Below are 54,260 nucleotides of genomic sequence, written 5' to 3' on the forward strand. Positions count from 1 at the left end.
CGTGATAGGTGCTGATGCCGGTCACCGCCATGGTGTCCGAGTAGGAGTCGAGGTGGGCGCGCACGGTGGCGCCCCACTCGGGGGAGACCAGGGTGTCGGCGTCGATGCGGCCGAGGTAGTCGCCGCGGGCCTTGTCGAAGCCGGTGTTGCGAGCGAACGCGACGCCGGGCTGCGGCTCGCAGATCAGCTCGATCTTGGGATGTCGGGTGGCGAGTTCGGCGACGATCTCGCGGGTGTTGTCGGTGCTGCCGTTGTCGACGACGACGATCTCATCGATCGTGTCCTGGTCGACGAGGCGCTCGAGGCATGCGGTGATGCCCGCTGCTTCGTCGAGCGCCGGGATGACGACGGACAGGACAGCGGACGATCCGGTGGAGCTCATACGCAATTTCCGTTCCAGGGTCGATGCTGACCCGAGGCTAACGCCAGAATCGGGTCAATTGGCCACCATAGGCGGCCCACACCTCAGGTACCCCGGACAGTTCGAACAATGCGTAAACACCGTTGAAAAACACCTGACTCAGCGGGGTGAAAAAGATGACAGCGAACAGGATCAACATGCCGTAGGGCTTGAACTGATCGAGCGAGCGCCGGGTCTGGTAACTCAGCGACGGCTCGATGATGCCGTAGCCGTCCAGCCCCGGCACCGGCAGAATGTTCAGCAGAAACGCCGTGATCTGCAGAAACGCCAGAAAGCTGAGCCCGCACCAGAACGCGGGATGCTCGGCGACCGAGCCGAAAGCCCGGATCACGATCAGCAGCACCACCGCGCACAGCGCGTTCGACGCGGGTCCGACCGCGCTCACCAGGCGCTGCACACTCGTCTTGAACCGTGTCGTGTCCACATACACCGCACCGCCGGGCAACCCGATGCCACCGAGCGCGATGAACACCAGCGGCAGACCGATCGACAGCACCGGGTGGCTGTACTTCAGCGGATTCAGCGTGAGATACCCACGCACCTCCACCTCGTGATCGCCTGCCCGCCACGCCACATACGCGTGGGAGAACTCGTGCAGGCACAAACTGATGATCCAGCCGAACACCACGAGCACGAAGACGCCGACCTTGGCGCGCACCGAATCGATGTCGGCGTCCCAGGCGAGCGCACCGCCGCCCACGGTGATCAGGACGATCAGCAGGAAAACCGGGCTCGGCCGGACCGCGCTGTGCCCGGACCGCCGATCCGAGGGGAAGGAATAGGTCATCGCACCAATAGCCAGGGTTGTTCGAATCGATAGAAGGTCGAGCGGGGGACGGTGCGTTCGGCGGTGATCCCGTCGCGGGTGACGACCGCCCCCGGCGTCCCGAGCTGGGCGGCGCGGCCGGACACCCAGGTGCGCTTGCGCAGGCCCTTGCGCACTCGCGCGCGGACGCCGGGCATGGTCATCGTGGGCGAGATCAGCATCGTGGTGACCTTGCCGGTGAACAGCAGCGTGTCGTCGACATAGGCTTCGCCCTCGAGCTTCGCGCCGTCCACACCGGTGATGCTCGCGCGGCCGACCAGCACGGTGCCGGTGTCGTCGCGGATCAGCGGGGTCTCGATCGCCCGGCCCTCTACCGCGCGCTTCGCGGCGCCGTTGCCGGTTCCGGTCTGATAGACCCGCGAGGCGTAGGTGGTGTCGACCGGGACGAAACCGACTTCGACGTGCAATCGCTCGGTGCGCATCAGATGGGTGAGCACGGCCGCGAGCGAGGCATCGGCGCCGAGCACGATCAGGCGCGGCAGGCTGTCGGCGGCCAGCACCGGAAGCAACTCGTCGATCACCGCGACATCGGGGACACGCCCGGTCTGGGTGTTGGGTAACGAGGAGAGCGCGATCGGGACCGGCATTTCACCGCATCGGAGAACGTGGGTACTCAAACTGCGGTACACCCTCCTCGGTCACGCAAAATCACTGCCGACTGGTAACCGTAACCGATCAGGGCAGGTGCGGTAGGGCGGGGTCGAACCGCTCCGGCGGGGCAGGTCGACGGGACCTGATCAGGCGTCGGCTAGACTGTGTCTCCGGCCACCGCCTCAGTACGGCAGGTAGCTGCAGTGCCGCGTGTGCTGCCGTCGATCTGTAGGAGACTCCGAAATGCCGGCAATCGTCCTCATCGGTGCCCAATGGGGCGACGAGGGTAAGGGCAAAGCTACAGACCTGCTCGGTGAGCGGTTGCAGTGGGTGGTCCGATACCAGGGCGGCAACAATGCCGGCCACACGGTGGTTCTTCCCAATGGCGACAAGTTCGCGCTGCACCTGATTCCGTCCGGCATCCTCACCCCCGGTGTGAAGAACGTCATCGGTAACGGTGTCGTCGTCGACCCGGGCGTGCTGCTCGACGAACTGGCCGGTCTGGAAGAGCGCGGAGTCGACACCTCCGGCCTGCTGCTCTCCGCTGACGCGCACCTGATCATGCCGTATCACGTGGCCATCGATAAGGTCACCGAACGCTTCCTCGGCAACCGCAAGATCGGCACCACCGGTCGCGGTATCGGTCCCTGTTACCAGGACAAGGTCGCCCGCGTCGGCGTCAGGGTGGCAGACGTGCTCGACGAGAAGATCCTCACCCAGAAGGTCGAAGCCGCCCTGGAGTTCAAGAACCAGGTGCTGGTCAAGATCTACAACCGCCGCGCGCTCGACCCGCAGCAGGTGGTGGACGAGGTGCTCGAGCAGGCCGAATCGTTCAAGCACCGCATCTCCGACACCCGGCTCGAGCTGAACCTGGCGCTCGAGCGCGGCGACACCGTGCTGCTCGAAGGCTCGCAGGGCACGCTGCTCGACGTCGACCACGGCACCTACCCGTTCGTCACCTCGTCGAACCCGACCGCGGGTGGCGCGGCGGTGGGTTCGGGTATCGGACCGAACAAGATCGACACGGTGCTCGGCATTCTCAAGTGCTACACCACCCGCGTCGGCTCCGGCCCGTTCCCGACCGAGCTGTTCGACAACTTCGGTGAGTTCCTGGCCAAGAACGGCGGCGAGGTCGGTGTCACCACCGGTCGTGCGCGGCGTTGTGGCTGGTTCGACGCGGTGATCAGCCGGTACGCCACGCGCGTCAACGGGGTCACCGATTACTTCCTCACCAAGCTGGACGTGCTGTCCGGGCTGGATACCGTGCCGATCTGCGTGGCGTACGAGATCGACGGCAAGCGGGTCGAGCAGATGCCGACTACGCAGACCGAGTTCCACCACGCCAAGCCGATCTACGAGGAGCTGCCGGGTTGGTGGGAGGACATCTCCCACGCCCGCACCTTCGAGGAGCTGCCCGCCAACGCCCAGGCTTACGTGCTGCGGCTGGAAGAGCTGTCGGGTGCGCGGATCTCGTGCATCGGTGTGGGTCCGGGTCGCGACCAGACGATCGTTCGGCACGACGTGCTCGGGTGATGTGAGCCTGGGAAACCAGTCGGAGGTCCGGTGCCGGTTACGGCACCGGACCTTTGTTTTGGGTGGGGTTCCGAATATCGGTACTGGTCAGGGCGGTGTGCGCGAATTATGTGGACTCGCTATCGATTTGTGGCATCCAGCTGGCTAACGCTATCGTCGCGGGGCGGCACGCGGGGACGTGCCGTTCTCCTCGAGTGTTAGCGGGTGTCGGCGTGATCCGTCGGTCTGTGAATGTGAACTCTTCGACGGTGCGGCGGGTCGCTCGGCCGGTGATCGGGGTGGTGCCCATGGCGTTGGCCCTCGCCTGTGCGGGCGTCGCTATCGCGGTGCCGCAGCCCGGTGTGAATGTGGCTCCAGTGCAGCCGGGTGTCACCACCGAGTCGCCTGCCGACGAAGGCGGTCGCTCGGATCTGGCGAAGTTCGACGGTCCGGATTCGCTCGGGCATCTCACGCCTGAGCGTCCGGAGTCGCGCCCGGTGCCGGAGTACACCACCCCGGCCCCGCCGATCGTCATCGAGGAACTCCACCTTCCGGAGCCGGTCGAGCCGGTGGCCCCGATCGCCCCGCCCGAGCGGACACTGCGCATCGGCGACTTCACCAGCCCGGTCCCGGACGAGGTTCCGAACGACGTCCTCGATGGTGTGAACGGCACCGCCGCCGACGCCGAAGCCGCGATCGCCACCCAGGGCCGCTCGGTCGGCATCAACCCGAGCCGCTCGGACAAGATCGCCGCGGCGACCGTCGGTGGCGCGCTGGCCGGAGCCGCGATCGCGGGTGTTCCGGCTGCCGCGGTCGGCGCGGTCGGCGGCGGCCTCATCGGCGCCGGCATCGGTGCCGGGGTCGGCTTCGCGGTGGGCGCCGCGGGCACCGCGGGTGCGGCCGCGATTCTCGGTGCCGCGGCCGCGGTCCCGACCGCGGGCGCGAGCGCCCTGGCGGCGATTCCCGCGGGCTTTGCCCTGGCGTGGCCGATCGCAGCCGCCAGCACCGGTGCGGGCGCTGCCATCGGCGCCGCGGCGGGTGCGGCTACCGGCGCCGCAGTGCTCGGCGTCCCCGCAGCCGCGGCGGGTGCCGTCGCGGGCGGCGTGCTCGGCAGCGGTTACGGCGCGACTCTCTGATCGGTTGTCGGCCGGGCTCACCCATCGCCCGGTCCGGTCGGAACCCCGGCCGGACCGGGCGCTCGGCGTAATAGGTCCCAACCGCATGACCGTAGTTCTGCGATCCCGGTGGGAATCGGCCCCGGCGACCACTTCGGCGTCCTGATACTCGCCGGGGTAGCGTCGAGAAGGGTTTCGGACGGAGGTGGATGATGGCTCTGCGACGTGGGTCAGCCGCGGCGGCTCTGCTCGCGCTGGCGGTCCTGCCCGGTTGCGCCGCCCCGGACGCGCCGGCTCCCTCGCCCAGCGTCTCCCCGGTGAGTTCGGCGCCGCCGCCCGCGCAGACTCTCGCCCCCTCGCAGCAGCGCAACGAACGCATTCGCGGGATGCTCTATACCGTCGGTTGCACGAGTAACAGCTGCGTCCAGGTCTATTTCGCGTGTCTGGACGGCTACCTCACCGGTGAGCCGTGCCAGTTCTTCCGCGATCACCCACCCCCGCCCTGATTACTGTGTGCGGGTGAGGAATTCGCCGACGGCGGGGGCGAGGATCGAGATCTTGGGGTTGTGGCTCACGCCGGGGAGTTCGGCGAATCGCGCGTTCGGGAGCACCTGGGCGGCGGCCTTCGAGCCCTTGATGAGCAGCGGTGCGGTGCGGTCGCCCGCCAGTACGAGCACCGGCACCTCGACTCCTCGCCAGTCGGCGGGGTCCAGCTTCTTGCCCTGCATGTACGGCTTCATCACGGCCCAGTCGTGCGCGGTCGAGTTCGACGTTGCCGTCAGCGTCTTCCAGAAGGGTGTCACCCGCATCGCCGCCACCATGAGCAACGGCATCCCCATCGCCTTGGTCATGTAGTACCGCACGGTCTTCCCGCGATCGCCCGCCGCGATCATCGGGTGCAGCTTGGCTGCCAGATCCTTCGGTGGCACATGGCCTTTCGCGTCGACCACGAACGGTGGCTCGAACGCCACCACCTCGGTGACGCCGGGCACGGACCGCGCTGCCAGCAGCGCCAGCGCGGCGCCGGAGGACCAGCCGAACAGCGCCGCTTTCCCGCCCGCGGCCTCGACCAGCGCCGCGATATCGGCGATCTCGTTGGCCGCGTCGTACACGCCGGGGGAGTCGGTGCTGTCACCGCGCCCGCGCCGGTCGTAGTTGAGCACCCTGAGCCCGTAGTCGTCGGCCAGCGCCTGCGCGAGTTCGACCATCGTGGGGAACGCGCGGTAGCTGAAGGCGCCACCGATCAGGATGACGGTCCCGGCGGTCCCCTCACCGATCCGGTCGTAGGCGATCGTGGTGCCGTCGGCCGACGTCACAGTCTGCATGGGGGAATTCCTCTCGATAACGGGCCGCCTCGCTCGACGGTACGCGATCACCTCGACCGCAGGTCCGCGTGGGTTTCGCGGACCCGGCAGCTGGTACGAGCCGGGCGAGTCCGATCTTGTTCGTTGAGACGGGGCGCGTCGCGAGAATTCATCGGTGCGCTGCCGAACGGGTTGCCGATCAGAACAGCATCGGTTCACCGAAGCCCGGCGTCCGTTCGATCTCCAGCAGCCGCGCCTTGGTGCCGATCCCGCCCGGCGCCGAGAATCCGTGCAGCGCGTGATCGGCCGCGAGCACCCGATGGCAGGGAATGATGAGCGGCACCGGGTTGCGCCCCAGCGCTTGTCCGACGGCCTGCGCGGAGCCGGGAGCCCCGATCCGGCCGGCGATATCGCCGTAGCTGAGCGTGTGACCCGGGTCGATCTCGCGCGTCACCGCGTATACCGCGCGATGGAATTCCGGTGCACCCCGCAGGTCCACCTCGATCCAGCGCAGTGCGTCGACCGCTCCATCGAGGTGGGCGCGAATTCCCGCTATCGCCTCGACGATCACGGGCCCCGGCGCGCTCTCCGGCACCGGTGACCCGGCGAACGGCCGGGTGATCCGGGCGAGGGTTTCCTCCTCGCTGGCCTCGGGCAGCTGGAACCGGACAACGGCGTCACCGTGCCAGGCGATCGCGCACAGCCCGATAGCGGTGTCGAACAGTGCCGAGACCACCGTCTCGGTCTGCGTCGAGTCACTCATGATCACAGTGTGCGCCGACCCACCGACAAAGACACACTCACGCCGCGAGCGACCCTCGCTGCGTGTCTGTCGACTGGACTTCAAGGCCAGTTTCGTGCGACTGGACTGCATCGTCGACTACCTCGTAGGAACGCATCGCATCGAGATCCCGGTAGAGGCGTTGCTCGTCGTAGGTGCCGAATGCCCGGTCATGGGGCAGATATTGGAAGGGCCAGAAGGGTAGTTCGCCCTTCTTGGGCGAAAAGTGGTAGACCGCCAACCCGAAGGCAACGGCAACGGTGAGGGCTAGGAAAGTGGTCATGCCAGTAAGAATCCACCCACTGGCCTTGCTTAGAAATATCCACTTAGGGAATACTGGACTTTATGGCGACAAGAGTGATCGGTGCGGCAGGGTTGGCTCGCGACCTCGGCCGGTGGCGTGATCCCGAAACCGGCGGCGAGGCCGAACGCCGCCCGCACCGGCCCGCCTACCTGGCCCTGGCCGAAGCCATCCGCCTGCTGATCCACGACGGCCGCGCCCCACTCGGCGTGGCCCTGCCCAGCGAGCGCGATCTGGCGGGGACTCTCGGCGTCAGCCGCACCACCATCACCTCCACCTATTCGCTGCTGCGCGAACACGGCTACCTGATCAGCCGCCAGGGTTCTCGCAGCACTGTCGCGCTGCCGCCCGCGATCCAGCACGACGGCGCCAAGCCCAGCCGCGGCATCATGGCCCTGATGGCGCAGCCGGAACTGCCGACCATCGACATGACCTATGCCGCGATGCCCGCGTCCCCCGAACTCCACGACGCGTATTCGACAGCGCTGCAAGGAATCCCGTCCTACCTCGGCACCCACGGGATGGACCCGGTCGGCATCCTCGCGCTGCGCGAAGCACTGGCCCGCCGCTACACCGCGCGCGGTCTGCCGACGGAACCGGACCAGATCCTGGTGACCCTCGGTGCGCAGCACGGACTTCGGCTGCTCCTCAACGTGCTCGCCTCGCCCGGCGCCCGGGTTCTGATCGAGCACCCGTCCTACCCGAACGCCATCGAAGCCATCCGCGACGTCGGCGCCCGCCCCATTCCGATTCCGCTACGGCCCGAATTCCCTGATGCCGGTTGGGATCTCGAAGGTCTGCGCAGTACGGCGCGGCAGACCGCGGCCACCCTGGCCTACCTGGTTCCCGACTTCAACAACCCCACCGGACTGCTGCTCGGCGCCGAGGGCCGCGCCGAACTGGCCGCCATCGCCCGCGACACCAGGATGACCGTCGTCGTCGACGAGTCGATGGGCGAGCTGAACCTGTCGGACGGGACCATGCCCCCGCCGGTGGCCGCGTTCGCGAAGGGCTCGGAGATCGTCACCATCGGTTCGGCGTCGAAGTCGTTCTGGGGTGGCCTGCGGGTCGGCTGGATCCGTACCAGTCAGCCGCTGATCACCAAACTGCTCGGCATCCGCTCCACGGTCGACCTCGGCACCCCGGTGATGGATCAGCTGGCCACCGTCCACCTGCTCGAGAACGCCGAACCCATTCTCGAGCGTCGTCGCGAACAGCTGCGCGCCCAGCGCACCGCCCTGCTCGACGCCGTCGCCGAAGACCTCCCCGGCTGGCACATCACGGTCGGCGCGGGCGGTATGTCGGTGTGGGCCCAGCTGCCGAGCCCGGTTTCCACCGCGCTCGCCGCCACCGCGCCCAATCACGGCGTATTGCTGGCCGCCGGACCACGTTTCGGCGTCCAGGGCGCGTTCGAGCGTTTCGTCCGGCTGCCGTACACCCACCCCGAAGCCGAGCTACGCATCGCCGTCAAATCCATCGCCGCGGCCTACGACGCCCTCACGCCCCGCGCCGCCGATCCGCTCCAGCCACTCACCTGCTACTGAACGCGCACGGGTTGTGCCCGGTGGAAGCCGGTTCGGGGCGCACGGTTTCGTACCCCGCCCCGAACATGAACAGCACCGAGGCCACCAACCCCAGCGCGGTCAGCGGCACCGCGACGGCGCCGCGTTCGGACGGATAGCGGAACAGCAGCACCAGCAGACACAGCAGCGAAACGGCGGCGGCCAGCAGCATCCCGGTCGCCAGCCCGTTCAGCACGCTCACCATCACCGGCACCGGTGCCGCACTGTGGCAATGGTTTTCGGCGATCTGCGCGGTACGGGTGTCGAACAATCCCTCGGCCAGGATGAAGCACAGCACTGCCGCGCCGAAGGTGGTGACCGCGATGAGGGCGGCGAGCACCTTCGGTGGGGTTCTGACGGTTCGGAACCTCGGCCTGTCGTCGATAGTGGAAAACTTTACCGACGACAGGCCGCCAAATCAGTCAGCCCAGACCGTTTCGATCGGTGTCGCGACGTTCGGCGGGGGAGTGGGTGTGCCGCCCGGTGTGCGCGAGAAGCGCGGCGCGGGCGCGTGCTGGACCACACCGTCGATGTCGATCAGGCCGGTACGGGCCACGATGTGCGGGTTCTCGGTGGCCTCGGTGAAGGTCAGCACCGGTGTGGTGCAGGCATCGGTGCCGTCGAAGATCGCGGCCCACTCGTCGCGGGTCTTCGTCAGGAACTTGTCGGTGAACAGCTTGCGCAGCTGTTCCTGACCGTTCGGGTCGATCTGCATCGGCAGACCTTCCGGGTCGATCTCCAGCCCGGCCAGCAGTTCGGCGTAGAACTGCGGCTCGATCGCGCCGACGGCCATGTACTTGCCGTCGGAGGTCTCATAGGTGTCGTAGAAGGCCATGCCGGTATCGAGCAGGTTGGTGCCGCGCTCGTCGGACCACAGGCCGACCCCGCGCATACCCCAGATCATGTGCGAAAGGGCAAGCGCGCCATCGATCATCGCGGCGTCGATCACCTGGCCCTTGCCGGAATTCTGCCGCTCCACCAGCGCGGCGAGCACGCCGAACACCAGGAACATCGAGCCGCCACCGAAGTCGCCGACCATGTTCAGCGGCGGCACCGGCCGCTCGCCCTTGCGCCCGATGGCATTGAGCACACCGGTGAGCGAGATGTAGTTGATGTCGTGTCCCGCGCGATCGGCGAGCGGGCCGTGCTGGCCCCAGCCTGTCATCCGGCCGTACACCAGGCGCGGGTTGCGGGCCAGCGCCTCGTCGGGTCCGAGGCCCATGCGCTCGGTGACGCCGGGGCGGAAGCCCTCGAGCAGCACGTCGGCCTTCTCGACCAGGTCGAGGATCTTGGCGACGTCGGCGGGGTCCTTCAGATTCGCCTCGACGATCGTTCGCCCGCGCCACTGGGGGCGTTCCATGAAGCCGGGCAGCTGGTTCGGGCGCTGCACGCGCACCACGTCGGCCCCGAGGTCGGCCAGCAGCAGCGCGGCGTGCGGACCTGGCCCGATGCCTGCCAACTCGATGACCTTGATGCCCGCAAGGGGCCCCTGCTTGGCGGTGGACTCCGTGCTCACGCGGTGACCTCAGTTCGTCGTCGAACGGTATTGACACTCCGACAATAGCGCTGGGGTGGCGGCTCGGGTAGAGCATGGGCGAGAATTCGCACGAGCGCGACTCGGCGTGGCAACGGGAGGACCCGATAGTGGGCGTGTGGGGTGAGGTCGTTGTCGGCCTTGTCATTCTGGTCGGCATCGTCGGCGTGATCGTACCGATTCTGCCGGGCGTGATCCTCATCTTCGCGGCAATCGCGGTGTGGGCGTTCATGACCGGCGGTACGACGGCCTGGACGGTGCTGGCGATCGCCACCGTCGCGCTGGCGCTCTCCGGCATCGTGAAGTACACCTGGCCGGGCAAGCGGATGCGCGAAGCCGGAGTGTCGAACCGTGCGCTGCTGGCCGGTGCGGTGCTCGGCATCGCCGGCTTCTTCGTGATCCCGATCGTCGGCCTGTTCATCGGCTTCGTGCTCGGTGTGTACCTGGCCGAGCTGTACCGCTTGAAGACCAACGACCTGGCCTGGCCCGCGACCGTGCACGCGCTCAAGGGCGTCGGCTTGTCGATGCTGGTCGAGTTGTTCGGCGCGCTGATCGCGTCCGGTGTGTGGCTCACCGGCGCGATCATCAGCTGACTACTCGATGATCGGCAGCGGACGGGTGTGGTCGTCCGCGCCGGGGAGCTGATTGCGCGGGATCGGGATAGTCGGATTCTCGGTGCGGGGTAGCGGCTCGGATTTCGGGCGACGCACCGCGGGCAGCCGGTAGAACTCGCGGGCATTGTCCTCGAGCACCGCGTGGATATCGGAGCCGACCACCTGCGAGATCAGGTCCACATCGCGCTCCTCGAACGGCCTGCCTGCGCGCGTGCCGGGCAGATCGCTGCCGAACATCAGCGCACCCGGGTTGACGGTGTGGATGCGTCGCAGCGTCTCGGCCACATCCATCTCGACCCGGCCGAACCCGGTCGCCTTCACCCTGGCGCCGCGGTCCACCAGGTCGAGCAGGTACGGCAGACCCTCGTCGGACATGCCGAGATGGTCGATCGAGAGCGCGGGCAGCTTCGAGATCACCGGTTGCAGCGAGGCCAGCATCTGACCGTCGATGTAGAGCTCCACGTGCCAGCCCGCCAGTTCGTGGGCGCGCAACGCCTGCAATGTCATCTCGGTGATGTCGGCGGCGGCGCGCTTGAGGTTGAACCGCAGGGCGCGTACGCCTGCCCGGTTCAGCGCGAGGATCTCGTCGTCGGTGGCGTCGAGATCGAGCCGGGTCACGCCGACCCAGTCGGGACCGAGCGCGGCCAGTGCTGCCTTCAGGTACGTCTGATCAGCGCCTTGGAAAGACGCGCTGACAACAGCACCGCCGCGAACATCGAAGTGCGCCATACGCTTTCGATAGTCATCGATCACGTAGGGCTCGGGGAGATAGCCTTCGTTCTCGATCAGCGGAAACCGCGGATCGATGATGTGGACGTGGGCATCGAACACCAGTACAGAATGCCTTATCTCTGCGGCGCGAGCGCGCTCAACGTCGCGCCCCCACTAGGACGGGACCACTGAAACCCCGAGTTCTGCCATGACAGCACACCCAACTCCCGCACATCCCGACCCCGAGGAGGGATCGGCGGGCCATTCAGGGCCGCGAACACGCGCGCGCCAGCGCGCCGAAAACTCAGGCCTTGTTCGGCTCGGAGGCGCGCAGCATGTCCTCGCGCTCCACGACCTTCACGCGCTCACGGCCTTCGGGCTCGCCGAGGGCGCGCTCGTGGGCGTCGAGGCGGTACCAGCCCGCCCAGGTGGTGAACGGGATGCCCTTGCCCTCGAGGAACTCGGTGACGGCGTCGAGCTCGGGCTTCGGCGCGGGGGCGAAGGCCTTGGCGTCGTCGAGCAGGCAGGCGATGGTCTCGTTGGCGTCGCCCTTGGTGTGGCCGATGAGGCCGACCGGGCCGCGCTTGATCCAGCCGGTCACGTAGGTGGCGGGCATGAATCGGGCGTCACCTTCGGCGGTGTCGTCGGCGATCACGCGGCCGGCCTCGTTGGGCACCGTGCCCGCCTGATCGTCGAACGGCAGCTGGGTGACGTTCTGCGAGAGGTAGCCCACGGCGCGGTACACGGCCTGGATGTCCCAGTCGGTGAAGTTGCCGGTGCCCTTGACGTTGCCGGTGCCGTCGAGCTGGGTGCGTTCGGTCTTCAGGCCGACGACCTTGCCGTCTGCGCCGAGGACCTCCGAGGGCGATTCGAAGAAGTGCAGGAACAGCTTGTGCGGGCGGTCGCCGTGGTCGCGGATGGCCCACTGCTCCAAGGTGTTGGCGACCATGTCGACCTGCTTGGAGTTACGGCGCGCGGCTTCGGAGCCCTCGTCGTAGTCGATGTCCTCGGGGTTGACGATGACCTCGATCGTCGGCGAGTGATCCAGTTCGCGCAGCTCGAGGGGCGTGAACTTGGCCTGCGCGGGACCACGACGACCGAACACGTGGACCTCGAGGGCTTTGTTGCCCTTGAGACCTTCGTAGACGTTCGGCGGGATCTCGGTCGGCAGCAGTTCGTCACCGGTCTTGGCGAGCACGCGCGCGACGTCGAGGGCGACGTTGCCGACACCGAGGACCGCGACCTTCTCGGCGTCGAGTGGCCAGGAACGCGGGACGTCGGGGTGGCCGTCGTACCAGGACACGAAGTCCGCGGCGCCGTAGGAGCCGTCGAGGTCGATGCCGGGGATGGCCAGGGCGCGGTCGGCGTTGGCGCCGGTGGAGAAGATGACCGCGTCGTAGAACTGGCGCAGGTCGTCGAGGGTGATGTCGGTGCCGTAGTCGATGTTGCCGAGCAGGCGGACCTGGTCCTTGTCGAGGACCTTGTGCAGGGCGGTGATGATGCCCTTGATGCGCGGGTGGTCAGGGGCGACGCCGTAGCGGATCAGGCCGAAGGGCGCGGGCATACGCTCGTAGAGGTCGATGCTCACGTCGGCATCGGACTTCATCAACGCGTCGGCGGCGTAGATACCGGCCGGTCCCGCACCCACGATCGCAATGCGAAGTGGGCGAGTCGCTGCACTCTGTTCGGTCATTTCTACGCGCACCCTTTGGTCGAGAACTGATTTGACGGCGTCAACTTAGCTTAGGCTAAGTCGGACATCCGCTTACTGGCAGCTGCCATCGACGTCGGCAGCCGACCGCAATCAAGGCGATTCTAGCTGCGGCGTTGCAGCCACCCGGCGCGCGGTGTAGCTGCCCGCGCGGGTCTGTCAGGATTACAGCATGAACGAGGAGCAAACAGGCTCGGATGACCAGCCCGTAGTGGTGGATCAGACCGACAAGCGTTCCATCGTCCCGTTCGTCGCGGCCGCGGTGATCGCGATCATCGTGCTCATCGGCATCGTGGCGGGTGGACTGCTCTCACCCGCTGAGAAAAATGTCACAGAGGCCGACCGTCTCGCGGCCGCCGTCACCAACTATATCGACGCGCGCTCGCGCAGCGACCTCCGTCCGCCGACCGGTGTGGCCTGCCCCGGGTTCGACGAGGAGAAATCCGGCCTCGGCGAACAGCTCGGTGGCCCGAAATCCACTGTCACGATCGACGGCAAGGGTTTCGAGAACGCCACCGTCAACGGCGACCGCGCCAAGATCGACGCGGCGCTCGTGGTCAACGGCAACCCGGCGGCGAGCAACTGGAAACTGACCCGCGTCGACAGCGCGTGGCTGGTGTGTTCCTTCTGAATCGTTTGACACGATGACCGGTGCCGAGGCAATCTCAGATCGCAAGGTCATGAGTGCCAGCGTCAAGCCCCGGCTCGCTGGTCGGCAACCCTCCTCCGCGGTGGGGTGCTCCGGGTGACGACCTGGCCGTGTGTTCGGGGATTTCCGGCACGGCAAGAGCGGATTCACGCAGGAGGATCGACATGACTTACGCCGGCGACATCACCCCTGAGAAGGCGTGGGAGCTGCTCACCGAGCACCCCGGCGCTGTGCTGGTCGACGTGCGCACCGAAGGCGAGTGGGCACACATCGGCATTCCCGACACCAGTTCCATCGAACGCCCTGCCCACTTCATCGAGTGGGTCGACGGCACCGGCACCCGCAATCCCGAGTTCGGCGTGCAGCTCGAGAAGGCACTCGCCGGTCGCCCCGACGACGCACCCGTGGTGTTCCTGTGTCGCTCCGGTCAGCGTTCCGCGCACGCGGCGAACCTGGCGACCGCGGCGGGCGTGGCACCGTCCTACAACGTGCTCGACGGTTTCGAAGGTGGTCCCGACGCGTTCGGTCAGCGCGGCAGCACCGGTTGGCGCGCTGTCGGCCTGCCGTGGCGTCAGGCATAAGGAGAAAAGCATGATCACCGGTGGTTCGTTCGACAAGCCACTGCCCGAAGGCGTCGGTCCCGGCACGCTCGGCGTGCGCGGCGGTCTGCGCCGTTCCGGCTTCGACGAGACCTCCGAGGCGCTGTACCTGACCTCCGGTTTCGTCTACGAGAACGCCGAAGCCGCCGAGGCCGCGTTCACCGGCGACGTCGAGCACTTCGTCTACTCGCGTTTCGGCAACCCGACCGTGGCCATGTTCGAGGAGCGCATCCGCCTGCTCGACGGCGCCGAGGCGGCCTTCGCGACCGCGTCCGGCATGTCGGCGGTGTTCACCGCGCTCGGCGCCCTGCTGAAGGCGGGCGACCGTCTCGTCGCCGCCCGCAGCCTGTTCGGGTCCTGTTTCGTGGTCTGTAACGAGATCCTGCCGCGCTGGGGTATCGAAACCGTGTTCGTCGACGGTGACGACCTCGACCAGTGGGAGCAGGCCCTCTCCGTCCCCACCCAGGCCGTGTTCTTCGAGACCCCGGCCAACCCGATGCAGACCCTCGTCGATGTCCGCAAGGTCACCGAGCTCGCCCACGCCGCGGGCGCGAAGGTGGTGCTGGACAACGTCTTCGCCACCCCCCTGCTCCAGCGCGGTTTCGAACTCGGCGCCGACGTGGTGGTCTACTCCGGCACCAAACACATCGACGGCCAGGGCCGCGTCCTCGGCGGCGCCATCCTCGGTGCCCAGGACTACATCGACGGCCCCGTCAAAACCCTGATGCGCCACACCGGCCCCGCCCTGAGCCCCTTCAACGCCTGGACCTTGCTCAAGGGCCTGGAAACCATGCCGTTGCGCGTGCGCCACTCCACCGAGTCGGCCCTGCGGGTAGCCGAGTTCCTGGAGACCAAGGATTCGGTCGACTGGGTGAAATACCCCTTCCTGGAATCACATCCGCAACACGCGCTGGCCAAAGAGCAGATGACCGGCGGCGGCACCGTAGTCACCTTCGCCCTCAACGGCGAAGACGGCAAGAAGCGAGCCTTCGAGGTCCTCAACCGCCTCCGCATCATCGACATCTCGAACAACCTCGGCGACGCCAAAACCATGATCACCCACCCCGCCACCACCACCCACCGAGCCATGGGCCCGGAGGGGCGCGCGTCAATCGGCTTGTCCGACGGGGTAGTTCGCATCTCGGTCGGTCTGGAAGACCTCGAAGATCTCCTCGGCGACCTCGACAACGCCCTGAGCTAGTTCGTCCGAACGTCCCGAGTCGGCCTGTCGCAACGGGCAGGTCGACGTCGGACTCGTGGATCGCCTACCGGACCGGGTCGTAGACCGCGAACCCCAGGTGGCCCGCGACGGTGGCCATGTTCTTGTCGTGGGTCACCACCGTGAGATCGTCCAAGCCGCTGCGCAATGCCGAGGCGAGATGAATGGCGTCGAGTGTCCGGATGTGCGAGATGATCGCTTCGGCTTCGTTCAGCACAGCGTGATCGATCGGAATGATGTCGATGTGGTCGATGATCTGACCTCGGTCGAGCACGGGCAGGCCTTCCCGGCGAAGGACGCGAGTGATCTCGGTGCGCAACAGTCGCGAAGAGACGATCCGGCACTCTTTGTCCGCGGTCGTCTCATCGAACCACCGTGCGGCTTCGATGGAATGTCCCAGCATGATCCGCATTGCCACCGAGGTGTCGAGGTAATAGGCCCTCACCACTCGCCCTTCTCGGACTCGAGGAGCTCGTCGATCGACGCAGCGCTGCGGAGTTCATGCCGGGCGATGGCACTCGTGTGTGCCCCGCCGTCGACCGCGCGCCGGATGATCTGGGTCGACGAGACCGCGGGGACGATGTAGCCGACCCGATGGTTGTGGCGCGTCAACTCGTAGACCTCGCCGGACTCGACGTCGGCGACCATCGCGGACGGATTCTGGCGGAGTTCGCCGACACTGATCGACTTCATGAAATCATTCTAGCCGAAAATTGTCTACTATTGTCTACAGGCTTCAGGGCAGCTTCTCGGTGGCCTCGACCATGCCCTGAGCGGATTCACTGTCTTGCGGCGTCCAGAATCGCGATCGCCTCGTCGATCGGATCGATGACGAAAAGTTCGGTTCCGGCGTCGGTGTCGACGCGCAGACGAGTGCGCAGGCCGCCGCTGAACAGGCCGCCATCCGGGCTTTGCTGCCCGACGGCGCGCAGCTGGGTCAGGCGCGCTTCCCAGCGCTTGCCGCCGGTGACCGCGTCGAGGTGATTGGGTACGAAGAGCAGTCGGGTTTCGGTCAGGTGGAGGCGTCCGCCGACGGCCCTGCTCCCTTGCGTTCGATTGGCGAGTTTCTGCCAGACGACCTTCTCGGTGGCGTTCAGCGCGGGGCTACCGATCCACAATCCCATGGTTCATTTCCTTGTGTCGTTCCGGTGTTCGTGACCATGGATCGATATCTGACCGGGCGCCGTTAATGGGCGCCCGGTCAGGGATCTGAGCAGACCGCCTTGTACGGAGTGAGAACTCCATTGACGCCCTGGTAACCCTTGTCGTCCAGCATTTTCCAGCACTTAGTGACCATCGTGGTCACGATCTGTCGATCCAGGCAGCCTTGCTGCCGTGAACACTGCCTGGGTAAAAATTGTCAAGAGCCCGACGATCTCACCCTCAGGCGAGGCGCGGACTGCACATTCATCCCGTGGAGACGATGTTTGCCCGAGTAGGACGGTCGATCGGGATGACCGCCCCGTAGAGGATCAGATGGCCGTGACAACCAGCGTGCGCGGCATGCAACGCCGACTTCAGCCTCGGTGCCTGCACCGACAATAAACGTGGCCGTTTCGTCAACAACGTAGCGCCGCTCGGTACTGGTGGAGACGTCGAACCCGGCCGCCAGATTGGTGAGTGGTTCGCACTTGCGTGGACAGACCAGCACAAGCATCCTTTCGTGGCCTGGATCGAGCGGCCGAGATCGGGATCTGATCTTGTGGTATCGCCGCCGGATTGCTGCGGCAACGAAGTGCTTCGAAGATGACATCGTCAGAGCGGCGCGGTAGAACAACAACAAGAGAAGCCTCTGATGGACAACCAGATTTGAAAATCAGCCCTCTCACCAGGGGATTCGCCAGTTAGGCACTGACCCTGACATCAATCACCATGCAGGGGACCAGAGTTCAGTAGCACGATGAAAACGGCTCAGTGATGATGGCTCTGATTGACGAATCTGCTTGGGCGGCTTATTCTTCCCGTGTTGCGCACGGGAGGGGACGCATGAATTGCCTGTTCAGGCTCGGATATCGTGATAGGTGCCGCCCCGACTGTGGTGGCGGTCGCTTCGCTCGGACGCGGCGAGGCTGTGGACGAAAGCTCGACGTCGACAACCATCATTTCGGTCAACGGACTTGAAATCGCCGAAGACCTCGAATTTGTCAGACTTGCAAAGACTAGATCATTTAATCCGGTGCGTAAGAACTGTGTACTGAAGCATCTATTTTACTAATGTTGATCTATTAGTCGATAGGCAGACTTCGAGCTATCAGCTCATTGGGAATCGGAGGAGTTATGGCGACTCAAGGGTACTACAACCATTACGATGAGCCGGAAGATGAGTATTGGGAGGATGGTCCGAGGGGCATCGAAATCGGTCACGGCAGTCAGATTCATGCGGCAGTTCAGTTCGAAGCTGGCGAGATGGTTTCAGCGGAACGTAAGTCAGCGCAATCGCACTCCCGTGTGAGTGTCACGATCGGAGCCGACCGTCTTCCCTCGGCTATATCAATTCATAAGCAATGGCTAGACTACACGGACCCCACTGAGTATGGAAGGTCCGTGGTCGACGCCTATGAAAATACGCTGTATTCAGCGGATATCTTGGCTTTAGAGAATGGTCAAAGGCCGAGTGTAATGCCGAAATTGCGTGATATTACCCCAAGGTTGCTGCAAGCTCGCACTTACGATGAGTATATTCAGATCTACAACGGATTCCTAGGAGGGCACAAGTATACTGCGGCAGGGCCCGGTCAAACGGAATTTGGCGAACCGTCGATCATTGTTACGGCGTCTGCATCTCGATTGCTGGATGTGCGGATCGATCCAGGGTGGGCATCGCGACTTGGTGTATACGCTGTGGCTGAAGATATTGTCGTATGCTGCAACAAAATCAGAGACCAAAGTCCTAAATTTGTTTATGACGAGTATTTGAGCCAAGAAACCGAGGACGAAGTAATTTCAAGAATGATCAGACACTCCCAATATTTGCTTAGGAATGAACTATGAGTAGAGTTTCGGCAAAAGTTGACGTACTTAACAAGGCCTCGATGTCGTGGCGCTACGATGTTACAGGTGAGCTGAGATTTGCCGCCGAACACATAGAATCTCTGAAGTACTCGATGCTTCAGTTCGGGCTTTTTGCAGGCGCTTGGAAGTCCTATTCTACGGCCGCCGCGTATATCCAGACACGGTTGTTGGAAGGTAAGGGTGAGGCGACTGCGATGGGTGAGGCTTTGCGCCAGGTAGCCGAAGAATTCGGCGCACAAGACGAAGATACTGCAAAGAAGCTGGATACGATTTCACAAGGATTGGACCTTCCGCCGCAATGAGTCCCCCTATAACTAACAAAGATGAGTTGGCTGGTATTACGAACGAGTTCAAAAAGCAGGTGGCAAAGTGGGTGAAAGCTCCCGCTGAGGTCAACGATGCGGTAGATGGGCTTTTCTGGTCCAACCCTGTGATATACGCGAAAATCACTGGAATTCGTGACGATATTCAGGACCACCTTGTGACTCTTTTGGAAAAGTTGAACGAGGCTGGTGAGGGAATTGAAGCACCATTCTTGTTCATACAGTACGCGGATTCCTGGGTTACGGCTGGGAATATTGTGGGTAAGGCTGTCAACTACACAACTGACCCGATAATTTCGCTCGAAGGCCAGTGGGAGGGCGGTGCGTATGATGCCTTCAAGGCGTCGCGTGACAGTCAGCAGAAGGCCATGGCAAGTACGCAAACAATGGCCCAGAGGGTTCACACTGAACTTCTAACGCTAGCCGCCGAAGGGCGTATTTTCTATAAGTCTATTGTCGATGGAACGACCCCCCTGCTTACCGAATATGCAGAGGGCCTAGGCGAGACAGCTACCGGGATTGGCGCCATATGGGGTATTGATAAGATAAATGATGCTGTCGTAAATACTGTTGGACTAGTAACTCGGACGATCACTGGGTTGATTGAACTTCAATCCAAAGTTGTTATAGCGTCAAATGAACTCGATGGATTGATAAGGCACCCGGCTGGGTTCGTAACAGTGCAAGGTCAGGATCGCTGGCCGAGCGCCGTAAGTGGAAATTATGATCAAAAGATTGACGGCTGGGAGGTAAAACTATGAGTCTCCGTTTGTGCCTTAAGTCTATGATGTTTGTGGCCAGTCTATCTGCTATACAGCTGCTGGTTGCGGGGTGCTCGGATAACGGCGACTCGGATGGTCGCTCATGTAAAATATCGAGTGCAAAATATGAAACAAAAGAAGAGGAAGTAGTCAGGGCGGCGATTGACGAAGCGAATTCACTGCCGGATGGTCACTGTCTATATGGAGTAAGCGTCAAGCGTATGAGCGCGGAAAATTCTGTCGGCGTGAACATCTACCTTTCGGTTGCTGATTCAAAAGGCAGACTTGACGATCTACGCCCTGCGGCTACCGAAATTGCCTACATCGTAAAGCGCGCTAAATTCGATAGCCTGATTGAAGATTTGTATGTTTCCAATTTGACTCCCGAGAACAGCGTTGACAATTATGTAGGACTTCTCTCGAAAAACTTTCATAATACTGCATGGGATGGTAGCCCTTCTCGTGAGGCCGAGTTGGCATCGTGGGTCGTTTGGATGCCGCTGGAGAAGTAGTCAGTAGCGTGCAGGTAAGAAACCCGTGCAGGTAGCAACACTTGTCGCGGTTCGGTATCTCGGCATCAGTCGAGCGCAAGGCGATGCCCCGGGCGGCTTGCCGAAGCAGAGGCGGACCCGGGGCATAAATGGTCAGGCTGTTTGCGGGGTCAGCCCAGTGCGCGCAAACGCGGGGCCAGGTCTCGCTTGAAGAGGTCGAGGAAGCGGAGCTGGTCTTGGCCGGGGGCGTGGAAGACCAGGTGGTTGAGGCCCGCGTCGAGGTAGGGCTTGATCTTGGCGACGGCTTCGTCGGGGTCGCTGGCGACGATCCAGCGCTTGGCGACCTGTTCGATCGGGAGGGCGTCGGCGGCCTTCTCCATTTCGATGGGGTCGGTGATGTCGTGCTTCTGTTCGGGGGTGAGGGAGAGGGGGGCCCAGAATCGCGTGTTCTGGAGTGCCAGTTCGGGATCGGTGTCGTAGGAGATCTTGATCTCGATCATCTTGTCGATCTCGGCGACATCGCGGTCGACCTTCTCGGCGCCCTCGGCGACGGCGGGCAGCAGCTTTTCGGTGTAGAGGTCCATGCCCTTGCCCGAGGTGCAGATGAAGCCGTCGCCCGCGCGACCCGCGTACCTGGCGACCACCGGGCCGCCCGCGGCGATGTAGACGGGGATGCCGCCCTTGGGAACGTCGTAGATGGAGGCGCCGACGGTGTGGTAGTACTCGCCGTCGAAATCGACGCGATCGCCGGTCCACAGCTCGCGCATCATCTTCACCGCTTCGCGCAAGCGGGCGAAGCGCTCCTTGAAGTCGGGCCATTCGCCCTTGTAACCGGTGGCGATCTCGTTGAGGGCCTCACCGGTGCCCACGCCGAGCATCACCCGGTTCGGGTACAGGCAACCCAGGGTGGCGAAGGCCTGCGCGATCACCGCCGGGTTGTAGCGGAAGGTCGGGGTGAGCACCGAGGTGCCGAGCTGGATACGTTCGGTGCGCTCGCCGACGGCCGCCAGCCAGGCCAGTGAGAACGGCGCGTGGCCGCCGTCGTGGCGCCACGGCTGGAAGTGGTCGCTCACGGTCGCGCTGTCGAGACCGTGCTGCTCGGCGGCGACGCCGAGTTCGACCAGCTCTCGTGGCCCGAACTGCTCTGCCGATGCCTTGTACCCGAGCTTGAGCTCAACCATTCCAGCCACTCCTGTCGTCCGTTGACCCCTGCCAACACGACACTAGCGCGCAGCCCGTCATCCGCGCCCATGCCGTTTCGTCACCCACCACGCCGAGTTTTAGCGGACAATTAACTGGTGGCCACCAAGGATGAGCAGATCTTGTCGTACCTCACCGACATGGACGGCGTGCTGGTGCACGAGGATCAACTGATCCCCGGCGCCGACGAGTTCCTCGCCGAACTGCGGGCCAACGAGATCCCGTTCCTCGTGCTGACCAATAACTCGATCCGCACGCCACGCGACCTCCAGGCCCGCCTGCGTCACACCGGCCTCGACATCCCCGAGGAGTCGATCTGGACCTCGGCGCTGGCCACGGCGACCTTCCTCGACGACCAGCGCCCCAATGGCACCGCCTACGTGGTCGGCGAATCCGGTCTCACCACCGCGCTGCACGAGATCGGCTACGTGCTCACCGACAGCGACCCCGATTACGTGGTCCTCGGCGAAACCCGGACGTACTCCTTCGAGGCGATCACCACCGCGATCCGGCTGGTGGACAGGGGCGCGAAGTTCATCGCCACCAATCCTGATGCCACCGGACCCTCGCGCGACGGCGTGTTGCCCGCCACCGGTTCGGTCGCCGCGCTGATCACCCGTGCCACCGGTAAGGAGCCGTACTACGTCGGCAAGCCCAATCCGCTGATGATGCGCTCGGCGCTGCGTCAGATCGGCGCGCATTCCCAATCGACGGTGATGATCGGCGACCGGATGGACACCGACGTGATCGCCGGCTTGGAGGCGGGTCTGCGCACGGTGCTGGTGACCTCCGGCATCTCGACGAAGTCCTCGGTGGAGGCCTATCCGTTCCGGCCGACCATGGTGGTGGGCTCGGTGGCCGACTTGATCGGCCGAACGCGCCGGCCGTTCGCCGAGTAGCCATGTGATCTGCGTCTCATCGGAATAGGTGCCCGCCTGCCGTGGTTATAGTTGCCATGGCAACCAAAGGAGGGCCCGTGCAGTTCGGAATCTTCAGCGTCGGCGATGTGACCACCGATCCCACCACCGGCCGCACCCCCACCGAGGCCGAGCGGATCAAGGCGATGGTCGCGATCGCGCAGAAGGCCGAGGAAGTGGGTCTCGACGTGTTCGCGATGGGCGAGCACCACAATCGGCCCTTCGTGCCGTCGTCACCGACGACGATGCTCGGCTACATCGCCGGCCGCACCGACAACATCACGCTGTCCACCTCGACCACGCTCATCACCACGAACGACCCGGTCAAGATCGCCGAGGACTTCGCGATGCTGCAGCACCTGGCCGACGGCCGCGTCGACCTGATGCTCGGCCGCGGCAACACCGGCCCGGTCTATCCGTGGTTCGGCAAGGACATCCGCGACGGCATCCCCCTGGCCATCGAGAACTACGCTCTGCTGCACCGGCTGTGGCGTGAAGACGTCGTGAACTGGGAAGGCAAGTTCCGTACGCCGCTACAGTCGTTCACCTCGACCCCGCGTCCGCTCGACGACGTGCCGCCGTTCGTCTGGCACGGGTCGATCCGGAGCCCGGAGATCGCCGAACAGGCCGCGTACTACGGTGACGGCTTCTTCGCCAACCACATCTTCTGGCCCACCGACCATTTCAAGCGGCTGATCGACCTGTACCGCAGGCGCTACGAGCACTACGGCCACGGCAGCGCCGACCAGGCGATCGTGGGGCTCGGCGGACAAGTGTTCCTGCGCAAGAACTCTCAGGACGCGGTCCGTGAATTCCGGCCTTACTTCGACAACGCGCCCGTCTACGGACACGGCCCGTCGCTGGAGGATTTCACCGAGCAGACCCCGCTCACCGTGGGCAGCCCGGAGCAGGTCATCGAGAAGACACTCACCTTCCGTGAGCACTTCGGCGACTATCAGCGCCAGCTGTTCCTGGTCGACCACGCCGGACTCCCGTTGAAGACGGTGCTCGAGCAGCTGGACCTGCTCGGCGAGGAGGTGATCCCGGTGTTGCGCAAGGAGTTCGCGGCTCGACGCCCGGCCCACGTCCCGGACGCGCCGACACACGACTCGCTGCTCGCCGCCAAGACCACGGCGGAGGTCGGCGCGTGACATCCGCGCCGCGCCGCGCACTCGGCGGCCCGCACATCACGGAGGTGATCGCATGACAACCCGTATCGCCGTGGTGTCGGCAGGGCTTTCACAGCCTTCGTCGACACGTTTGCTGGCCGATCGACTGGCCGCCGCGGCAGCACGCGAGCTGCGCGCGACAGGCGCCGAGGTCGAAGTGGACTTCGTCGACCTGCGCGATCACGCGCGCGATCTGGCCGACAACCTGCTCACCGGCTTCCCGGCCCCCGCACTGCGCGCGGCGATCGACAAGGTCGTCACCGCCGATGGCCTGATCGCTGTGACGCCGATCTTCAGCGCCTCCTACAGCGGCCTGTTCAAGACATTCTTCGATGTGCTGGAACCGGATTCGCTCGCCGGGATGCCGGTGCTGACCGGCGCGACCGGCGGCACCGAGCGTCATTCCCTGGCGCTGGAGCACGCGGTGCGCCCGCTGTTCGCGTACCTGCGCTCGATCGTCGTCCCCACCGCGGTATACGCGGCGTCGACCGACTGGGGCGCGAACGGCGGCGACAAGGCGCTCAACAATCGAATCGAGCGCGCCGCAGCCGAATTCGGCGCGCTGCTGCTCGGCAAGTCCGCCACTCGGCCCACCGATCCCTACACCGATACGACCCCGTTCGAAGACCTTCTCGCAGCAAATCACTGATGCACACCAACCCCCAAGGAGCACACTCATGACCACCGCCATCGCCAAGGGACTCACCGCGGGCACCTGGGCCATCGACCCCACCCACTCCACCGTCGGCTTCTCCGTACGCCACCTGATGGTGAGCAAGGTCCGTGGCCGCTTCACCGACTTCGACGGCGCCCTCGTGATCGCCGAGGACGGCACCGCCACCGCGCACGCCGAGATCCGCGTCGACTCCCTCACCACCGACAACGCTCAACGCGACGGCCACCTGCGCACCGCCGACTTCTTCCACGCCGAGGAATTCCCGCTGATGACCTTCAGGTCCACCGGGTTCCGCGGCGAGGGCAGCGATTTCGTCGTCGACGGCGAGTTCACCGTGCGCGGCAACACCAAGCCGGTCACCCTCGAGGTCGAGTTCGTCGGCGTGAGCCCGGGCATGGGTAACGGCCAGGTCGCCGGCTTCGAAGCCAAGACTGTGGTCTCGCGCCGCGACTTCGGCCTCGACATCGACATGCCGCTGCCCGACGGCGGCGCCGTGATCGGCGACAAGATCACTCTCACCCTCGAGATCGAGGCCGTCCTCCAGGGCTGACCCGGCACCGACGTGACGCCCCCATCGCCTGTGTGGTGATGGGGGCGTCGGCCGCTGTGCGCGGTGGCTAGTCCTCGTCGGCGATGATCGTGTCGAGTGTCGCCGCGAGACGGGTGAGGGTCGCGACCGTCGCGGCGAACTCGGCCGGACCGAGCGCCTCGGCCAGCCGGTGCGCCATGGCCGCGTGCTGCGGATCGATGCGACGGATGGCGGCCGTGCCCTCCTCGGTCATCGCGACCAGCTTGGCCCGCTTGTGCGCGGGGTTGGGCCGGTACTCACACATGCCTTTGCCGACCAGCAGGTCCGCGATCCGCTGAACGCTCTGCCGGGTGATGCCCATCGCGCGGGCGATCCCGGCCACCGGCTGCGGCTGGTCCTGCACGGCGGCCATCACCTGCCACCAGGCCACCGAGATTCCGGCAGGCGCGGACAAGCCGTCGCCGATGGTCAGGAATTGACCGTTGAGCCGGAAGACGGTGAGGGCGGCGCCGTCGAGCAGGTCCTGTTCGGAGTTCAAGCCGCGTGGCTCCCTTCGTATTCGGCGAGCGTGGCGTACCCGGCCGGGTCCTTGCGCGCATACAGCTTGTACCAGGCATCGAGTACCCGCGGTTCGTACAGGTCGAGCCGCGCGAAGATCTCTCTGGCGAATTCGAACGGCGACATGCCGTCCGCGGTGATCACGTCACGGTCGGTGACCGCGGGGGCCTCGACGTAGTGCTGCGCACCCGAATATCCGCTGTAGACAAGGAATTCCGCCGCATTGCTGGTGTGCGCGCGATCATCGAGCAGGCCCGCCGTGGCCAGTCCGAAGGTCGCGCCGCAGATCGCGGCCACCGGGACCCCGGCGTCGGCGAACTCTTTCGCCTTGTGCGCGAACGTGATCAGGTCCTCGCCCAGCCACAGGTCCGCGCCGGGCAGGATCAGCATCGCGCTGTCGGCCGGGTCGAGATCGGCGACGGCGAGGTCGGGCGTCACGCGCAGACGCCCCATGGTGGTGATCGGTTCGGTGGTGAGGCCGACCGTCGCGACCTCGAACGTTCCGGGCTCCCGGTGCCAGTTGCCGTTGGCGATGTGCGCCGTCGCGGCCCCCACTTCCCAGTCGGCGAGGGTGTCGTAGACGGCTACGTGAACTGTTTTCTTCGGCATGACAGCATCCTGTCATGTTTGACAGGATGCTGTCAATAAGAATTTTGCTACCGGCTTATAGCCGACCCTCCGTACGCTGACGGCATCCGGTGCGAGACAGGGAGGTTCACCCGCGATGACCGACTCCGTGCACGGCATGACGGGCACCATCACGTCACCGATTCGGGAGGCGGGCGCACTGGGTGAGGTACTGATCTCGATTCGCGGGGGCACCGAGCTCTATCTCGCCCGAGCCGACGAACCGATCGCCGCCTGGACCACCGTGTTGATCGTCGCGGTCCACCCGGGTCGCCTGGTCGACGTGGTCACCTGGATTCCGCTTCCCTCTGAATGAAAGGGGCCCGCGATGCTGGGCTATCACGTTCCCGATCCCGACGAAGCCATGCTGGTCAGTGGCGCCAAGACCAAGGATGACACCCCGTTCAAGGTGGTCATCGGGCGCGGCACCTGGGTGGTGCCGCTGTTCCGCAAGGTCCGATACCTGTCACTGGCCATGTTCGAGTCCGAGATCCGCGAGCGCTGTGTCACCAAGCAGGCCATCCAGCTCGATGTGCGTGCGGTGATCGCGTTCAAGGTCGCCAACGACACCCAGTCGATCGTCAATGCGGCACAACGCTTCCTGTCCGAACAGGAGCAGGAGATGTCGGTGCTGACAGGGCGGATCTTCTCCGGCCATCTGCGCTCGATCGTGGGCTCGATGACCGTCGAGGAGATCATCCGCGAACGTCAGAAGCTGGCCGACGAGGTGCTCATCGCCTCCAAGGTGGAGATGAGCAATATCGGCCTGTGGGTCGACTCGTTCCAGATCCAGTCCATCGACGACGGCAACCTCGGCTACATCAATGCCCTTGCGGCACCGCACAATGCGGCCGTCCAGCGCGATGCCCAGATCGCTCAGGCCCAGGCCGCGCAGCGCTCCGCCGAAGCCGAGCAGGAGTCGTTGCGCCGTCGCGCCGAATACGAACGCGAAACCTCGATCCTCAAGGCCGAGTATCAGCGCGACATCGACAAGGCCAACGCCGAAGCGGCACAGGCGGGCCCGCTCGCCGACGCCATCGCCAGGCAGGCGGTGCTGCACGCCCAGGCCGAGCAGGCCCGCAAGAACGCCGAACTGCGCGAACAGCAACTCCAGGCGGAAGTGGTGAAACCCGCTGAGGCGGAGGCGGAACGAGTCCGCATCCTCGCGGTGGCCGAGGCCGACCGCACCCGTATTCAGGCCGAGGCGGCGGCGTCCAACAACCGCATCGCGCTGGACCAGATGCTCATCGAGCAACTCCCGGAAATCGTCAAGCAGGCCTCGCACGGCCTGGCGGGCGCCAACCTCACCGTCCTCAACGGCCCCGACGGCGTCGGCGAGTTGCTCAACGGCATGGTCGGCCAGGGTCTGACAGTCTTCAACTCCCTGCAGAAGGCCCTGTCGAACGGCGAGGTCGACAAGGTCTGATCGCCGTCACGGCGCGGCCCGAGCACTCGAACCGGCAGGGCTGACCGGATACCAGGTCAGTCCTGTTGGTTCACGAGTGCGGTCACCCGGATCTCGACGCGCATGCCGGGAGCGCCGAGGGCGGCGACGCCGATTTGGGTCCAGATCGGCGCGCGCTCGCCCATGCGCTTGCGGAACTGCTCGACCATGACGCGGTTGTGCGCGTCGCCGATCGTGTCCTCGACCGCCGGGATGTGGAAGCTGTCCACGGCTATGACATCGGTCCAGGTCGCCCCGACCGTCGCGAGCGTGCGCTCCACGTTCTCGAAGGCCTGGACGATTTCTTCCTCGAGTGATTCGGGGAAGGTGATGTCGTCGTCCCAGCCACCCTGGCCCGAGATGTCGACGCGGTCGCCGACGCGGACCGCCTGTCGGTAGTGAAGCAGGTCGAAGAGGGTCCGGCCGTATCCCGGGGTGCTGGCGAAGGTGGCGGTGCTCATCGCGACAAACCTTTCATTTGACTTCAACTATGAAGTCAAACTAGCACGGAATGACTTCACGTGTGAACTCAATTGTCCTCGCTATGATTACCCGATGACTGCGGTGACCCCAGGATCCGACGGCGCGGACGCCGAGGCGCCGGCGTGGCTGAACGCGGAGGAGAAGGAAGCCTGGACCGGCCTGGTCTCACTGATCCTGCTGCTGCCGGGCCGTTTGGAGGCGCCGCTGCAGGCAGAAGCAGGGCTGACGCTCTTCGAGTACCTCGTGCTGAGCCATCTGTCCGAGGCTCCCGAGCACCGGATCAGGATGAGCGAGCTGGCCTTCCTGGCGAACGGATCGCTGTCGCGGCTCTCGAACGTCGTCAAGCGATTCGAGCAGCGGGGCTGGGTAACCCGAGCGCCCGACCCCGACGACGGTCGGTACACGGTCGCTTCGCTCACCGACTCCGGGTACGCGACGGTCGTGGCGGCGGCGCCGACGCATGTGCGCGCGGTTCGCGAGCGCTTCCTCGATCAGGTGAGCGCCGCCGACGGACGAGCGCTGGCCCGGATCGCCGCCAAGCTGCGCGTGCGCCCCGCCGATCTGGCCTGAAAACCAGCGATTACGCCCGGCGCAGGGCGAACATGCGCAGGTCGCGGGTGGTGCGGTCGCGGTAGGCGGCGTAGGCGCCGGTGATGTCGATGAAGCGGGCGAAGATCGCGTCCTTGTCCGCGTCGGTGACCGGGGTGGCGGTCACCGGGATGCGTTCGCCGGCGATGGCGACGGTGGCGGTCGGATCGGCGAGCAGGTTGCCGGTCCAGGCCGGGTGGTGGGCCTGGCCGAAGTTGGAACCGACCACGTACAGGGTGTCGCCGTCGTGGACGTAGAGCAGCGGCTGGGTGCGCGCGACGCCGGACTTGCGGCCGGTGGTCGTGAGCAGGATCACCGGGGCGCCGATCGGGCCGAGCACGGTGTACTTGGCGTCGGTGCGCTCGAGCAAGGCGCGGTCGAGCGGGGTGATGGTGCGGATCAGCCAGGAACCCGGCTTGGTCGCGGCGAATCGGTTGGCGGCGCGGGACAGCGGATTGGCGCGGGAGCCCCACTGGCGATCCGGGAACTGCGATGTCATGGGCCGGACTATAACGCGACCGATCGGACCCCACCGAACCCCTGAATCGCCGACGATTCACTAAGCTCGCGAGCATGGTCGAACAAGCGCCGTCCACCGTGTACATCGCCTCGCCCGAGGGCGACACCGGAAAATCTACGGTGGCACTGGGTGTCCTCGGCATGCTGTGCGCGACCACCGCACGCGTCGGCGTGTTCCGTCCGATCACCCGCTCCACCGACGAACCCGACTACATCCTCGAACTGCTGCTCGAGCACAGCACCGCCGATATCAGCTACGAACAGGCCATCGGCGTCACCTACGAGGACGTGCACCGCGACCCCACCGCCGCGATCAGCGACATCGTGATGCGTTTCCACGACGTCGCCAAGGCCTGTGACGCGGTGGTGATCGTCGGCAGCGACTACACCGACGTCGCCAGCCCGAGCGAGCTGCGCTTCAACGCCCGGATCGCGGTGAACCTGGGCGCGCCCGTCCTGCTGGTCGTTCGCGGCGCGGAACGGACGCCCGGCGAGGTCAAGCAACTGGTCGAACTGTGTACCGCCGAGCTCACCACCGAGCACGCCCACCTGGTCGCGATCGTCGCCAATCGCTGCGCACCCGACGAACTCGACGACATCGCGACCGCACTGGCCGGTTTCGACGTGCCGTCCTGGACGCTGCCCGAGGTGCCGCTGCTGATGGCGCCGACCATGGGCGAGCTGTGCGAGGCGATCGACGGCGAAATCTACAGTGGCGACCCGGAATTGCTGCAGCGTGAGGCGCTGCGCATCATGGTCGGCGGCATGACCGCCGAACACATCCTGGAGCGACTGTCCGACGGTGTGGTGGTGATCGCTCCTGGCGACCGCTCCGACGTGCTGCTGAGCCTGGTGAATGCCCATGAGGCAGAGGGGTTCCCGTCGCTGGCGGGCGTGATCATGAACGGCGGCCTTCGCCCGCATCCGGCCATCGCCCGGCTGATGGAGGGCCTGCACCCCAGGCTGCCGATCCTGGCCACCGAGCTGGGGACCTACGACACCGCCAGTGCCGTGCACGGCACTCGCGGCCGGATGTGGGCGGGTAGCCCGCGCAAGGTCGACACCGCGCTCGCGCTGATGGAACAGCGGGTGGACGCGCCGGAATTGTTGCGGCGCATCCAGGTTCCGTCCTCGACCGTCGTGACGCCGCAGATGTTCGAGTACCGGCTGATCGAACGCGCCCGCGCCGACCGCAAACGCATCGTGCTGCCGGAAGGCGACGACGACCGCATCCTCCGCGCCGCCGGCCGGGTGCTGCAGCGCAAGATCGCCGACCTCACCATCCTCGGTGACGAGACGTCGGTACGGGCCCGCGCCGCCGAGTTGGGTGTGGATATCGCCGACGCGCAGGTGATGGCGCCGCGCACCTCGGGCTACCTCGACGAATTCGCCGCCGAATACACCGAATTGCGCAAGCACAAGGGCATGACGCTCGAGCGCGCGCGCGAAACCATGTCCGACATCTCGTATTTCGGCACCATGATGGTCTACAAGGGGATCGCCGACGGCATGGTCTCCGGTGCCGCGCACACCACCGCGCACACGATCCGGCCCTCGTTCGAGATCATCAAGACGGTGCCGGGCGTCTCCACGGTGTCGAGCGTGTTCCTGATGTGCTTGGCCGATCGTGTACTCGCCTATGGCGATTGCGCGGTGGTCCCCGATCCGACCTCGGAGCAGCTGGCCGATATCGCGGTGTCCTCGGCGGGCACGGCGGCCCGTTTCGGGATCGACCCCCGGGTGGCGATGCTGTCCTACTCGACCGGCGCGTCCGGCACCGGCGCCGACGTCGACAAGGTGCGCACGGCCACCGAACTCGTGCGTGAGCGTGCGCCGGAACTGCCGGTGGAAGGCCCCATCCAGTACGACGCGGCGATCGAGCCCGCCGTCGCCAGCGCCAAGCTGCCCGATTCCGAAGTGGCGGGCAAGGCCACGGTGTTCGTCTTCCCCGACCTCAATACCGGCAACAACACCTACAAGGCGGTGCAGCGCAGCGCCGGCGCGGTCGCGATCGGGCCGGTGCTGCAGGGTCTGCGCAAGCCGGTGAACGATCTTTCACGCGGCGCGTTGGTCGCCGACATCGTCAACACGGTGGCGATCACCGCCATTCAGGCTCAGGGGGATGGCAAGTGAGTGACCTGGTTCTGGTACTGAACAGCGGCTCCTCGTCGATCAAATATCAACTGCTGCACGCTGTCTCGGCCCACGTGCTGGCATCGGGCCTCGTGGAGAAGATCGGCGAGTCGCACGGCGGCAGGATCGTGCACGAGGCGGGGCCCGCGAAACTCGACTACGACGGGGCGATACCCGACCACAGAGCCGGTCTGCTGCGGGCGTTCGAGATGTTCCGCGAGACCGGCCTCGACCTGACCACGATCGGCATCGGCGCGGTCGGGCACCGGGTGGTACACGGCGGCGAGGTGTTCTGGGAACCGACCCTGATCACCGACGATGTGCTGCACGCGATCGACGAACTGTCGGTGCTCGCGCCGCTGCACAATCCCGCCAATGTGGTCGGCATCGAGTCGACGCGGGAGCTGCTGCCCGGCATTCCCGAGGTCGCGGTCTTCGACACGGCGTTCTTCCACACCTTGCCCGACGCCGCCAAGACCTACGCGATCGACGCGAAACTCGCCGCTGCCCACGGTATTCGCAAGTACGGCTTCCACGGGACCTCGCACCAGTACGTGTCGGAGAAGGCCGCGCAGTACCTGGGGAAACCGGCCGAAGAGCTGAACCAGATCGTTTTTCACCTGGGCAACGGGGCGTCCGCTTCGTCGATCCGCGGGGGCATCGCGATCGACACCACCATGGGGATGACCCCACTCGAAGGTCTGGTGATGGGAACCAGGCCGGGCGATCTGGATCCCGGTGTCACGCCGTATCTCATGCGGGCGGCCGATCTGGACGTGAGTCAGGTGGAGCAACTGCTCAACCGCAGTTCCGGCCTCAAAGGCATGAGCGGGGTCAACGACTTCCGCGAATTGCAGCAGCTCATCGACAGCGGCGACACCCAGGCGAAGCTCGCCTACGACGTCTACATCCACCGCCTGCGCCGCTATCTCGGCGCCTACCTGGTGGAACTCGGCACCGTCGACACCATCATCTTCACCGCCGGTGTGGGGGAGAACAGCTCGGCGGTGCGCGCCGACGCACTGGCGGGTCTACAGGCGCTCGGTATCGAAATCGACCCGACCCGCAATGAGAAGAGAGCACCGGGCATCCGCCGCATTTCGCCGGAGTTCGCCCCGGTGACCGTGCTGGTGGTCCCTACCAACGAAGAACTGGCCATTGCCCGCGCGGCCCACGAGCTGGTCGGCGGGCACTGAGCTGGTCGGCGGGCACTGAGCTCAGAACCAGGATTTCGGTCGTAGCGAGTTCGCCAGATCGACGAGGGCGTAGCGGTGCGTCCGGTCCGGGGCGTTGCGGGCGAGCGAGCGCAGGCCGGATTCGGTGCCGTCGCGCAGTTCGCGTTCGGTGAAGGCGCGGCCGAACAGCTTGGCGTCCTTACGTTTCGGTGTGTTCCCGGCCTGTAGCCAGGCCAATGCCGAGCCCTGGACCAGCGTGCGCATGAGGGTGGCGCGGTGCTCGCCCGCTGGGATGGACTGGGCGCGCGAGGCTGCCAGCCGCAGGATCTGCTCGTCGAGTTCGGCGACGGGAGAGCTGGTGAGCAGCAACAGGATCGCCGTGGTCTGAGCGGTGGTGAAGTGGCGGGACGCGGCGGGCACATCGTCGAGGGCGTGGACCGCTTCGCCGACTCGCCCCGCCACCGCCAGTTGCCTGGCCAGGCCGAATGCCGCGCTCACCACGGCCCTGTCGGTGCGCCAGACGGTGTCGTAATAACGTTCGGCGAAACTTCGCCACTGTTCGGGGGCGTCGGAATCCCAGTGTTGCAGAATGAGTTCCGCGGTGGCGGCCAGCGCGAGCTTCGGCGCGATCTCGCCCGGCAGCACTCGCAATACCGCCTCGAACGACGCGAAGGCGGCCTCGAAGTCGAGTTCGAGCAGATGGGCCTGACCGGTGAACCAGTCGGTGCGCCAATCGGATTCGCTGGGCACCCGATCGAGCATGTGCAACACCGCCGCCGACTCGCCCAGTTCCAGCCGCGCTCGCGCCTCGGCGAAGAGCAATTCGCCCGCCAGGGTGTCGGGTGCGTTGTCCGGATCGGCCTCGGCCCGCTCGCGGGAGTCGTGCAGTGCCTCGAGCACCCGCTCCGGCTCTGGATTGGCGGTGGCGGCCAGCAGCGGCGCCGACGGATCGGCGGGGTCGATCAGCGGAATCGGCAGTGCGGCCACCACATCGCGGGAATCCAGCAGCGGCGAGCGACCCACACCGTCGAGATAGGCGTCGGTCTGGCTGATCAGTTCCTCGGTCCCGAAGCTGGTGCGCTGTGGACTGAACACTGTGGACAGCTGTGGATGTTCCGTGCCGGTGTCGTAGGCGAGGATCTCGCGCAACACCCCGGCCAGCTGCGCCGACATCGCCCGCGCCGACGGAAAACGCTGTGCCGGATCGGGATCGGTGGCGGTGAGCAGGAATCGATGGAAGAACTCGTAGCGGGCCAGCAGTGGTTCGTCGGCGGGGTCGGGGATGCCGTCGAGGTAGCGGCCGTGTTCGCTGGGCAGCGCCAGCGTGAGCGCGGCGATCGTCCGGCCCACGGTGTAGACATCGGAGGCGGGCGTCGGCCCGGTGCGGGCGATCTCGGGCGCCTGGAAACCCTTGGTGCCGTACAGGTTGCCGTAGGCGTCGATGGTGGCGACAGCGCCGAGGTCGATGAGCTTCACCTGATCCTCGGTGACCATCACGTTGTCGGGCTTGAGGTCGTTGTAGGTGAGGCCGATCGAATGCAAATGTTCCAGCGCGGGCAGGATCTCCAGCACATAGGCGATGGCCTCGGCCAGCGGCATCTGCTCGCCACGTGGCCTGGCATCGAGAATGTCGCGCAGCGAATGCCCGCCCACGTACTCCATCACGATGTAGCCGATGGACCCGTCACCCGCGGTGTGCTCGACGAAGTTGTGGATCTTGACGATGCTCGGGTGCGCCACCTCGGCCAGGAACTGGCGCTCGGCCACCGCGACGGCCTGCGCCTCGGCGTCACCCGCGTGCAGCAGGCCCTTGAGTACCACCCACCGATCGCTCACATTGCGGTCGATGGCCAGATAGATCCAGCCGAGACCGCCGTGCGCGATGCACCCCTGGATCTCGTACTGCCCGGCGACCATATCGCCCTCGTGCAGCGACGGCCGGAAATCGTAGGCGGCCCCGCAGGTTTCGCACTCACCGCTGGTCGAGGCGGCTCGCGCCGGCGTCGACCGCCCGACCGGATTGCCGCAGCGCCAACAGAACCGACGGCCTTCCGAGACCATCGGATCGGCCAGCACGGCGTCCCGAGGGTCGGCCGGGGTGACTGTCGGAATCGGCACCAGCCCGGCGCCGAGCCGCCGCGTGGGCCGCGACCGCGCGGTCCGCACACTGCGCCCCGACCGCGCGGTACTCACCCCGGTCTGTGGCGCGGACGGCCAGGAATCGGACGTCGCTCGTGCGCCGGGCGCATCGTCGCGCTGGGCTGCCTCGGTCGCCGCGTGCGGTGCGTTCACCGGAACCCGCTGTGCCGCTTCGGTCGCCGCGTAGGGCGCGGTTTCGGCGGGGCGATGTGCCATTTCGGTCGCCGCGTAGGACGCGGTCTCGCGGGTGCGCTCGGCCGCCGCGTTCGGGGCCTCAGGGGCGCGTTGCGTCGCTTCGGTGGGGACATGCGCGGCGGATTCTTGTGCGGTCGGCGCGGGGCGGCTCGCCCGCTGCGTAGCGAGATGGTCCCGCTCGTGTTGCGAGGCTTCGACGTCGGCCGGGGGAACGTCGCCCTGTTGGACGGCCCCGGACGCTTCGGCGCGCCGGGTGGCATCGGTCGCGGGGGTCTGGTCGCGGCTGCTCGCCTGCTTCCTGGCGAACTCCGAGGCGGCCTCGGCGGTGAGTTTGGGCAGTGGCCGCGTCTCGTCGTCGCCGGGCAGCGTCCACCCACCGGGCAGCGTGCCAGGACGGTGGCGCTGGGTCAGCTGGGTCGGCTCGCGCCGTTCCTGGTCGTCCGGTGCCGCGGCGTGGGGTGTCGATTCGGCGGGTGCCGGGTCGTGGTCGGCGTCGTGCCGGGCTCGGGGGTGCACCGGTGATTCGGCGGGCGCCTGGTCCTCCGGGGCCGGATCGCCACGCCTTGGCTCTTCGCTGGTCGGGTTCGTGCTCATGGCCGTCAGTCCTGGTACTTCGGTGCGGGCGGGCTCGGTGTCTCGCCGAGCGTCGCGAGCCAGCGGCGGTGGATGCGGGTCCAGGTGCCGTCGTTGCGGATGCGGTCCAGGGTGGAGTTGACGAAACGCACCAGGTCGTCGTTGCCCTTGGGAATCCCGATGCCGTACGGCTCGGCGCTGATGCTCCCGCCCACCACTTCGGTGTAGGGGTCCTGGGCGGCCAGGCCCGCCAGGATCGAGTCGTCGGTGCTCACGGCATCGACCTGGCGTTGTTGGAGCACCACCAGGCAGTCGGCCCAGGTGGGCACCGTCAGGATCGTGGCGGCAGGCTGGTCGCGGCGGATGTGGTCGAGCGAGGTGGTGCCGCGCACCACGCACACCCGCTTGCCCGCCAGATCGGCCAGGCCGTCGATGCCCGAACCCTTCACCGCGAGCACCCGCTGGTCGGCCCGCAGGTACACCGTCGAGAACGCCACCCGCTGACGTCGCTCGCAGGTGATCGTCATCGTCTTCGCGATCAGGTCGACCGTGTGATCCTGCAGTGCCCGCTCGCGCTCTTCCGAAGCGAGACTGCGGTATTCGATCAGATCAGGATTGCCGAGCAGGTCGCGGGCGATCTCGCGGGCGATGTCGGCGTCGAACCCGACGATGCGACCGGTGAGTGGATCGCGGAAGCTGAACAGGTTGCTGCCCGCGTCCAGGCCCACGACGAGCCTGCCGCGCGCGCGAATGGCATCGATCGTCGGGCCGGTGGCGGTGCTCGGTCGCAGACTCGCGGTCGGATCGCCGCACTGTTCGCCGCCGGTGGGCGGCACCGGGGTGTCGGTGCCGATCGGAATGGCCTTGGCGGGCAACGGGGGTTCGGAATAGACACCCCGCTCAGCGGGCGCGGGGGCGCCCTCGGAGCAGCCTGCGAGCAGTCCGGCCAGCATCAGTGCCGCGATAACTCGGCCGCGCCTCATCGGTACTCCCGCAGTCGCGGCCACAAACCGAGCGCGACGCATGCCGCCGCCGCGATCCCGAGCACGAACGCGCCGGGGGCGAGGAACGACAGCACATCGATCGCCTGCGACACCCTGGCGCGCAAGGTGTCTCGCGTCACCGCGCCCGCCTTGTCCAGTGCCCGATCGAGTGCGTCGACCTGGGCGGCGGAATCGGCGGCGCTCGGACCGGTCGCGACGGTGGCCGCGCCCACGAAATCGCCCCGCTGGAGGGTGTCGTTCATCCGCTGATGGGCCGACTGCCAGCGGGTGAGCGCGGCGCGCGCGTGCGCCACCTCGTCGCGGGCAGGCGCGTCCGCGGGGTAACCGGCGAGCAGCTCGTTGAGCCGGGTGGCGTTCGTATCGAAGGTGCGGTCGTAGTCACCGGTCGCATCGCGGCGGACCAGCTTCACCATTTCCGCTGATCTGGCTTGCTGCACGAGGATTCGGCTCTCGGCCAATCGTGCCGATGGCACCGCGCCCTCGTCCCGGCAGCGAATCATCGCCACCGCGGAGAGCGAACCGGCCGCCACCGTCCAGATCAGGGTCAGCGCCAGCGCGCCGGTGCCGACCAGCAAGCCCATGTTGAAGAATCGGCGCGAGCGCCGCGCCAGCTCGACCTGCACCCAGATCAGCGCGCCGAGTGCTACCACGAGCAGCACGATCGCCGTCCACGGTGGTTGCACGTGCCGGTACTGCGCGGCGGTGACCGCGTCGAAGCGGTGGTCCTCCAGCTCCTCGGCCATCGGCAGCAGTCCGGTCTGCATCTGATGTGATGCCTCGCTCAGATAGGCCGCGCCGACGGGATAGCCGTTGCGATTGTTCACCCGCGCGGTCTCGATCAGCCCGCTGTAGACGGGCAGCCCGGTCGCGATGCCGGTGCGCAGGCGGCGGTCGGTGCCCGACGGATCGGCCGCCTCTTCGTCGGAGACGTGCCCGGCCTGGGTCACCAGTTCGGCGGCGGCCTCACCGATGGCCTGGGTATAGCGGTCGCGCACCGCTTGGGGTTCGAGTCCGCCCGCGATGAACGCGGTGCCCGCGGCGGCGTCGGCGATGGAGAGTGAGGTGTAGAGGTGATTGGCCGAATGCGCGTCGGGTTCGGTGTCGTCGAGCAGGACGCCGAGAGCTTGCTGACGCTCGCTCACGGTCGTCGAAGTCACCGCGCCCGCGGTGACGCACAGCACCATCAGGACCAGTCCGGCGGCAACGAGCCGACCCGGCGAGGACTGCGCGAAGCTGCGCAACCGGGCGGGTTGGAACTGCGCGCGCAACGCTCTGACGTCGGGCGCGGGCGGCCGGTCGACCGGCGCGGCCGGTCGGCGCAGCGGCGCCCAGCGCGGTGTCACCGGCGCCGCGCCGGCCGTCTCGGAGTGCTTCGCACCCGTCGTGGCCTGCGGTGACGGGCGAACACGGACGGCCGCCACCTCCGTCGAGGCATTGCGATTCCCCGGTTCGACCATCGTTCACCTCCCGGCGCTGTCCGTGCACACCTACCTGTGCGGAGTTTATTGTGGGCCTACGGGTAGCGCAGCCCCTCACACACCCCCGCAGCGGTTGCTGTACGGCTGCTCGGAGGAAAGAGTATGGGATGCGCGGCGACGGAGACGGCTGGTTCAAGGGCCCCGATGGGGCCAAGCACTGGGGAAAATACGGTGCGGCGGGTCTGCTGCTGCGCGCACCGCTGCCCGGTGGCGGGTCCGCGGTGCTGCTGCAGCACCGGGCGCCGTGGAGTCATCAGGGCGGCACCTGGGCGCTGCCCGGTGGGGCGCGTGACTCGCACGAGTCGCCCGAGCACGCGGCGGTCAGGGAGGCCGAGGAGGAAGCGGGCATCGCCGCCGCCGACCTCCGGGTCAGGGCCGAGCGCCTGACCATGACCGCCCCCAGCGGCTGGACCTACATCACCGTCGTCGCCGACGCCGACAAGCCGCTGCCCACGGTCGCCAACAAGGAGAGCGCCGAACTGGCCTGGGTCCCCGAGGACGAGGTCGCCGATCTGCCGTTGCATCCCGGCTTCGCCGTCGCCTGGATCGAACTGCGCGCGGTGCCGTTGCGCGTGCGCCTGGACGCCGACGCCGAGCTCGCGGAAGCGCTACCCCGCACAGTCGAACTGCCCGACCAGGGCTTCTTCTGGCTGCACGCGCGGGCCGACGGCCCCGGCGTCGAAGTCGTTCTCGACGGTGAGCCCACCGAAGGCCCGGTCCTCACCCGGGCAGACGTTCTCGCCTGAGTCCGTACCTCCTCGACCCGACTGCGCGCACATCGCAGCCACGCCGGTCGTGGCACTCAGTCAGCGGCGAGGAGGGCTTGCTTCAGTTCGCGAGCCGCGGCTTCCGGATCGGCGGCTTCGGTGATCGCACGGACGACGACCACGCGGCGGGCACCGGCGGCCAGCACCTCGGGGAGTCGTTGCGCGTCGACGCCGCCGATGGCGAACCAGGGGAGGGTGGGATGGGACTCGGCGGTCGAGCGGACGAAGTCGACGCCCGCGGCCTGGCGGCCGGGCTTGGTCGGCGTGGTCCAGATCGGGCCGGTGCAGAAGTAGTCGAGGTGGCCGTCGATCGCGGCCAGACTCGCCTGGTTGCGGTTGTGGGTGGAGCGGCCGATCACCACATCGGGGCCGAGGACGCGTCGCGCGTAGGACGGCGGCAGGTCTCCTTGGCCGAGGTGCAGCACATCGGCGCCCGCGGCGAGTGCGATATCGGCGCGATCGTTCACCGCGAGCAAGGCGCCGTGGCGACGGGTCGCGGCCTTGATCTCGGCGAGCGCACCGAGCTCGGCCTTCGCCTCGAGCGGCCCGAATTCGGCCTCGCCCGGCGATCCCTTGTCCCTGAGCTGCACGATGTCGACTCCGCCTGCCAGCGCCGCGTCGACGAAGCGGGACAGATCGCCTTTTTCCCGCCGCGCATCGGTGCACAGATACAGCAGTGCACTCGACAGGCGCTCCCTTGGCGGGACGGAACGGTTCGGATGGGAGGGCTGCACGTGCTCGACGGTAGTCGCGCTACCGTTGGAGTGCGAACGCCGTGGCGGGCGGTAGGCGAAAAAGACAGGTGGAACGGGATGCGAACTCTGGCGGTCGTTGGCGGCGGCGCCGTCGGACTTGCCGTCGCATGGCGGGCCGCCGAGGCGGGCTGGACGGTCACCGTCTACGACCCCGAACCCGCGCGCGGCGCCTCCTTCGTGGCCGGTGGAATGCTGGCGCCGCTGTCGGAAGGCTGGCCGGGGGAGGACCGGGTGCTCGCCTTCGGCGCGGCCGCGCTGGCGCAGTGGCCCGCTTTCGCCGAACGGCTCCGAGCGGTCTCGGGTGAATCGATGTTCGTGGCCGAGGAGACGCTCACCGTCGCCCTCGACAGCGCCGATGTCACGGACCTGCGCACCGTCTCGGACTGGCTGGCCGGCTTCGGTCACGATCTGCGGGTGCTCGATCGTGCGGGAGTCCGCGCGCTGGAACCCGCGCTCGCGCGCACCGTCCGCGCCGGCCTGCACGCGAAAACCGAACCCGCCGTCGACAATCGGCGCGTACTGCGTGCGCTCCGATCCGCCTGCGCCGGAGCCGGTGTCGAGATCCGTGCCGAAGCCGTTGCCGCGCTGGATGAGCTACCGCACGACCGGATAGTCCTCGCGGCGGGCGCCCGCTCCGCCGAGCTCTGGCCCGGCCTGCCGGTGCGCCCGGTGAAGGGTGAAATCCTCCGGTTGCGTCGCAGGCCCGGCGTCAGCCCGCCACCGACCAGGGTGATCCGCGCCCGGGTCCACGGCAGGCAGGTCTACCTGGTCCCCCGCGAAGACGGAATCGTTGTCGGTGCAACACAATACGAGGCGGGCTTCGACACCACCGTCACCGTCGGCGGTGTCCGTGACCTGATCGCCGACGCGGAAACCATCCTGCCCGGCATCGCCGAATACGAACTGGCCGAAGCGAACGCGGGCTCGCGGCCGGGAACCCCCGACAACCTGCCGCTGCTCGGCCACCTCGACGACCGGGTCGTCGCCGCCACCGGTCACGGCCGCAACGGCATGCTCACCCTCGCGCTCACCGCGGCGGTCGTGCCCGCGCTGCTCGACGGCGAGACCCCCGGGGTCGTCGAAGCCGCAGCACCTCAACGTTTTCCGGCATCGCAGATGCCATCTCTGTCGCAAGGAGGAGTTCGATGACCTCGACCATTCCGATCGGCGTCACCGTCAACGGTGTCGACCACGAGTTCCCCGAGCCGCTCAGCGTCCGTGAACTGCTGACCAAGCTCGAATTGCCCTGCCAAGGTGTGGCATTGGCGGTCGACGGCGCGGTCTTCTCGAAGTCGCGCTGGGACGAGCCGGTCGGGCGCGGCTGGACCATCGAGGTGCTCACGGCGGTGCAGGGTGGCTGAGTCGCCGTTGCGGATCGCCGACAAGGAGTTCGGCTCCCGCCTGATCATGGGCACCGGGGGCGCCGAAAACCTCGCCGTCCTCGAACAGGCGCTGATCGCCTCGGGCACCGAGCTCACCACCGTCGCCATGCGCCGGGTCGACGCCGCGGGCGGCACCGGCGTGCTCGACCTGCTCAAGCGCCTCGACATCACCCTGCTGCCCAACACCGCGGGCTGTCGCACCGCCGCCGAAGCCGTACTCACCGCCCAGCTGGCCCGTGAGGCGCTCGACACCAACTGGGTCAAGCTCGAGGTGGTCGCCGACGACCGCACCCTGCTGCCGGACCCGTTCGAGCTCCTCGACGCCGCCGAGAAGCTCGTCGACGACGGTTTCGTCGTCCTGCCGTACACCAACGACGACCCGATCCTCGCCCGCCGCCTCGAAGAAGCGGGCTGTGCCGCGGTGATGCCGCTCGGCTCCCCGATCGGCACGGGCTTGGGCATCGGCAACCCCCACAACATCGAGATGATCGTCGCCGCCGCCGGGGTCCCCGTGATCCTCGACGCGGGCATCGGCACCGCCAGCGACGCCGCTCTCGCCATGGAACTCGGCTGCTCGGCAGTCCTGCTCGCTACCGCCGTGACCAGGGCGAAAGAGCCCGAACTCATGGCGTCGGCCATGTCGGCCGCCGTGCGTGCGGGCTATCTGGCCAGGCAGGCGGGCCGTATCCCCCAGCGTTTCTGGGCTCAGGCTTCTTCCCCAGCCGTCTAGGGGTCGAGGGTCATCCTCGAGGATGACCCGACTCGCTACTTCTCGGCGACGCGCGGCACGGCGATCGTGAGGCAAGCTGGGGCGCATGATCGAGCTGAAGGGCCTGACGAAGCAATTCGGCCAGACCGTCGCGGTGCAGGACCTCACGTTCACCGTCCGACCAGGACTGGTGACCGGGTTCCTCGGACCCAACGGTGCCGGTAAATCGACGACCATGCGGATGATCCTCGGATTGGACAAGCCGACGGCGGGCAGTGCGCTCATCGACGGCAAGCAGTACCAGCAGCTGGAACGCCCGCTCACGCAGGTCGGCGCGCTGCTGGATGCCAAGTGGGTGCATCCGAACCGCTCGGCGCGCGCCCATCTGGAGTGGCTGGCCGCCTCCAACGACATCCCGAAGTCGCGGGTCGAAGAGGTCCTGCGACTGGTCGGCCTGTCCGAGGTGGCGAACAAGAACGCGGGCGGATTCTCGCTCGGTATGTCCCAGCGTCTCGGACTGGCGGGCGCGCTGCTCGGCGACCCGAAGGTGCTGCTGTTCGACGAGCCGGTCAACGGCCTCGACCCGGAGGGCATCCTGTGGATCCGCCGGTTCATGCAGCGCCTGGCCGCCGAGGGACGCACGGTGCTCGTGTCGAGCCACCTGCTCTCGGAGATGTCGCAGACCGCCGAGCAGCTCATCGTCATCGGTCGTGGTCAGCTGATGTTCGACGGCACCACCCAGGAGTTCATCGACCGTGCCTCCGAGCAGTCGGTGCGCGTGCGCAGCCCGCAGCTGGATCAGTTGCGCAGCCTGCTCACCTCGCACGGCATGACCGTGAAGGAAGACGGCGACGCCGCGCTGATCGTCGCGGGCGTCACTTCCGACGAGGTCGGCAAGGTGGCGGGCACGAACAACGTCACGCTCTACGAGCTGGCACCGCAGCAGGCCTCGCTCGAGGAAGCGTTCATGCGGATGACCGGCGGCGCCGTGGAGTACCACGGTGAAAGCTTCGATCAACAGGCGATGGGAGGTGCGCTCTGATGGGCGTGCTCGCAGCGGAACGAATCAAACTCACCTCCACCCGCTCGCCCTGGTGGTGCTCGGCGGTCGTGGTGGTGCTCGGCATCGGCCTCGCCGTGCTGATCGCCTTGGTCACCAACGCCGACTCCACCGGGGATTCCGGCGAGGGCCCGCCGTTGCTCACCCCGAGCGTGGCGGTGTCGGGTGTCGCCGGCTTCGGCGTCATGGTCCTGATGATCATGGCCGCGTTGACGGTGACCAGCGAATATCGCTTCGGCGTCATCCGCTCCAGCTTCCTCGCGGTCCCGAACCGATCCAAGGTCGTGCTGTCGAAGACCGCGCTGGTCGGTTTCTACTCGGCCGTGCTCACCGGTGTGCTCGCGCTCATCGCGTTCATCGTGGCCAAGCTGATCACCGGTGACGACGCTCCCGGTCTCGTGCTCGACGGCAACTGGCGGGCCATCTACAGCGTGCCGATCTACGCGTTCCTGTGCGTCATGCTCGCCATCGGTGTCGGTGTGCTGGTGCGCCAGTCCGCCGCGGCGATCTCGCTGATCGTGCTGTGGTCGCTGCTGCTGGAGAACCTGCTCGGCGCGTTCGGCAGCTTCGGCCGCACCGTCAAGCCGTTCCTGCCCTTCCAGAACGCGAACCGTTTCCTGAGCGTCGAGGAGTACGCGGGCGACTGGCACTGGGGCGTGTGGGGAAGCCTGATCTACTTCGCCGTGTTCGTGGCGATCGTGTTCGCCGGCGCACTCGTGCTGGTCAACCGCCGCGACGCCTGACAATCCTGCCCGGGCCGCCCTCGCAATGGCCCGGGTCGCGAGGGCCGCGACCTTGTCGGGAGGTCGCCCCTGCACGAGCCCCCGGCGTCCGCTGCCCGGACGCCGGGGGCTCGCGCATATCCAGTGAGTACCTGGGTAACTCGCCGGGCACGGGCGAACGCGCCCACGCACGGAACCGCCGGACGCGTCACCTCGTCCCCACTCACCTGAGTCTGGCTGGAAGTCTCGGGGAGGCGGATCGGCTAACCTTTGAGCGTGAGTGAAACGCCTTCTGGCGGGGTGAATCCGCGGCGGCGCGACGCCGCGGACGTGTCCATCCCGTTGGAGCCGATCGTGAGTGAATCCGCCGAGTCCGACACCGATGCGCGCGCGAGCCGCAAGCGCGCCCAGATCTCGTCGAAGCTGCAAGCGGCCAACCGCCGGGCGGACCTGATCGGCGCCTTACGCAAGGCACGCCACCAGCTGCCGGGCGACCCGTCCTTCGGCGACCCGCTGTCGGTGACAGGACCCGGCGGTGCGCGCGCGGTGGCCCGGGCGGCGGACAAGATCGCGGGCGGCGCCCCGACCGCGGCCAGGGAAATCGGTTTCGGTGCCCTACAGGTGTGGCAGGCGGGGCTGGAGCGGATCGGCCGTGGGCGCGGCTCCGAGGAGGTGACCATCGTGTTCACCGACCTGGTCGGGTTCTCGAGCTGGTCGCTGTCGGTGGGCGACGAGCGCACCCTGGAACTGCTGCGCAAGGTCGCCAAGGCCATCGAGCCGCCGATCGTCGAGCGTGGCGGTCAGGTGGTCAAGCGGATGGGCGATGGCCTGATGGCGGTGTTCTCCTCACCCGATCGTGCCGTGCGCGCCGCGCTGGCGGCCCGGCGCAATCTCGCCGGGGTCGAGATCAACGGCTACACCCCGCGTATGCGGGTGGGCCTGCACACCGGCTCGCCCCGGGAGATCGGCGGCGACTGGCTCGGCGTCGACGTCAACATCGCCGCCCGGATGATGGAGGCTGGCGGCAACGGCAACACGATGATTTCCAGCGTCACGCTGGCCGCGCTGCGCCCGGAAACCCTCGAGGAGCTGGGCGTCGTCGCCAAACCCTACAAGCGCAACTTCTGGGCGGCGCCGCTGAGCGGCGTCCCGGAGGACGTCAGGATCTTCCGGCTACACACGACGAGCTGAGCGCTTTTCCAGCCGATCCTGTTCCTTCCAGTACTCGCGGAAGGCCTTCTGGGTCGGGGTGGGCTTGTCGGTCAGCGCCTGCCAGTTCCTCGAACGCACGAAGTCGATGATGAGCAGCACCGGCAGGATGAACGCGTGGAAGAAGATCAGGTAGTCGCCACCGTCGAACACGAACCACAGGTATCCCGCGTATCCGAGGAACGCGATGCCGAACACCGCGTTGAGTGCGCGCGAGAGCTGGCTGCGGCCGTTGTCGACGTTGGCCATGATGATCATCGCGAGGCCGCTGAGCGCGAGCAGGCCGACATACCAAGTGAACATGTGGGCAAGCCAACAGCCCTCGCCTTGCCCTGATCTTGCGAAAGTCTTGCTACTCCAGCCAGAGCGCGGCGCCGAGGCCCGCGAGGACAGCGGCGACGATCAAACCGATCGCCACCGGGCGGTTGTTCTTCCAGGTCGTGTACGCGCCGCCGAGCAGGAATCCGGCGAGGGCGAAGAGGAGGACGGACAGCATGGGTTCCATCTTGCCTGGTGGATTGCACGGAATTAACAAGCACGCATGCTTGCTTTTTTTCTGAACCGCTGCGATCCTGGGTGCCATGAGTGCTCTCTCCGCTGACCCGGACCTGATCCGGATCGGGAATTGTTCCGGGTTCTACGGTGACCGGCTCAGCGCCATGCGCGAGATGCTGGAAGGCGGTCAGCTCGACGTGCTGACCGGCGACTACCTCGCCGAACTCACCATGCTGATCCTGGGCCGCGACCGGATGAAGGATCCGAGCCTCGGCTACGCCAAGACCTTCGTCAAGCAGATCAAGGACTGCCTCGCGCTCGCGCTCGAGAAGAACGTCCAGATCGTCACCAATGCCGGCGGGCTGAATCCGGCGGGGCTGGCCGAGCAGTTGCGCAAGGTCGCCGCCGAGCTCGGGCTCGACGCCGAGATCGCGCACGTCGAAGGCGACGACCTGGTCTCGCGGGCCGCCGAGCTCGATCTGGGTCAGCCGCTCACCGCCAACGCCTATCTCGGCGCGTGGGGGATCGTCGAGTGCCTGAACTCCGGCGCCGACATCGTCGTCACCGGTCGCGTCACCGACGCCTCCGTGATCGTGGGTCCGGCGGCGGCCCACTTCGGGTGGGCCCGTACCGATTACGACGCGCTCGCCGGTGCGGTGGTCGCCGGCCACGTGATCGAGTGCAGCACTCAGGCCACCGGCGGTAACTTCGCCTTCTTCACCGAACTCGGTGACATCGGCCGCCCCGGCTTCCCGATCGCCGAGATCCGCCGCGACGGGTCCTGCGTGATCACCAAGCACGACGGCACCGGCGGCGCGGTCACTGTCGACACCGTCGAAGCCCAGCTCATGTACGAGATCCAGAGCGCGCGCTACGCCGGACCCGACGTCACCACCCGCCTGGACAGCATCGTGCTGAGCCAGGAGGGCAAGGACCGGGTATTGATCAGCGGCGTCACCGGTGAGGCACCGCCGCCACAGCTCAAGGTCTCGCTGAACACCCTCGGCGGCTTCCGCAACGAGATGTCGTTCATCCTCACCGGACTCGATATCGAGGCCAAAGCCGCACTGGCACAACGACAGCTGGAATCCTGGCTGCCGGACAAACCCGCCGAGCTCACCTGGACCCTGGCTCGCCTCGATCGCCCCGACGCCGAGACCGAAGAGCAGGCCAGCGCGATCCTGCGCTGCGTGGTGCGCGATGCCGACCCGAACAAGGTCGGTCGCGGGTTCTCCAGTGTCGCTGTGGAATTGGCGCTCGCGAGCTACCCGGGCGCCAGCTTCACCGCGCTGCCCGGAAACGGTTCGCCCTACGGTGTCTTCACCCCGGGTTTCGTCGACGCGCACGAGGTGCCGCATATCGCCGTGCTGGCGAACGGTACCCGTGTCGACATCGCCCCCGCTACGGAAACCGTTGTTCTCGAACCTGTTTCCGAACCCGAACTGCCCGCACCGCTGCCGCCCGCCGAAACCCGTCGAGTTCCGCTCGGCACGATCGCGCTCGCGCGCAGCGGCGACAAGGGCGGCGACGCCAATATCGGCGTGTGGGTGCGCACCGACGACCAGTGGCGCTGGCTCGTGCACACCCTCACCGTCGAGAAGCTGCGAGAACTTCTTCCCGAGACGGCCGACCTGACCGTCACCCGCCACGTGCTGCCCAATCTGCGCGCGGTCAACTTCATCATTTCCGGGCTGCTGGGCAAGGGCGTCGCCTACCAGGCACGTTTCGACCCGCAGGCCAAGGGGCTCGGCGAATGGCTGCGCTCCCGCCACATCGATATGCCGACGGAGCTGTTCGCATGACCTCAGTTTGGGAAACGCCGGAGCGAAAAGAGCTGCGCGCCACTGTGCGCGGGTTCGTCGAACGGGAGATCCTGCCCGACCTCGATGCCTGGGAGCGGGCCGGTGAACTACCGCGCGAGCTGCACAAGAAGGCAGGCGAACTCGGCCTGCTCGGCATCGAGTACCCGGAATCGGCGGGCGGCGAGGGCGGCAACGCCATCGACTCGGTGATCGTGGGCGAGGAGATCCATGTCGCCGGTGCGTCCGGCGGCCTGTGGGCCTCGCTGCTGACCTGTGGAATCGCGCTGCCGCACATGATCGCCTCGGGCAACCAGGCCCAGATCGACCAGTGGGCCAAGCCGACGCTGGCCGGTGACCTGATCGGTTCGCTGGCCATCACCGAACCCGGCGGGGGTTCCGATGTCGGCCACCTCACCACCACCGCCGTGCGCGACGGTGAGGACTTCATCATCAACGGCGCCAAGACCTTCATCACCTCGGGCTGTCGTGCCGACTTCGTCGTCACCGCGGTGCGCACGGGCGGCCCTGGCGCGGCCGGTGTTTCGCTGATCCTGGTGCCGAAGGACACGCCGGGCTTCACCGTCAGCCGCAAGCTGGAGAAGATGGGCTGGCTGGCCTCGGATACCGCCGAGCTGTCGTACGTGGACGTGCGGGTGCCCGCCTCGAACCTGGTCGGCGCCGAGAACAGCGGCTTCGCGCAGATCGCCGCCGCGTTCGTCAGTGAGCGGGTGGGCCTCGCGGTGCAGGCGTATTCGCTGGCCCAGCGCGCGCTCGACCTCACCGTGCAGTGGTGCCGCGATCGCGAGACCTTCGGCCGCCCGCTGATCAGCCGCCAGAAGGTACAGATGACGCTCACCGATATGGCGCAGCGCGTGGATATCTCGCGCACGTACACCCGGGCGCTGGTCGAGCGCTACGTCGCCGGCGACGAGAACCTGATCGCTCAGGTGTGCTTCGCCAAGAACAACGCCGTCGAGACCGCCGAATGGGTGGCCAACCAGGCCGTGCAGTTGCACGGCGGGATGGGCTACATGCGTGAGGCCGAGGTCGAGCGCATCTACCGCGATGTGCGCATCATCGGCATCGGCGGCGGCACCAACGAGATCCTGACCATGCTGGCGTCGAAAGTATTGGGGTACCAGTCGTGACGACCTTCCGTTCCCTCATCGACACCGCCTCGCCCGAGTACACCGCGGCCGCCGAGGCGATGTCCACCAAGCTCACCGAGGTCGAGGCGGAGTTCGCCAAGGCCATCGCCGGTGGTGGCCCCGACAAGGTGGCCCGGCACCACAAGCGCGGCAAGCTGACCGCACGTGAGCGCATCGAACTGCTGCTCGACGAGGACTCGCCGTTCCTCGAGCTGTGCCCACTCGCCGCGTGGGGCAGCGACTTCCACGTCGGCGCGTCGACGATCGCCGGCATCGGCCTCGTCGAGGGCGTCGAGTGCATGATCGTCGCGCCCGACCCGACGGTGCGCGGCGGTACGTCGAACCCGTGGACGCTGCGTAAGACACTGCGCATCAACGACATCGTCCGGGAGAACCGGCTGCCGGTGATCTCGCTGGTCGAGTCCGGCGGCGCGGACCTGCCGACGCAGAAGGAAGTGTTCATCCCGGGTGGCGCGATGTTCCGCGACCTCACCCAGGCCTCGGCGGCCGGAATCCCCACCATCTCCCTGGTCTTCGGCAACTCCACCGCCGGTGGCGCCTATATCCCCGGCATGTCCGACTATGTGGTGATGGTCAAGGAAGCCGCGAAGGTCTTCCTCGCGGGCCCGCCGCTGGTGAAGATGGCCACCGGTGAGGACTCCGACGACGAGACCCTCGGCGGCGCCGAGATGCACGCCCGCACATCGGGTCTGGCCGACTACATGGCCGCCGACGAGCAGGACGCGATCCGCCTCGGCCGCAATATCGTTCGTCGCCTGAACTGGAAGAAACAGGGACCGGAGCCGCGTGCGGAGGTGATCTCGCCGATCTACGATCCCGAGGAACTGCTCGGCATCGTGCCCTCGGACCTGAAGATCCCGTTCGATCCCCGCGAGGTCATCGCCCGCGTGGTCGACGGTTCCGACTTCGACGAGTTCAAGCCGCTCTACGGCTCGAGCCTGGTCACCGGCTGGGCCGAGATCAACGGCTACCCGATCGGCATCCTCGCCAACGCGCGCGGCGTGCTGTTCTCCGAGGAATCGCAGAAGGCCACCCAGTTCATCCAGCTGGCCAACAAGAAGAACACGCCACTGTTGTTCCTGCACAACACCACCGGCTACATGGTCGGCAAGGAGTACGAGCACGGCGGCATCATCAAGCACGGCGCGATGATGATCAACGCGGTCGCCAACTCCACGGTCCCGCACATCTCACTGCTGATCGGCGCCTCCTACGGCGCCGGGCACTACGGCATGTGCGGGCGCGCGTTCAACCCGCGCTTCCTGTTCGCCTGGCCGAGTGCGAAATCCGCCGTCATGGGTGGGGCGCAGCTGGGCGGCGTGCTCACCATCGTGCAGCGCGGCGCGGCCGAGTCCAAGGGCCTGCCGTTCGACGAGGAGGCCGCCGCCGGTCTGGCCGCGATGGTCGAGGCGCAGATCGAGGCCGAGGCCATGCCGATGTTCCTGTCGGGCAGGCTGTTCGACGACGGCATCATCGACCCCCGCGACACCCGCACCGTGCTGGGAATGGCTCTGTCGGCCGTTCACACAGCCCCGATCAAGGGCGCCGAGGGCTTCGGCGTCTTCCGAATGTGAGATGCGCTGTGGCCATTACGAATGTCCTCGTTGCCAATCGTGGTGAGATCGCTCGCCGCGTCTTCGCCACCTGCCGTCGGATGGGCATCGGCACCACCGCGGTCTACTCCGATGCTGATGCCGCGTCGCCGCACGTGTCCGAGGCCGACGCGGCGATCCGGCTGCCCGGAAACACCCCGGCCGAGACCTATCTGCGCGGTGAGTTGATCATCGAGGCCGCTTTGTCGGCCGGTGCCGATGCGATCCATCCCGGCTACGGATTCCTCTCCGAGAACGCCGAATTCGCGCGGTCCGTGCTCGACGCGGGTCTGGTGTGGATCGGCCCGCCGGTCGCGGCGATCGAGCAGATGGGCTCCAAAGTCGAGTCCAAGAAGATGATGGACGCCGCCGGTGTTCCCGTCCTCGCCGAGCTCGATCCGGCCGAGGTCACCGACGCGCACCTGCCCGTGCTGATCAAGGCGTCCGCCGGTGGTGGCGGACGCGGTATGCGCGTGGTGCGCGAGCTGGGCGAACTGCAGGATCAGATCGCGGGCGCTCGGCGCGAGGCCGAGTCGGCCTTCGGTGATCCGACCGTGTTCTGCGAGCGCTACCTCGAGACCGGCCGTCATATCGAAGTTCAGGTCATGTCGGACACTTTCGGCAAGACCTGGGCCGTCGGCGAGCGTGAGTGCTCGATCCAGCGTCGTCATCAGAAGGTCGTCGAGGAAGCGCCGTCGCCGCTCGTCGAGAAGATCGACGGCATGCGTGATCGCCTGTTCGAGGCGGCGCGTCTGGCCGCCGAGGCGATCGGGTACGAAGGCGCGGGCACCGTCGAGTTCCTGGCCGACGAGAAGGGTGACTTCTTCTTCCTGGAGATGAACACCCGTCTCCAGGTGGAACATCCGGTCACCGAGCAGACCACCGGGCTCGACCTGGTCCGCCTGCAGTTGCAGGTGGCGTCCGGCCTGCCGCTGCCCGCGACCCAGCCCGCCCAGCGTGGTCACTCGATCGAGGTTCGCCTCTACGCCGAAGACCCCGCGCACGACTGGCAGCCGCAGAGCGGTCCGGTGCACAAGATCGAGATCCCGTTCACCGCCGGTGAATTCACTGTTCTCGACCAGCCGGGCGTGCGCCTGGACACCGGTGTCGTCGACGACTCGGTGGTCGGCGTCCACTACGATCCGATGCTCGCCAAGGTGATCTCCTACGCCGAAACCCGCGCGGAGGCAGCACATCTGCTCGCCACCGCGCTCCAGCGCGCCAAGATCCACGGCCTGGTCACCAACCGCGACCTGCTCGTGCGCGTGCTGCGGCACCCGGCGTTCCTCGCCGGTGACACCGACACCGCCTTCTTCGCCACCCACGACCTGGCCGTGCTCGCGGCGCCGCTGGTATCGGAGGCCGATGAGGCATTGTCGATTGTCGCTGCGGCACTTGCCGATTCGGCTGCCAATCGCCGCACCTCTCGCCTGGCCGGACTCACCCCGAGTGGCTGGCGCAACCTGTCTTCGCTGCCGCAGACCAAGTCTTACGAAAGCCGGACCTCCGGCACCCACGAGGTGCGCTACCGCTTCACCCGCACGGGTGTGGCGGTCGAGGGCCACGACGGTCTCGAGCTGATCTCGGTCGCGCCCGATCGGGTAGTCCTCGGTGTGCCGAATGAACGTGGTTCGGTGCGCAGGCAATTCGAGATCGCCCGCTACGGCGATCACGTCGCGGTCGACTCCCCGCTCGGCCCGGTGGCGGTGCGCAGGCTGCCCCGCTTCACCGATCCGTCGGAGCAGGTGGCCGCCGGTTCGCTGCTCGCGCCGATGCCGGGCAGCGTGATCCGCCTCGGTGCCGCCGAAGGCGACCACGTCAAGCAGGGGCAGCCCATTCTGTGGCTGGAGGCGATGAAGATGGAACACACCATCGCGGCCCCGGCGACCGGCATTCTCAGTGCACTCAACGTGACCGTCGGCCAGCAGGTCGAGGTCGGAACCGTCCTCGCCGTCGTCGAGGAAGAAGAGCAGGAGCAGGCATGAGTTTCATCGAGACCGAAGAGCAGACGGCGCTGCGCGCGGCGGTCGCCTCGCTGGCGAGCAAGTACAACTACCGCGACTACGTGCTGCCGCTCTCGCGCAAGAACGAGCCCCTCACCGAGCTGTGGGACGAGGCGGGCAAGCTCGGCTTCCTCGGCGTGAACCTGCCCGAGGAGTACGGCGGCGGTGGCGCGGGCATGTACGAGCTGGCGCTGGTGCAGGAGGAGCTGGCGGCGCAGGGCGCCGGGCTGCTGCTGATGGTCGTCTCGCCTGCCATCTGCGGCACCATCATCACCAAGTACGGTACCGAGGCGCAGAAGCAGAACTGGCTGACCAAGTTGGCCGACGGCTCGTCGAAGATGGTCTTCGCGATCACCGAACCCGACGCGGGCTCCAACTCGCACCAGATCACCACCACCGCCCGCCGTGACGGCGGCGACTGGATCCTCAACGGCCGCAAGATCTTCATCTCCGGTGTCGATCAGGCCGACGCCATCCTGGTGGTCTCGCGCACCGAGGACCACAAGACCGGCAAGCTCAAGCCCGCGCTGTTCATCGTGCCGGTGGACGCGCCCGGCCTGGTGAAGAACGTCCAGGAGATGGACGTGATCGAGCCGGACAACCAGTTCACGCTGTTCTTCGACGACGTGCGCCTGCCCGCCGACGCCCTCGTCGGTTCCGAGGACGCGGCCATCGCCCAGCTGTTCGCCGGATTGAATCCCGAGCGCATCATGGGCGCGGCCATGGCGGTCGGCCTCGGTCGCTACGCCATCGACCGGGCTGTGGAGTATGCCAAGGAGCGCACGGTCTGGAAGACGGCGATCGGTGCGCACCAGGGTATTTCGCATCCGCTGGCCCAGGTGAAGATCGAGCTGGAACTGGCCAAGCTGATGATGCAGAAGGCCGCGACGCTCTACGACACCGGCGACGAGTTCGGCGCCGCCGAGGCCGCCAACATGGCCAAGTACGCGGCCGCGGAAGCCAGCATCAAAGCGTTGGACCAGTCGATTCAGACCCACGGCGGTTCTGGCCTGACGCGTGAGGTGGGGCTGGCGGCGATGCTGCAGGCCGCGCGCATCTCGCGCATCGCACCGGTCAGCCGCGAGATGATCCTGAACTTCGTCGCCCAGCACTCGTTGGGTTTGCCGCGCTCGTACTAGGCACAACGGTGGTCGCCCCGGAGATGGGGCGACCACCCCTACCGGATGAACAGGAGTCCCGATGAGTGACGCGACGGAAGCACCGTTCGTCCGCTACAAGGTCGTCGACGGGTTCGCCAGGCTGACCTTCGACTCGCCGCACAACCGCAATGCGCTCTCGTCCAGGCTGGTTCGCGAGCTGCTCGCCGGATTCGACGCGGCGGCCACCGATCCCGCCGTGCGCGGCATCGTGCTGGCCCACACCGGTGACACCTTCTGCGCGGGCGCTGACCTCAAGGAGGCGAGCAACGCCGATCCCGCGGTGGCCGCCGATGAGCGCACCCGCGTGATGATCGACGTGCTGCGCGGCATCCTCGCCTCGCCCAAACCGGTGATCGCGCAGATCGACGGCAATGTCCGGGCCGGTGGCATGGGCATCATCGGGGCCTGCGATCTGGTCGTCGCGGGGCCGGGCAGTAGTTTCGCGCTCACCGAGGTGCGCATCGGGATGGCGCCGTTCATGATCTCGCTCACGCTGGTGCCGCGGCTGGACCAGCGGGCCGCGAGCCGCTACTTCCTGACCGGCGAGAAATTCGATGCCGCGACCGCGCAGGAGATCGGCCTGGTCACCGTGGCCGCGCAGGACGCCGCCGCCGAGGTGAAACGCCTGAGTGGCGAGCTGCGCAAGGGGTCGCCGCAGGGACTGGCCGAGTCCAAGAAACTGGTTAACGCGGCAGTGCTGGCTACGTTCGACGCCGAGGCCGAAGCACTGGCCAAGCGGTCGGCGAGCTTCTTCGGCACCCCCGAGGTGATCGAGGGCATGACGGCCTTCTTCCAGAAGCGTCCGCCCAGCTGGGCACAATAGTCCGATGGCGACACCCCACGAACCCAAGCAGGACCGCAGCCGGGCCACCCGGCAGCGGCTGCTGGAGGCGACCATCGACTGCCTGGCCGAAACCGGCTGGGCAGCCGCCACCGTGTCGGTGGTCGCCGAGCGGGCCGGGGTGTCGCGCGGTGCCGCCCAGCACCATTTCCCCACCCGCGAGGATCTGATCACGGCCGCGCTCGAGTTCATGTTCGAGTTCCGGATGGACCAGGCCAAGGCCGAGGCCGAAACGGTGAACGCGGTCGCCCAGGGTGCGGGCCGCACGCGCGCCGTCGTCTCCGCGCTCGTCGAGTCCTACACCACCCCGTTCTTCAAAGCCGCGCTCCAGGTCTGGACCCACGCCGCCGCCGACCCGGCCCTGCGCGAACGCATCCTGCCCCTCGAGGCCCGGTTCGGCCGTATCTCCCACCGCCGCGCCATCGAGGCCCTCGGCGTCGACGACTCCGACCCGGTCACCCACCACCTCGTCCAGGCCACCCTCGACCTGGCCCGCGGCCTCGGCCTCGCCGACGTCCTCACCGACGACTCCGCTCGCCGCAAACTGATCGTCGACCAGTGGGCCGCCACCCTGCACACCGCCCTGAACCTGTCCCACTGAACCCTTGTGACCTGGTCGTTTCGAGGTATATAGTTCGGGCATGGGGGAATATATATCGAGGGACTGTGCGATGACCAAACGCCTGATCGAGATCGACGACGAGCTACTCGAGTCCGCGCAGGACGCGCTCGGGACCGCAGGTGTCTCCGATACCGTTCGTGCCGCGCTGAACTCGGCCGTGGTGGCGCATGCGCGCGCCAGCGAAGTCGAATGGTTGGTCAACGGCGGCATGGCCGAAATGGCGGACAAGGATCGGCGCGACGACGTATGGCGATAACGGCGCGCTATCTCATCGACACCAGCGCGGCCGCTCGAATGCGTCATCCGGACGTGGGGGCCGCACTCGGGCCGCTGCTCGAGGCCGGGTTGATAGCCACGTGTGCACCGCTCGATTCCGAGGCGCTCTACAGCGCCCGAAGCCCGGCTGAATACGAACAGATTCGGTTTCGGCGCCGCGCAGCCTATGAGTACCTGCCCACCAATGACGAACACTGGCAAAGCGCCTTCACGATTCAGCGCGAACTCGCGCGGTCGGGCCGCCACCGCGCG

The 54,260-nt window shown here is 66.8% G+C and carries 60 protein-coding genes, 1 pseudogene and 1 riboswitch (2 of these 62 cut by a window edge); of the genes and pseudogenes, 37 read left to right on the plus strand and 24 right to left on the minus strand.

From position 1 onward, the window contains the following. The 3 genes in view from ACWFRF_RS21255 to ACWFRF_RS21265 are tightly spaced (at most 37 nt apart) and all read right to left on the minus strand, a layout consistent with a single transcriptional unit that may run on beyond the window. Nucleotides 1-382 carry the 5' end (the start) of a glycosyltransferase family 2 protein gene (locus ACWFRF_RS21255; RefSeq protein ID WP_378995893.1) on the minus strand. 473 nt of this gene lie to the left of the window's left edge, so only the first 382 of its 855 coding nucleotides appear in the window; its start codon is at nt 380-382; its stop codon lies off the left edge, out of view. A 37-nt stretch (nt 383-419) separates the two neighbouring features. Next, complete coding sequence (locus ACWFRF_RS21260; RefSeq protein ID WP_378655872.1) at nt 420-1,208, minus strand: site-2 protease family protein; 789 nt, start codon at nt 1,206-1,208, stop codon at nt 420-422. After that, nucleotides 1,205-1,834 (minus strand): hypothetical protein, encoded by a 630-nt coding sequence (locus tag ACWFRF_RS21265; RefSeq protein ID WP_378633606.1) that lies wholly within the window; start codon nt 1,832-1,834, stop codon nt 1,205-1,207. Before ACWFRF_RS21265 ends, ACWFRF_RS21260 begins: the two co-directional genes overlap by 4 nt. Before the next feature lie 247 nt (nt 1,835-2,081). Here ACWFRF_RS21265 and ACWFRF_RS21270 point away from each other — a divergent pair, with 247 nt between their 5' ends. The 3 genes from ACWFRF_RS21270 to ACWFRF_RS21280 all read left to right on the plus strand — a co-directional run bounded on the left by ACWFRF_RS21270 (nt 2,082) and on the right by ACWFRF_RS21280 (nt 4,971). Beyond that, nucleotides 2,082-3,371: an adenylosuccinate synthase gene (locus tag ACWFRF_RS21270; RefSeq protein ID WP_378995895.1), complete on the plus strand. Its 1,290-nt coding sequence runs from the start codon at nt 2,082-2,084 to the stop codon at nt 3,369-3,371. 233 nt (nt 3,372-3,604) lie between these two features. Next, nucleotides 3,605-4,486 (plus strand): hypothetical protein, encoded by an 882-nt coding sequence (locus ACWFRF_RS21275; RefSeq protein WP_387445467.1) that lies wholly within the window; start codon nt 3,605-3,607, stop codon nt 4,484-4,486. A gap of 191 nt (nt 4,487-4,677) precedes the next feature. Further along, nucleotides 4,678-4,971 (plus strand): hypothetical protein, encoded by a 294-nt coding sequence (locus ACWFRF_RS21280; protein ID WP_378995899.1) that lies wholly within the window; start codon nt 4,678-4,680, stop codon nt 4,969-4,971. On the opposite strand, the gene ACWFRF_RS21285 is transcribed toward ACWFRF_RS21280, so the two are convergent. The 3 genes from ACWFRF_RS21285 to ACWFRF_RS21295 all read right to left on the minus strand — a co-directional run bounded on the left by ACWFRF_RS21285 (nt 4,972) and on the right by ACWFRF_RS21295 (nt 6,833). Beyond that, nucleotides 4,972-5,790, minus strand: coding sequence for an alpha/beta fold hydrolase (locus ACWFRF_RS21285; RefSeq protein WP_452451848.1), 819 nt, complete (start codon nt 5,788-5,790; stop codon nt 4,972-4,974). Between the two features lie 178 nt (nt 5,791-5,968). Continuing rightward, nucleotides 5,969-6,532 carry a methylated-DNA--[protein]-cysteine S-methyltransferase gene (locus tag ACWFRF_RS21290; RefSeq protein WP_378995904.1) on the minus strand — a complete coding sequence of 188 codons (564 nt, stop codon included), beginning with the start codon at nt 6,530-6,532 and terminating at the stop codon, nt 5,969-5,971. 37 nt (nt 6,533-6,569) lie between these two features. Beyond that, nucleotides 6,570-6,833 (minus strand): hypothetical protein, encoded by a 264-nt coding sequence (locus ACWFRF_RS21295; protein WP_452451850.1) that lies wholly within the window; start codon nt 6,831-6,833, stop codon nt 6,570-6,572. A gap of 62 nt (nt 6,834-6,895) precedes the next feature. Between ACWFRF_RS21295 and yczR the strand changes: the two genes are divergently transcribed. Beyond that, on the plus strand, nt 6,896-8,395 hold the full coding sequence (yczR, locus tag ACWFRF_RS21300) for a MocR-like transcription factor YczR (RefSeq protein WP_378995908.1): 1,500 nt from the start codon (nt 6,896-6,898) through the stop codon (nt 8,393-8,395). Here the strand turns inward: yczR and ACWFRF_RS21305 are convergent. Beyond that, nucleotides 8,382-8,753, minus strand: a complete 372-nt coding sequence (locus ACWFRF_RS21305) for a hypothetical protein (RefSeq protein ID WP_379314018.1) — start codon at nt 8,751-8,753, stop codon at nt 8,382-8,384. The genes yczR and ACWFRF_RS21305 overlap by 14 nt on opposite strands. Before the next feature lie 78 nt (nt 8,754-8,831). Further along, nucleotides 8,832-9,929 carry a CaiB/BaiF CoA transferase family protein gene (locus ACWFRF_RS21310; protein WP_378633631.1) on the minus strand — a complete coding sequence of 366 codons (1,098 nt, stop codon included), beginning with the start codon at nt 9,927-9,929 and terminating at the stop codon, nt 8,832-8,834. A 128-nt stretch (nt 9,930-10,057) separates the two neighbouring features. On the opposite strand from ACWFRF_RS21310, the gene ACWFRF_RS21315 reads away from it, so the two are divergent. Further along, nucleotides 10,058-10,540: a DUF456 domain-containing protein gene (locus ACWFRF_RS21315; RefSeq protein WP_379314021.1), complete on the plus strand. Its 483-nt coding sequence runs from the start codon at nt 10,058-10,060 to the stop codon at nt 10,538-10,540. On the opposite strand, the gene ACWFRF_RS21320 is transcribed toward ACWFRF_RS21315, so the two are convergent. Both ACWFRF_RS21320 and ACWFRF_RS21325 read right to left on the minus strand, forming a co-directional pair. Beyond that, entirely contained in the window at nt 10,541-11,392 is an 852-nt protein-coding gene (locus ACWFRF_RS21320) for an amidohydrolase family protein (RefSeq protein ID WP_378995910.1), read from the minus strand. A gap of 184 nt (nt 11,393-11,576) precedes the next feature. After that, nucleotides 11,577-12,965, minus strand: coding sequence for an FAD-dependent oxidoreductase (locus ACWFRF_RS21325; protein WP_449967861.1), 1,389 nt, complete (start codon nt 12,963-12,965; stop codon nt 11,577-11,579). A 190-nt stretch (nt 12,966-13,155) separates the two neighbouring features. Here ACWFRF_RS21325 and ACWFRF_RS21330 point away from each other — a divergent pair, with 190 nt between their 5' ends. The 3 genes from ACWFRF_RS21330 (at nt 13,156) to ACWFRF_RS21340 (ending at nt 15,432) form a co-directional block, all read left to right on the plus strand. Continuing rightward, nucleotides 13,156-13,614: an Rv0361 family membrane protein gene (locus ACWFRF_RS21330; RefSeq protein ID WP_378996041.1), complete on the plus strand. Its 459-nt coding sequence runs from the start codon at nt 13,156-13,158 to the stop codon at nt 13,612-13,614. Nucleotides 13,615-13,659: 45 nt separating this feature from the next. After that, nucleotides 13,660-13,779, plus strand: a riboswitch (SAM riboswitch). 17 nt (nt 13,780-13,796) lie between these two features. Further along, on the plus strand, nt 13,797-14,213 hold the full coding sequence (locus tag ACWFRF_RS21335; protein WP_056815009.1) for a rhodanese-like domain-containing protein: 417 nt from the start codon (nt 13,797-13,799) through the stop codon (nt 14,211-14,213). Nucleotides 14,214-14,223: 10 nt separating this feature from the next. Then, nucleotides 14,224-15,432: an O-succinylhomoserine sulfhydrylase gene (locus ACWFRF_RS21340; RefSeq protein ID WP_387445479.1), complete on the plus strand. Its 1,209-nt coding sequence runs from the start codon at nt 14,224-14,226 to the stop codon at nt 15,430-15,432. A gap of 64 nt (nt 15,433-15,496) precedes the next feature. On the opposite strand, the gene ACWFRF_RS21345 is transcribed toward ACWFRF_RS21340, so the two are convergent. The 3 genes and pseudogenes from ACWFRF_RS21345 to ACWFRF_RS21355 all read right to left on the minus strand — a co-directional run bounded on the left by ACWFRF_RS21345 (nt 15,497) and on the right by ACWFRF_RS21355 (nt 16,574). Continuing rightward, a complete protein-coding gene (locus tag ACWFRF_RS21345; RefSeq protein ID WP_378633645.1) occupies nt 15,497-15,895 on the minus strand; it encodes a PIN domain-containing protein in 399 nt (132 codons plus the stop codon). A gap of 98 nt (nt 15,896-15,993) precedes the next feature. Next, nucleotides 15,994-16,143: pseudogene (locus tag ACWFRF_RS21350) on the minus strand (type II toxin-antitoxin system Phd/YefM family antitoxin); the annotation flags it as partial. A gap of 86 nt (nt 16,144-16,229) precedes the next feature. After that, nucleotides 16,230-16,574 (minus strand): hypothetical protein, encoded by a 345-nt coding sequence (locus ACWFRF_RS21355; protein WP_452451855.1) that lies wholly within the window; start codon nt 16,572-16,574, stop codon nt 16,230-16,232. Nucleotides 16,575-17,727: 1,153 nt separating this feature from the next. On the opposite strand from ACWFRF_RS21355, the gene ACWFRF_RS21360 reads away from it, so the two are divergent. The 4 genes from ACWFRF_RS21360 to ACWFRF_RS21375 are packed head-to-tail and all read left to right on the plus strand — an operon-like array spanning nt 17,728 to nt 20,058. Beyond that, nucleotides 17,728-18,441, plus strand: coding sequence for a hypothetical protein (locus ACWFRF_RS21360; RefSeq protein ID WP_452451857.1), 714 nt, complete (start codon nt 17,728-17,730; stop codon nt 18,439-18,441). Beyond that, a complete protein-coding gene (locus tag ACWFRF_RS21365; protein WP_452451859.1) occupies nt 18,438-18,764 on the plus strand; it encodes a hypothetical protein in 327 nt (108 codons plus the stop codon). Before ACWFRF_RS21360 ends, ACWFRF_RS21365 begins: the two co-directional genes overlap by 4 nt. A gap of 26 nt (nt 18,765-18,790) precedes the next feature. Then, nucleotides 18,791-19,546: a hypothetical protein gene (locus tag ACWFRF_RS21370; protein ID WP_452451861.1), complete on the plus strand. Its 756-nt coding sequence runs from the start codon at nt 18,791-18,793 to the stop codon at nt 19,544-19,546. Between the two features lie 23 nt (nt 19,547-19,569). After that, nucleotides 19,570-20,058 (plus strand): hypothetical protein, encoded by a 489-nt coding sequence (locus ACWFRF_RS21375; protein WP_452451863.1) that lies wholly within the window; start codon nt 19,570-19,572, stop codon nt 20,056-20,058. A 149-nt stretch (nt 20,059-20,207) separates the two neighbouring features. On the opposite strand, the gene fgd is transcribed toward ACWFRF_RS21375, so the two are convergent. Beyond that, on the minus strand, nt 20,208-21,218 hold the full coding sequence (gene fgd, locus ACWFRF_RS21380; protein ID WP_378996048.1) for a glucose-6-phosphate dehydrogenase (coenzyme-F420): 1,011 nt from the start codon (nt 21,216-21,218) through the stop codon (nt 20,208-20,210). A 159-nt stretch (nt 21,219-21,377) separates the two neighbouring features. Here fgd and ACWFRF_RS21385 point away from each other — a divergent pair, with 159 nt between their 5' ends. The 4 genes from ACWFRF_RS21385 to ACWFRF_RS21400 all read left to right on the plus strand — a co-directional run bounded on the left by ACWFRF_RS21385 (nt 21,378) and on the right by ACWFRF_RS21400 (nt 24,549). Next, the gene (locus tag ACWFRF_RS21385) at nt 21,378-22,136 is read left to right on the plus strand and encodes an HAD-IIA family hydrolase (protein WP_378996145.1); all 759 of its coding nucleotides are present in this window, start codon (nt 21,378-21,380) and stop codon (nt 22,134-22,136) included. Between the two features lie 77 nt (nt 22,137-22,213). After that, nucleotides 22,214-23,305: an LLM class flavin-dependent oxidoreductase gene (locus ACWFRF_RS21390; RefSeq protein WP_378996051.1), complete on the plus strand. Its 1,092-nt coding sequence runs from the start codon at nt 22,214-22,216 to the stop codon at nt 23,303-23,305. Between the two features lie 52 nt (nt 23,306-23,357). After that, nucleotides 23,358-23,972, plus strand: a complete 615-nt coding sequence (locus ACWFRF_RS21395; protein WP_452451865.1) for an FMN reductase — start codon at nt 23,358-23,360, stop codon at nt 23,970-23,972. 28 nt (nt 23,973-24,000) lie between these two features. Continuing rightward, nucleotides 24,001-24,549 carry a YceI family protein gene (locus ACWFRF_RS21400; RefSeq protein ID WP_452451867.1) on the plus strand — a complete coding sequence of 183 codons (549 nt, stop codon included), beginning with the start codon at nt 24,001-24,003 and terminating at the stop codon, nt 24,547-24,549. Between the two features lie 67 nt (nt 24,550-24,616). Here ACWFRF_RS21400 and ACWFRF_RS21405 read toward each other — a convergent pair whose 3' ends face one another. Next, complete coding sequence (locus tag ACWFRF_RS21405; RefSeq protein WP_378633660.1) at nt 24,617-25,066, minus strand: MarR family winged helix-turn-helix transcriptional regulator; 450 nt, start codon at nt 25,064-25,066, stop codon at nt 24,617-24,619. Next, nucleotides 25,063-25,695, minus strand: coding sequence for a DJ-1/PfpI family protein (locus tag ACWFRF_RS21410; RefSeq protein ID WP_378996057.1), 633 nt, complete (start codon nt 25,693-25,695; stop codon nt 25,063-25,065). Before ACWFRF_RS21410 ends, ACWFRF_RS21405 begins: the two co-directional genes overlap by 4 nt. Nucleotides 25,696-25,810: 115 nt before the next feature. On the opposite strand from ACWFRF_RS21410, the gene ACWFRF_RS21415 reads away from it, so the two are divergent. Continuing rightward, entirely contained in the window at nt 25,811-26,029 is a 219-nt protein-coding gene (locus ACWFRF_RS21415; RefSeq protein WP_056814983.1) for a hypothetical protein, read from the plus strand. Between the two features lie 12 nt (nt 26,030-26,041). After that, complete coding sequence (locus tag ACWFRF_RS21420; RefSeq protein WP_062986140.1) at nt 26,042-27,139, plus strand: SPFH domain-containing protein; 1,098 nt, start codon at nt 26,042-26,044, stop codon at nt 27,137-27,139. 56 nt (nt 27,140-27,195) lie between these two features. Here the strand turns inward: ACWFRF_RS21420 and ACWFRF_RS21425 are convergent, their stop codons facing one another. After that, on the minus strand, nt 27,196-27,618 hold the full coding sequence (locus ACWFRF_RS21425) for a Rid family hydrolase (protein WP_378996060.1): 423 nt from the start codon (nt 27,616-27,618) through the stop codon (nt 27,196-27,198). 94 nt (nt 27,619-27,712) lie between these two features. Here ACWFRF_RS21425 and ACWFRF_RS21430 point away from each other — a divergent pair, with 94 nt between their 5' ends. After that, entirely contained in the window at nt 27,713-28,210 is a 498-nt protein-coding gene (locus ACWFRF_RS21430) for a MarR family winged helix-turn-helix transcriptional regulator (RefSeq protein ID WP_378996062.1), read from the plus strand. A 10-nt stretch (nt 28,211-28,220) separates the two neighbouring features. Here ACWFRF_RS21430 and ACWFRF_RS21435 read toward each other — a convergent pair whose 3' ends face one another. Then, entirely contained in the window at nt 28,221-28,727 is a 507-nt protein-coding gene (locus ACWFRF_RS21435; RefSeq protein WP_378996064.1) for a nitroreductase/quinone reductase family protein, read from the minus strand. A gap of 74 nt (nt 28,728-28,801) precedes the next feature. Here ACWFRF_RS21435 and pta point away from each other — a divergent pair, with 74 nt between their 5' ends. Together pta and ACWFRF_RS21445 are read left to right on the plus strand one after the other, a co-directional pair. Further along, nucleotides 28,802-30,880 (plus strand): phosphate acetyltransferase, encoded by a 2,079-nt coding sequence (gene pta, locus ACWFRF_RS21440; protein ID WP_378996066.1) that lies wholly within the window; start codon nt 28,802-28,804, stop codon nt 30,878-30,880. Next, nucleotides 30,877-32,076: an acetate kinase gene (locus tag ACWFRF_RS21445; protein ID WP_452451871.1), complete on the plus strand. Its 1,200-nt coding sequence runs from the start codon at nt 30,877-30,879 to the stop codon at nt 32,074-32,076. The genes pta and ACWFRF_RS21445 overlap by 4 nt, the downstream gene beginning before the upstream one ends. A gap of 21 nt (nt 32,077-32,097) precedes the next feature. Here ACWFRF_RS21445 and ACWFRF_RS21450 read toward each other — a convergent pair whose 3' ends face one another. From ACWFRF_RS21450 to ACWFRF_RS21460, 3 genes are all read right to left on the minus strand, one after another. Continuing rightward, complete coding sequence (locus ACWFRF_RS21450) at nt 32,098-34,410, minus strand: serine/threonine-protein kinase (protein ID WP_379312745.1); 2,313 nt, start codon at nt 34,408-34,410, stop codon at nt 32,098-32,100. Between the two features lie 578 nt (nt 34,411-34,988). Then, nucleotides 34,989-35,945 carry a glutamate ABC transporter substrate-binding protein gene (locus tag ACWFRF_RS21455; protein ID WP_378996070.1) on the minus strand — a complete coding sequence of 319 codons (957 nt, stop codon included), beginning with the start codon at nt 35,943-35,945 and terminating at the stop codon, nt 34,989-34,991. Further along, complete coding sequence (locus ACWFRF_RS21460; RefSeq protein ID WP_379312737.1) at nt 35,942-37,423, minus strand: hypothetical protein; 1,482 nt, start codon at nt 37,421-37,423, stop codon at nt 35,942-35,944. The genes ACWFRF_RS21455 and ACWFRF_RS21460 overlap by 4 nt, the downstream gene beginning before the upstream one ends. A 128-nt stretch (nt 37,424-37,551) precedes the next feature. Between ACWFRF_RS21460 and ACWFRF_RS21465 the strand changes: the two genes are divergently transcribed. Next, nucleotides 37,552-38,190, plus strand: coding sequence for an NUDIX domain-containing protein (locus tag ACWFRF_RS21465; protein WP_452451873.1), 639 nt, complete (start codon nt 37,552-37,554; stop codon nt 38,188-38,190). 56 nt (nt 38,191-38,246) lie between these two features. Here the strand turns inward: ACWFRF_RS21465 and thiE are convergent, their stop codons facing one another. After that, the gene (gene thiE / locus ACWFRF_RS21470) at nt 38,247-38,945 is read right to left on the minus strand and encodes a thiamine phosphate synthase (RefSeq protein WP_378633686.1); all 699 of its coding nucleotides are present in this window, start codon (nt 38,943-38,945) and stop codon (nt 38,247-38,249) included. Between the two features lie 78 nt (nt 38,946-39,023). Between thiE and thiO the strand changes: the two genes are divergently transcribed. From thiO to ACWFRF_RS21500, 6 genes are all read left to right on the plus strand, one after another. Further along, entirely contained in the window at nt 39,024-40,115 is a 1,092-nt protein-coding gene (gene thiO, locus ACWFRF_RS21475; RefSeq protein WP_452451875.1) for a glycine oxidase ThiO, read from the plus strand. Further along, the gene (thiS, locus tag ACWFRF_RS21480) at nt 40,112-40,327 is read left to right on the plus strand and encodes a sulfur carrier protein ThiS (protein WP_378633691.1); all 216 of its coding nucleotides are present in this window, start codon (nt 40,112-40,114) and stop codon (nt 40,325-40,327) included. The genes thiO and thiS overlap by 4 nt, the downstream gene beginning before the upstream one ends. Further along, complete coding sequence (gene thiG, locus ACWFRF_RS21485) at nt 40,320-41,078, plus strand: thiazole synthase (RefSeq protein ID WP_378996078.1); 759 nt, start codon at nt 40,320-40,322, stop codon at nt 41,076-41,078. The genes thiS and thiG overlap by 8 nt, the downstream gene beginning before the upstream one ends. Before the next feature lie 85 nt (nt 41,079-41,163). Then, on the plus strand, nt 41,164-42,099 hold the full coding sequence (locus tag ACWFRF_RS21490; protein WP_378633694.1) for an ABC transporter ATP-binding protein: 936 nt from the start codon (nt 41,164-41,166) through the stop codon (nt 42,097-42,099). Continuing rightward, the gene (locus ACWFRF_RS21495) at nt 42,099-42,860 is read left to right on the plus strand and encodes an ABC transporter permease (protein WP_378633697.1); all 762 of its coding nucleotides are present in this window, start codon (nt 42,099-42,101) and stop codon (nt 42,858-42,860) included. The genes ACWFRF_RS21490 and ACWFRF_RS21495 overlap by 1 nt, the downstream gene beginning before the upstream one ends. 315 nt (nt 42,861-43,175) lie before the next feature. Further along, nucleotides 43,176-44,030, plus strand: a complete 855-nt coding sequence (locus ACWFRF_RS21500) for an adenylate/guanylate cyclase domain-containing protein (protein ID WP_387445878.1) — start codon at nt 43,176-43,178, stop codon at nt 44,028-44,030. Here the strand turns inward: ACWFRF_RS21500 and ACWFRF_RS21505 are convergent. Both ACWFRF_RS21505 and ACWFRF_RS21510 read right to left on the minus strand, forming a co-directional pair. After that, nucleotides 44,013-44,351 (minus strand): hypothetical protein, encoded by a 339-nt coding sequence (locus ACWFRF_RS21505; RefSeq protein WP_452451879.1) that lies wholly within the window; start codon nt 44,349-44,351, stop codon nt 44,013-44,015. The genes ACWFRF_RS21500 and ACWFRF_RS21505 overlap by 18 nt on opposite strands. A gap of 49 nt (nt 44,352-44,400) precedes the next feature. Then, nucleotides 44,401-44,544, minus strand: a complete 144-nt coding sequence (locus tag ACWFRF_RS21510) for a hypothetical protein (RefSeq protein ID WP_378633702.1) — start codon at nt 44,542-44,544, stop codon at nt 44,401-44,403. Between the two features lie 85 nt (nt 44,545-44,629). Between ACWFRF_RS21510 and ACWFRF_RS21515 the strand changes: the two genes are divergently transcribed. The 9 genes from ACWFRF_RS21515 to ACWFRF_RS21555 form a co-directional block, all read left to right on the plus strand. After that, a complete protein-coding gene (locus ACWFRF_RS21515) occupies nt 44,630-46,345 on the plus strand; it encodes an acyclic terpene utilization AtuA family protein (protein ID WP_379316753.1) in 1,716 nt (571 codons plus the stop codon). Further along, entirely contained in the window at nt 46,342-47,493 is a 1,152-nt protein-coding gene (locus tag ACWFRF_RS21520; protein ID WP_378996086.1) for an acyl-CoA dehydrogenase family protein, read from the plus strand. Before ACWFRF_RS21515 ends, ACWFRF_RS21520 begins: the two co-directional genes overlap by 4 nt. Next, nucleotides 47,490-49,088: an acyl-CoA carboxylase subunit beta gene (locus tag ACWFRF_RS21525; protein WP_378996089.1), complete on the plus strand. Its 1,599-nt coding sequence runs from the start codon at nt 47,490-47,492 to the stop codon at nt 49,086-49,088. Before ACWFRF_RS21520 ends, ACWFRF_RS21525 begins: the two co-directional genes overlap by 4 nt. 8 nt (nt 49,089-49,096) lie before the next feature. Then, nucleotides 49,097-51,091, plus strand: coding sequence for an acetyl/propionyl/methylcrotonyl-CoA carboxylase subunit alpha (locus ACWFRF_RS21530; protein WP_452451882.1), 1,995 nt, complete (start codon nt 49,097-49,099; stop codon nt 51,089-51,091). After that, complete coding sequence (locus ACWFRF_RS21535; RefSeq protein WP_452451884.1) at nt 51,088-52,248, plus strand: acyl-CoA dehydrogenase family protein; 1,161 nt, start codon at nt 51,088-51,090, stop codon at nt 52,246-52,248. Before ACWFRF_RS21530 ends, ACWFRF_RS21535 begins: the two co-directional genes overlap by 4 nt. A 61-nt stretch (nt 52,249-52,309) precedes the next feature. After that, the gene (locus tag ACWFRF_RS21540) at nt 52,310-53,092 is read left to right on the plus strand and encodes an enoyl-CoA hydratase family protein (protein WP_378996093.1); all 783 of its coding nucleotides are present in this window, start codon (nt 52,310-52,312) and stop codon (nt 53,090-53,092) included. Nucleotides 53,093-53,096: 4 nt separating this feature from the next. Beyond that, nucleotides 53,097-53,711: a TetR/AcrR family transcriptional regulator gene (locus ACWFRF_RS21545; RefSeq protein ID WP_378996095.1), complete on the plus strand. Its 615-nt coding sequence runs from the start codon at nt 53,097-53,099 to the stop codon at nt 53,709-53,711. A gap of 70 nt (nt 53,712-53,781) precedes the next feature. Continuing rightward, nucleotides 53,782-53,988, plus strand: coding sequence for a hypothetical protein (locus tag ACWFRF_RS21550; protein WP_056814932.1), 207 nt, complete (start codon nt 53,782-53,784; stop codon nt 53,986-53,988). Continuing rightward, nucleotides 53,979-54,260, plus strand: the 5' portion of a protein-coding gene (locus ACWFRF_RS21555) for a PIN domain-containing protein (protein ID WP_379222855.1). 150 nt of this gene lie beyond the right edge of the window; only the first 282 of its 432 coding nucleotides appear in the window; it begins with the start codon at nt 53,979-53,981; its stop codon lies off the right edge, out of view. The genes ACWFRF_RS21550 and ACWFRF_RS21555 overlap by 10 nt, the downstream gene beginning before the upstream one ends.

Source organism: Nocardia sp. NPDC055165, assembly GCF_053606985.1.

Excerpts from the sequence above, each read along its gene's own strand:
- ACWFRF_RS21260 (WP_378655872.1), bottom strand. The coding sequence starts at position 1,208 with ATGACCTATTCCTTCCCCTCGGATCGGCGGTCCGGGCACAGCGCGGTC.
- ACWFRF_RS21265 (WP_378633606.1), bottom strand. The coding sequence starts at position 1,834 with ATGCCGGTCCCGATCGCGCTCTCCTCGTTACCCAACACCCAGACCGGG.
- ACWFRF_RS21270 (WP_378995895.1), top strand. The coding sequence starts at position 2,082 with ATGCCGGCAATCGTCCTCATCGGTGCCCAATGGGGCGACGAGGGTAAG.
- ACWFRF_RS21280 (WP_378995899.1), top strand. The coding sequence starts at position 4,678 with ATGGCTCTGCGACGTGGGTCAGCCGCGGCGGCTCTGCTCGCGCTGGCG.
- ACWFRF_RS21285 (WP_452451848.1), bottom strand. The coding sequence starts at position 5,790 with ATGCAGACTGTGACGTCGGCCGACGGCACCACGATCGCCTACGACCGG.
- ACWFRF_RS21290 (WP_378995904.1), bottom strand. The coding sequence starts at position 6,532 with ATGAGTGACTCGACGCAGACCGAGACGGTGGTCTCGGCACTGTTCGAC.
- ACWFRF_RS21295 (WP_452451850.1), bottom strand. The coding sequence starts at position 6,833 with ATGACCACTTTCCTAGCCCTCACCGTTGCCGTTGCCTTCGGGTTGGCG.
- yczR (WP_378995908.1), top strand. The coding sequence starts at position 6,896 with ATGGCGACAAGAGTGATCGGTGCGGCAGGGTTGGCTCGCGACCTCGGC.
- ACWFRF_RS21325 (WP_449967861.1), bottom strand. The coding sequence starts at position 12,965 with ATGACCGAACAGAGTGCAGCGACTCGCCCACTTCGCATTGCGATCGTG.
- ACWFRF_RS21330 (WP_378996041.1), top strand. The coding sequence starts at position 13,156 with ATGAACGAGGAGCAAACAGGCTCGGATGACCAGCCCGTAGTGGTGGAT.
- ACWFRF_RS21335 (WP_056815009.1), top strand. The coding sequence starts at position 13,797 with ATGACTTACGCCGGCGACATCACCCCTGAGAAGGCGTGGGAGCTGCTC.
- ACWFRF_RS21340 (WP_387445479.1), top strand. The coding sequence starts at position 14,224 with ATGATCACCGGTGGTTCGTTCGACAAGCCACTGCCCGAAGGCGTCGGT.
- ACWFRF_RS21355 (WP_452451855.1), bottom strand. The coding sequence starts at position 16,574 with ATGGGATTGTGGATCGGTAGCCCCGCGCTGAACGCCACCGAGAAGGTC.
- ACWFRF_RS21360 (WP_452451857.1), top strand. The coding sequence starts at position 17,728 with ATGGCGACTCAAGGGTACTACAACCATTACGATGAGCCGGAAGATGAG.
- ACWFRF_RS21365 (WP_452451859.1), top strand. The coding sequence starts at position 18,438 with ATGAGTAGAGTTTCGGCAAAAGTTGACGTACTTAACAAGGCCTCGATG.
- ACWFRF_RS21375 (WP_452451863.1), top strand. The coding sequence starts at position 19,570 with ATGATGTTTGTGGCCAGTCTATCTGCTATACAGCTGCTGGTTGCGGGG.
- fgd (WP_378996048.1), bottom strand. The coding sequence starts at position 21,218 with ATGGTTGAGCTCAAGCTCGGGTACAAGGCATCGGCAGAGCAGTTCGGG.
- ACWFRF_RS21385 (WP_378996145.1), top strand. The coding sequence starts at position 21,378 with ATGGACGGCGTGCTGGTGCACGAGGATCAACTGATCCCCGGCGCCGAC.
- ACWFRF_RS21395 (WP_452451865.1), top strand. The coding sequence starts at position 23,358 with ATGACAACCCGTATCGCCGTGGTGTCGGCAGGGCTTTCACAGCCTTCG.
- ACWFRF_RS21400 (WP_452451867.1), top strand. The coding sequence starts at position 24,001 with ATGACCACCGCCATCGCCAAGGGACTCACCGCGGGCACCTGGGCCATC.
- ACWFRF_RS21410 (WP_378996057.1), bottom strand. The coding sequence starts at position 25,695 with ATGCCGAAGAAAACAGTTCACGTAGCCGTCTACGACACCCTCGCCGAC.
- ACWFRF_RS21415 (WP_056814983.1), top strand. The coding sequence starts at position 25,811 with ATGACCGACTCCGTGCACGGCATGACGGGCACCATCACGTCACCGATT.
- ACWFRF_RS21420 (WP_062986140.1), top strand. The coding sequence starts at position 26,042 with ATGCTGGGCTATCACGTTCCCGATCCCGACGAAGCCATGCTGGTCAGT.
- ACWFRF_RS21425 (WP_378996060.1), bottom strand. The coding sequence starts at position 27,618 with ATGAGCACCGCCACCTTCGCCAGCACCCCGGGATACGGCCGGACCCTC.
- ACWFRF_RS21430 (WP_378996062.1), top strand. The coding sequence starts at position 27,713 with ATGACTGCGGTGACCCCAGGATCCGACGGCGCGGACGCCGAGGCGCCG.
- ACWFRF_RS21435 (WP_378996064.1), bottom strand. The coding sequence starts at position 28,727 with ATGACATCGCAGTTCCCGGATCGCCAGTGGGGCTCCCGCGCCAATCCG.
- pta (WP_378996066.1), top strand. The coding sequence starts at position 28,802 with ATGGTCGAACAAGCGCCGTCCACCGTGTACATCGCCTCGCCCGAGGGC.
- ACWFRF_RS21450 (WP_379312745.1), bottom strand. The coding sequence starts at position 34,410 with ATGGCACATCGCCCCGCCGAAACCGCGCCCTACGCGGCGACCGAAGCG.
- ACWFRF_RS21455 (WP_378996070.1), bottom strand. The coding sequence starts at position 35,945 with ATGAGGCGCGGCCGAGTTATCGCGGCACTGATGCTGGCCGGACTGCTC.
- ACWFRF_RS21460 (WP_379312737.1), bottom strand. The coding sequence starts at position 37,423 with ATGGTCGAACCGGGGAATCGCAATGCCTCGACGGAGGTGGCGGCCGTC.
- ACWFRF_RS21465 (WP_452451873.1), top strand. The coding sequence starts at position 37,552 with ATGCGCGGCGACGGAGACGGCTGGTTCAAGGGCCCCGATGGGGCCAAG.
- thiO (WP_452451875.1), top strand. The coding sequence starts at position 39,024 with ATGCGAACTCTGGCGGTCGTTGGCGGCGGCGCCGTCGGACTTGCCGTC.
- thiS (WP_378633691.1), top strand. The coding sequence starts at position 40,112 with ATGACCTCGACCATTCCGATCGGCGTCACCGTCAACGGTGTCGACCAC.
- ACWFRF_RS21490 (WP_378633694.1), top strand. The coding sequence starts at position 41,164 with ATGATCGAGCTGAAGGGCCTGACGAAGCAATTCGGCCAGACCGTCGCG.
- ACWFRF_RS21495 (WP_378633697.1), top strand. The coding sequence starts at position 42,099 with ATGGGCGTGCTCGCAGCGGAACGAATCAAACTCACCTCCACCCGCTCG.
- ACWFRF_RS21505 (WP_452451879.1), bottom strand. The coding sequence starts at position 44,351 with ATGTTCACTTGGTATGTCGGCCTGCTCGCGCTCAGCGGCCTCGCGATG.
- ACWFRF_RS21510 (WP_378633702.1), bottom strand. The coding sequence starts at position 44,544 with ATGCTGTCCGTCCTCCTCTTCGCCCTCGCCGGATTCCTGCTCGGCGGC.
- ACWFRF_RS21515 (WP_379316753.1), top strand. The coding sequence starts at position 44,630 with ATGAGTGCTCTCTCCGCTGACCCGGACCTGATCCGGATCGGGAATTGT.
- ACWFRF_RS21520 (WP_378996086.1), top strand. The coding sequence starts at position 46,342 with ATGACCTCAGTTTGGGAAACGCCGGAGCGAAAAGAGCTGCGCGCCACT.
- ACWFRF_RS21535 (WP_452451884.1), top strand. The coding sequence starts at position 51,088 with ATGAGTTTCATCGAGACCGAAGAGCAGACGGCGCTGCGCGCGGCGGTC.
- ACWFRF_RS21540 (WP_378996093.1), top strand. The coding sequence starts at position 52,310 with ATGAGTGACGCGACGGAAGCACCGTTCGTCCGCTACAAGGTCGTCGAC.
- ACWFRF_RS21545 (WP_378996095.1), top strand. The coding sequence starts at position 53,097 with ATGGCGACACCCCACGAACCCAAGCAGGACCGCAGCCGGGCCACCCGG.
- ACWFRF_RS21550 (WP_056814932.1), top strand. The coding sequence starts at position 53,782 with ATGACCAAACGCCTGATCGAGATCGACGACGAGCTACTCGAGTCCGCG.